At 63.7% G+C, this 57,671-nt stretch carries 50 protein-coding genes and 2 pseudogenes (1 of these 52 running past the window's edge); 19 read left to right on the top strand and 33 right to left on the bottom strand.

Going from position 1 to position 57,671, the window contains the following annotated elements:
* Nucleotides 1-178 precede the first annotated feature (178 nt).
* The 6 genes from J2X42_RS08740 to J2X42_RS08765 all read left to right on the top strand — a co-directional run bounded on the left by J2X42_RS08740 (nt 179) and on the right by J2X42_RS08765 (nt 7,161).
* Nucleotides 179-1,258, top strand: coding sequence for an Ldh family oxidoreductase (locus J2X42_RS08740; protein ID WP_310164324.1), 1,080 nt, complete (start codon nt 179-181; stop codon nt 1,256-1,258).
* A 42-nt stretch (nt 1,259-1,300) separates the two neighbouring features.
* Nucleotides 1,301-2,437 (top strand): PrpF domain-containing protein, encoded by a 1,137-nt coding sequence (locus J2X42_RS08745; RefSeq protein WP_310164326.1) that lies wholly within the window; start codon nt 1,301-1,303, stop codon nt 2,435-2,437.
* Between the two features lie 17 nt (nt 2,438-2,454).
* A complete protein-coding gene (locus J2X42_RS08750; RefSeq protein WP_310164329.1) occupies nt 2,455-3,411 on the top strand; it encodes a D-2-hydroxyacid dehydrogenase family protein in 957 nt (318 codons plus the stop codon).
* An 87-nt stretch (nt 3,412-3,498) separates the two neighbouring features.
* Nucleotides 3,499-3,762, top strand: a complete 264-nt coding sequence (locus J2X42_RS08755; RefSeq protein WP_310164330.1) for a hypothetical protein — start codon at nt 3,499-3,501, stop codon at nt 3,760-3,762.
* Between the two features lie 99 nt (nt 3,763-3,861).
* Nucleotides 3,862-5,547 (top strand): thiamine pyrophosphate-dependent enzyme, encoded by a 1,686-nt coding sequence (locus tag J2X42_RS08760; protein WP_310164331.1) that lies wholly within the window; start codon nt 3,862-3,864, stop codon nt 5,545-5,547.
* 96 nt (nt 5,548-5,643) lie between these two features.
* Nucleotides 5,644-7,161, top strand: a complete 1,518-nt coding sequence (locus J2X42_RS08765) for an NAD-dependent succinate-semialdehyde dehydrogenase (RefSeq protein WP_310164332.1) — start codon at nt 5,644-5,646, stop codon at nt 7,159-7,161.
* 484 nt (nt 7,162-7,645) lie between these two features.
* Here J2X42_RS08765 and J2X42_RS08770 read toward each other — a convergent pair whose 3' ends face one another.
* The 10 genes from J2X42_RS08770 to J2X42_RS08815 form a co-directional block, all read right to left on the bottom strand.
* Complete coding sequence (locus J2X42_RS08770) at nt 7,646-8,755, bottom strand: Gfo/Idh/MocA family oxidoreductase (RefSeq protein WP_310164333.1); 1,110 nt, start codon at nt 8,753-8,755, stop codon at nt 7,646-7,648.
* A gap of 768 nt (nt 8,756-9,523) precedes the next feature.
* Entirely contained in the window at nt 9,524-10,261 is a 738-nt protein-coding gene (locus tag J2X42_RS08775) for an XRE family transcriptional regulator (RefSeq protein ID WP_310164334.1), read from the bottom strand.
* 98 nt (nt 10,262-10,359) lie between these two features.
* Entirely contained in the window at nt 10,360-11,283 is a 924-nt protein-coding gene (locus J2X42_RS08780) for a sugar phosphate isomerase/epimerase family protein (RefSeq protein WP_310164335.1), read from the bottom strand.
* 12 nt (nt 11,284-11,295) lie between these two features.
* On the bottom strand, nt 11,296-12,399 hold the full coding sequence (locus J2X42_RS08785) for an alcohol dehydrogenase catalytic domain-containing protein (RefSeq protein ID WP_310164336.1): 1,104 nt from the start codon (nt 12,397-12,399) through the stop codon (nt 11,296-11,298).
* Nucleotides 12,400-12,446: 47 nt separating this feature from the next.
* On the bottom strand, nt 12,447-13,502 hold the full coding sequence (locus J2X42_RS08790; protein ID WP_310164337.1) for a maleylacetate reductase: 1,056 nt from the start codon (nt 13,500-13,502) through the stop codon (nt 12,447-12,449).
* Nucleotides 13,499-14,446, bottom strand: coding sequence for a dioxygenase (locus J2X42_RS08795; RefSeq protein WP_310164338.1), 948 nt, complete (start codon nt 14,444-14,446; stop codon nt 13,499-13,501). The genes J2X42_RS08790 and J2X42_RS08795 overlap by 4 nt, the downstream gene beginning before the upstream one ends.
* A gap of 43 nt (nt 14,447-14,489) precedes the next feature.
* Nucleotides 14,490-15,221, bottom strand: coding sequence for an SDR family NAD(P)-dependent oxidoreductase (locus J2X42_RS08800; protein ID WP_310164339.1), 732 nt, complete (start codon nt 15,219-15,221; stop codon nt 14,490-14,492).
* 36 nt (nt 15,222-15,257) lie between these two features.
* Complete coding sequence (locus J2X42_RS08805) at nt 15,258-16,301, bottom strand: ABC transporter permease (RefSeq protein WP_310164340.1); 1,044 nt, start codon at nt 16,299-16,301, stop codon at nt 15,258-15,260.
* Between the two features lie 62 nt (nt 16,302-16,363).
* Nucleotides 16,364-17,893 carry a sugar ABC transporter ATP-binding protein gene (locus J2X42_RS08810; RefSeq protein ID WP_310164341.1) on the bottom strand — a complete coding sequence of 510 codons (1,530 nt, stop codon included), beginning with the start codon at nt 17,891-17,893 and terminating at the stop codon, nt 16,364-16,366.
* 57 nt (nt 17,894-17,950) lie between these two features.
* Complete coding sequence (locus J2X42_RS08815) at nt 17,951-19,012, bottom strand: sugar ABC transporter substrate-binding protein (RefSeq protein WP_310164343.1); 1,062 nt, start codon at nt 19,010-19,012, stop codon at nt 17,951-17,953.
* A gap of 405 nt (nt 19,013-19,417) precedes the next feature.
* Here J2X42_RS08815 and J2X42_RS08820 point away from each other — a divergent pair, with 405 nt between their 5' ends.
* Nucleotides 19,418-20,173, top strand: a complete 756-nt coding sequence (locus J2X42_RS08820) for a cupin domain-containing protein (RefSeq protein ID WP_310164344.1) — start codon at nt 19,418-19,420, stop codon at nt 20,171-20,173.
* Between the two features lie 201 nt (nt 20,174-20,374).
* Here the strand turns inward: J2X42_RS08820 and J2X42_RS08825 are convergent, their stop codons facing one another.
* From J2X42_RS08825 to J2X42_RS08855, 7 genes are read right to left on the bottom strand one after another with little or no spacing between them, the layout of a single operon-like run.
* On the bottom strand, nt 20,375-20,812 hold the full coding sequence (locus J2X42_RS08825; RefSeq protein ID WP_310164346.1) for a nuclear transport factor 2 family protein: 438 nt from the start codon (nt 20,810-20,812) through the stop codon (nt 20,375-20,377).
* Nucleotides 20,813-20,846: 34 nt separating this feature from the next.
* Entirely contained in the window at nt 20,847-21,647 is an 801-nt protein-coding gene (locus tag J2X42_RS08830) for an SDR family oxidoreductase (protein ID WP_310164348.1), read from the bottom strand.
* Between the two features lie 40 nt (nt 21,648-21,687).
* Complete coding sequence (locus J2X42_RS08835; protein ID WP_310164349.1) at nt 21,688-22,488, bottom strand: SDR family oxidoreductase; 801 nt, start codon at nt 22,486-22,488, stop codon at nt 21,688-21,690.
* 11 nt (nt 22,489-22,499) lie between these two features.
* A complete protein-coding gene (locus J2X42_RS08840; RefSeq protein WP_310164350.1) occupies nt 22,500-23,516 on the bottom strand; it encodes a sugar ABC transporter substrate-binding protein in 1,017 nt (338 codons plus the stop codon).
* Between the two features lie 8 nt (nt 23,517-23,524).
* A complete protein-coding gene (locus tag J2X42_RS08845; RefSeq protein WP_310164351.1) occupies nt 23,525-24,517 on the bottom strand; it encodes an ABC transporter permease in 993 nt (330 codons plus the stop codon).
* A gap of 4 nt (nt 24,518-24,521) precedes the next feature.
* On the bottom strand, nt 24,522-25,535 hold the full coding sequence (locus J2X42_RS08850) for an ABC transporter permease (protein ID WP_310164352.1): 1,014 nt from the start codon (nt 25,533-25,535) through the stop codon (nt 24,522-24,524).
* Complete coding sequence (locus J2X42_RS08855; RefSeq protein ID WP_310164353.1) at nt 25,532-27,022, bottom strand: sugar ABC transporter ATP-binding protein; 1,491 nt, start codon at nt 27,020-27,022, stop codon at nt 25,532-25,534. Before J2X42_RS08855 ends, J2X42_RS08850 begins: the two co-directional genes overlap by 4 nt.
* 433 nt (nt 27,023-27,455) lie before the next feature.
* Here J2X42_RS08855 and J2X42_RS08860 point away from each other — a divergent pair, with 433 nt between their 5' ends.
* The 6 genes and pseudogenes from J2X42_RS08860 (at nt 27,456) to J2X42_RS08885 (ending at nt 33,416) form a co-directional block, all read left to right on the top strand.
* Nucleotides 27,456-27,857 (top strand): nuclear transport factor 2 family protein, encoded by a 402-nt coding sequence (locus tag J2X42_RS08860; RefSeq protein ID WP_310164354.1) that lies wholly within the window; start codon nt 27,456-27,458, stop codon nt 27,855-27,857.
* Nucleotides 27,858-27,895: 38 nt separating this feature from the next.
* The gene (locus J2X42_RS08865; RefSeq protein WP_310164355.1) at nt 27,896-29,095 is read left to right on the top strand and encodes a thiolase family protein; all 1,200 of its coding nucleotides are present in this window, start codon (nt 27,896-27,898) and stop codon (nt 29,093-29,095) included.
* A 5-nt stretch (nt 29,096-29,100) separates the two neighbouring features.
* Complete coding sequence (locus J2X42_RS08870) at nt 29,101-29,760, top strand: 3-oxoacid CoA-transferase subunit A (RefSeq protein WP_310164356.1); 660 nt, start codon at nt 29,101-29,103, stop codon at nt 29,758-29,760.
* Between the two features lies 1 nt (nt 29,761).
* Nucleotides 29,762-30,442: a 3-oxoacid CoA-transferase subunit B gene (locus J2X42_RS08875; protein ID WP_310164357.1), complete on the top strand. Its 681-nt coding sequence runs from the start codon at nt 29,762-29,764 to the stop codon at nt 30,440-30,442.
* Nucleotides 30,443-30,728: 286 nt separating this feature from the next.
* Nucleotides 30,729-31,139: a hypothetical protein gene (locus J2X42_RS08880; protein WP_310164358.1), complete on the top strand. Its 411-nt coding sequence runs from the start codon at nt 30,729-30,731 to the stop codon at nt 31,137-31,139.
* A gap of 119 nt (nt 31,140-31,258) precedes the next feature.
* Nucleotides 31,259-33,416: pseudogene (locus tag J2X42_RS08885) on the top strand (glycogen debranching N-terminal domain-containing protein).
* Between the two features lie 699 nt (nt 33,417-34,115).
* Here the strand turns inward: J2X42_RS08885 and J2X42_RS08890 are convergent.
* The 7 genes from J2X42_RS08890 to J2X42_RS08920 all read right to left on the bottom strand — a co-directional run bounded on the left by J2X42_RS08890 (nt 34,116) and on the right by J2X42_RS08920 (nt 42,913).
* Nucleotides 34,116-34,328: a hypothetical protein gene (locus tag J2X42_RS08890; protein ID WP_310164359.1), complete on the bottom strand. Its 213-nt coding sequence runs from the start codon at nt 34,326-34,328 to the stop codon at nt 34,116-34,118.
* Nucleotides 34,329-34,342: 14 nt separating this feature from the next.
* A complete protein-coding gene (pntB, locus tag J2X42_RS08895; protein ID WP_396134051.1) occupies nt 34,343-35,818 on the bottom strand; it encodes a Re/Si-specific NAD(P)(+) transhydrogenase subunit beta in 1,476 nt (491 codons plus the stop codon).
* On the bottom strand, nt 35,815-37,383 hold the full coding sequence (locus J2X42_RS08900; protein WP_310164360.1) for a Re/Si-specific NAD(P)(+) transhydrogenase subunit alpha: 1,569 nt from the start codon (nt 37,381-37,383) through the stop codon (nt 35,815-35,817). The genes pntB and J2X42_RS08900 overlap by 4 nt, the downstream gene beginning before the upstream one ends.
* 104 nt (nt 37,384-37,487) lie before the next feature.
* Nucleotides 37,488-38,615 (bottom strand): cytochrome b/b6 domain-containing protein, encoded by a 1,128-nt coding sequence (locus tag J2X42_RS08905; RefSeq protein ID WP_310164361.1) that lies wholly within the window; start codon nt 38,613-38,615, stop codon nt 37,488-37,490.
* A gap of 561 nt (nt 38,616-39,176) precedes the next feature.
* Nucleotides 39,177-40,160 carry an electron transfer flavoprotein subunit alpha/FixB family protein gene (locus J2X42_RS08910; RefSeq protein ID WP_310164363.1) on the bottom strand — a complete coding sequence of 328 codons (984 nt, stop codon included), beginning with the start codon at nt 40,158-40,160 and terminating at the stop codon, nt 39,177-39,179.
* 11 nt (nt 40,161-40,171) lie between these two features.
* Complete coding sequence (locus tag J2X42_RS08915) at nt 40,172-40,948, bottom strand: electron transfer flavoprotein subunit beta/FixA family protein (RefSeq protein WP_310164364.1); 777 nt, start codon at nt 40,946-40,948, stop codon at nt 40,172-40,174.
* A 171-nt stretch (nt 40,949-41,119) separates the two neighbouring features.
* A complete protein-coding gene (locus J2X42_RS08920) occupies nt 41,120-42,913 on the bottom strand; it encodes an acyl-CoA dehydrogenase (RefSeq protein WP_310164365.1) in 1,794 nt (597 codons plus the stop codon).
* Between the two features lie 212 nt (nt 42,914-43,125).
* Between J2X42_RS08920 and J2X42_RS08925 the strand changes: the two genes are divergently transcribed.
* The 4 genes and pseudogenes from J2X42_RS08925 to J2X42_RS08940 all read left to right on the top strand — a co-directional run bounded on the left by J2X42_RS08925 (nt 43,126) and on the right by J2X42_RS08940 (nt 46,597).
* Nucleotides 43,126-43,788, top strand: a complete 663-nt coding sequence (locus J2X42_RS08925) for a TetR/AcrR family transcriptional regulator (RefSeq protein ID WP_310164366.1) — start codon at nt 43,126-43,128, stop codon at nt 43,786-43,788.
* Between the two features lie 320 nt (nt 43,789-44,108).
* The gene (locus J2X42_RS08930; protein WP_310164367.1) at nt 44,109-45,167 is read left to right on the top strand and encodes an MBL fold metallo-hydrolase; all 1,059 of its coding nucleotides are present in this window, start codon (nt 44,109-44,111) and stop codon (nt 45,165-45,167) included.
* Between the two features lie 54 nt (nt 45,168-45,221).
* Nucleotides 45,222-45,401, top strand: a pseudogene (locus J2X42_RS08935) (IS1380 family transposase); the annotation flags it as partial.
* Between the two features lie 365 nt (nt 45,402-45,766).
* The gene (locus J2X42_RS08940) at nt 45,767-46,597 is read left to right on the top strand and encodes a redoxin domain-containing protein (protein WP_310164368.1); all 831 of its coding nucleotides are present in this window, start codon (nt 45,767-45,769) and stop codon (nt 46,595-46,597) included.
* A gap of 1,208 nt (nt 46,598-47,805) precedes the next feature.
* On the opposite strand, the gene panD is transcribed toward J2X42_RS08940, so the two are convergent.
* Together panD and J2X42_RS08950 are read right to left on the bottom strand one after the other, a co-directional pair.
* Nucleotides 47,806-48,231, bottom strand: a complete 426-nt coding sequence (gene panD / locus J2X42_RS08945) for an aspartate 1-decarboxylase (RefSeq protein ID WP_310164369.1) — start codon at nt 48,229-48,231, stop codon at nt 47,806-47,808.
* Between the two features lie 172 nt (nt 48,232-48,403).
* Entirely contained in the window at nt 48,404-49,429 is a 1,026-nt protein-coding gene (locus J2X42_RS08950) for a helix-turn-helix transcriptional regulator (protein ID WP_310164370.1), read from the bottom strand.
* A gap of 281 nt (nt 49,430-49,710) precedes the next feature.
* On the opposite strand from J2X42_RS08950, the gene J2X42_RS08955 reads away from it, so the two are divergent.
* Entirely contained in the window at nt 49,711-49,941 is a 231-nt protein-coding gene (locus tag J2X42_RS08955; RefSeq protein WP_310164371.1) for a hypothetical protein, read from the top strand.
* A gap of 549 nt (nt 49,942-50,490) precedes the next feature.
* On the top strand, nt 50,491-50,916 hold the full coding sequence (locus J2X42_RS08960; protein ID WP_310164373.1) for a GIY-YIG nuclease family protein: 426 nt from the start codon (nt 50,491-50,493) through the stop codon (nt 50,914-50,916).
* An 863-nt stretch (nt 50,917-51,779) separates the two neighbouring features.
* On the opposite strand, the gene J2X42_RS08965 is transcribed toward J2X42_RS08960, so the two are convergent.
* The 7 genes from J2X42_RS08965 to J2X42_RS08995 form a co-directional block, all read right to left on the bottom strand.
* On the bottom strand, nt 51,780-52,616 hold the full coding sequence (locus J2X42_RS08965; RefSeq protein ID WP_310164374.1) for an amino acid ABC transporter permease: 837 nt from the start codon (nt 52,614-52,616) through the stop codon (nt 51,780-51,782).
* Entirely contained in the window at nt 52,613-53,260 is a 648-nt protein-coding gene (locus J2X42_RS08970) for an amino acid ABC transporter permease (RefSeq protein WP_310164375.1), read from the bottom strand. Before J2X42_RS08970 ends, J2X42_RS08965 begins: the two co-directional genes overlap by 4 nt.
* 72 nt (nt 53,261-53,332) lie before the next feature.
* Nucleotides 53,333-54,217, bottom strand: coding sequence for a glutamate ABC transporter substrate-binding protein (locus tag J2X42_RS08975; protein ID WP_310164376.1), 885 nt, complete (start codon nt 54,215-54,217; stop codon nt 53,333-53,335).
* Between the two features lie 57 nt (nt 54,218-54,274).
* A complete protein-coding gene (locus J2X42_RS08980) occupies nt 54,275-55,057 on the bottom strand; it encodes an amino acid ABC transporter ATP-binding protein (RefSeq protein ID WP_310164805.1) in 783 nt (260 codons plus the stop codon).
* A gap of 67 nt (nt 55,058-55,124) precedes the next feature.
* Nucleotides 55,125-56,072, bottom strand: coding sequence for an SMP-30/gluconolactonase/LRE family protein (locus tag J2X42_RS08985; RefSeq protein ID WP_310164377.1), 948 nt, complete (start codon nt 56,070-56,072; stop codon nt 55,125-55,127).
* A 61-nt stretch (nt 56,073-56,133) separates the two neighbouring features.
* Nucleotides 56,134-57,348, bottom strand: coding sequence for a CaiB/BaiF CoA-transferase family protein (locus tag J2X42_RS08990; protein ID WP_310164378.1), 1,215 nt, complete (start codon nt 57,346-57,348; stop codon nt 56,134-56,136).
* Nucleotides 57,345-57,671, bottom strand: the end of a protein-coding gene (locus J2X42_RS08995; protein ID WP_310164380.1) for a hydroxymethylglutaryl-CoA lyase. 624 nt of this gene lie beyond the right edge of the window; only the last 327 of its 951 coding nucleotides appear in the window; its start codon lies beyond the right edge, outside the window; the stop codon is at nt 57,345-57,347. Before J2X42_RS08995 ends, J2X42_RS08990 begins: the two co-directional genes overlap by 4 nt.

Consider the following 57,671-nt stretch of genomic DNA (forward strand, 5'->3'; position numbering starts at 1 on the left):
CCGGGGGCGCGTGGGGCGGCGTTTCACGGTCTACACAACGCGCTTTACCCGGGCCCCCCAGGACGTCTGCGCCGGGCCCCCCCGGGGGGGGGGGGCCCCCCCCACCCCGGGGGGGGGGGGGGGGGCCACCGCCGCACTGGCCCGCTCCAAGGAGACGCACACAGCGAAAGAATCCTTCATGACAGAACCCCGCACTGCCCCCACGCAGTTGATAGATTTTGCCTCCGCCGTACTCCGAGCCGAGGGTGTGCCCGCCAAGGACGCCCATCTGGTCGCCGACAGCCTGGTCCAGGCCGAGCTCTGGGGCCACCAGTCACACGGGCTCCTCCGTCTTCCGTGGTACGTCGCGCGTCTGCGCAGCGGCGCGGTCACCCCTCTCACCCGGCCACAGGTTGTGCTGGACAGTGACAGCATGCTCGTACTGGACGGCCGTCACGGCATCGGCCAAGTGCTCGCTGAAATAGCCCGCCGGGAGGCAGTGGAACGGGCCCGCGAGCATGGCATCGCCATGGTTGGCGTGCGGAACTCCAACCACTTCGGAACCGCGCAGTACTACACCCGCCGTGCAGCCCAGGACGGGTGCGTGGCCTTCCTGACCACGAACTCCAGTCCCGCGATGGCACCATGGGGAGGCAGGAAGAAAACGCTCGGTGCAAACCCCTGGTCGATCGCTGCCCCAGCCCCCACTCCTGGCGGCGTGGTCGTGGCGGATCTGTCCAACACGGCCGCGGCGCGCGGCAAAATGTTTCTTGCACGCGACCGCGGCGAGCCTATCCCGGCCGACTGGGCACTGGACGCGAACGGGGTGCCGACCACGGACCCGGCCGCGGCACTGGACGGGCTGATCCAGCCCATCGCAGGACCGAAGGGATACGCGATCACCTTCATGATGGACGTCCTGGCCGGTGCCCTGACTGGAAGCCAAACCGGGACACGCGTCAACGGCCCCTACGACCCCGACAAGCAAAGCGGCGTAGGCCACCTCATGATCGCCATTGATGTCGCCAGCCTTGGAGAGACCCGCTCGTACATGGCGGCGGTGCAACAGCTTGTGGACGAAACCAAGGCCGCACCGCTGGCCGAGGGTACCGAAGAAATCTTCTACCCGGGAGAGCACGCCGAACGGCATCAACAGACCGTCCTGGCAACAGGCGGTGTGCGGCTTCCCGCCAAGATCCGCGCCGAACTGGAGAGCCTCGCCGCCGATGCCGGCATCGAATCACCCTTCACAGCACAGCCCCAAAACATCACCCGATAACTCATCACCCAACGACTACTCATGACTTCCAGAGGTTCGAATATGCGACAAAACTATGTCCCGGCCATCTTTGCCCGCGGCGGAACCAGCAAGGGGCTGTTCTTTAACGCCGCAGACCTCCCGGCGGAACAGACGGAACGGGACGCGCTGTTCCTGGCTGCCCTCGGAAGTCCTGACCCGTACGGCCGTCAACTCGATGGGATGGGCGGAGGCATTTCTTCCCTCTCGAAGATCGCCATACTGGCACCAAGCGGCCACCCGGATGCGGACGTGGACTACACCTTCGGCCAGGTCGCCGTGGACCAGGAGGTTGTGGATTACGCGGTCAACTGCGGCAATCTGGCATCAGCGGTGGGACCGGTGGCCGTCGAAGCCGGGATCATCTCGGTGCCCGACGGGACCGTTTCGGTGCGCATCCACGCCACCAACACCAGGCAGTTCATCACCTCAACCTTCGAAGTCCGCGACGGTTCCCCCGTTACGACCGGGGACCTCGCTCTGCCGGGCGTTGCCGGGCTCGGGGCGCCCATCGAATTGGAGTTCCACGACGGTGGAGGATCAATCACCTCCGGTGTCCTTCCCTCAGGCAATGTCTGTGACCGGCTAACGGTCGAGGGCCTCGGAGAGATCGAGGTCTCGCTGGTGGATGCCACCAACCCTGTCGTGTTCGTCGAAGCCGCCACCGTCGGGATGACAGGCGTAGAAAGCATCGCCGCGTTGGACGCAGACCATGACCTGCTGCGCCGGCTCGATGTGATCCGCCGCGCCGGCGGTGTCGCAATGGGCCTGGGGAGCTCCCCCGAATCCATCGCCCTGGCAAACCCAAAAATCGCGGTCGTCGGCCCTGCTAAGCCCTTCACGGCCCTTGACGGCGCCGAAGTCGGCGCAGACGACTACGACATTTCCGTGCGGATGCTTTCCATGGGCGGCTGGCACCGCGCCGTCACCAGCACGGGAGCTCTCTGCATCGCAACCGCCGCCGCGATTGAGGGAACTCTGCCGAACCAACTCCACGCCACATCCACGACCGAGGGCATACTGCGCATCGGCCAACCCTCCGGCATCGTTCCTGCCGCCGCTACCGCAGAAACTGAGAACGGTGTCTGGCATGCCAGGACTGCCTCACTGTTCCGCACGGCAAGAGTGCTGATGCGCGGCGAAGTCGCCGTCAACCGATAAACCGGAAGGAACCACAGATGGCCCTGCGTTGCGCTGTACTCGATGACTACCAGGACGCTGCCCGAACGTACGCGGACTGGTCCCCCATAGAAGACCGGGTGGAGGTGACGGTCTTCCGGGAGCACTTCACCGATGAATCTGTCCTGGCGGAGCGGCTGGCACCCTTCGAGATCGTCGTCATCATGCGTGAACGCACCCCGTTCCCGGCCACACTGCTCGAGCGTCTGCCACGGCTGAAGCTGCTTGTCACCACGGGAATGCGCAACTCCGCGGTTGACCTGGAAGCTGCACGAAAGCGAGATGTCACCGTCTGCGGAACGAAGAGCAACTCCGAACCTCCAGCGGAACTCACCTGGGCACTCATTCTCGGGCTCACCCGGAATCTGCGTACGGAGGCAGACGCCTTGAGCGACGGCGGCCCATGGCAGCAAACAGTGGGCACAGACCTGCACGGGGCAACCCTTGGACTCGTTGGGCTGGGCAAGATCGGCTCTCAGATCGCCCGCGTCGGTAACGCCTTCGGGATGAACGTTCTGGCCTGCAGTGAACACCTGACCGAAGAGCAGGCGGAAGCCGCCGGCGCCACGAAGGCCCCGTCCCTGCAGGCCGTGCTCGCGGCCAGCGACATCGTCTCCCTCCACCTCGTGCTCGGCGACCGCACCCGGAACCTCATTGGAGCCGGCGAACTGGCGCTGATGAAACCCGGAGCAATCCTTATCAACACCTCCCGCGCCGGCCTGGTCGACCAGCAGGCACTGATCGATGCCTTGACTGCCCGGAGGATCGCCGGTGCCGGACTGGACGTTTACGCACAGGAACCGCTGCCGGCCGGCCACGCCTTCCGCACCCTGCCTAACGTCCTCGCCACACCGCACCTGGGCTACGTGACAGGACGGAACTACTCGACCTACTTCTCACAGGCCATCGAAAACATCGACGCGTTCCTCAACGGCGCTGCCCTCAGGACCCTTTAAACCAGCTGGCAGCCAGAAAAAGCGCCGGAGCATCGGCCGCAAGGCCAGCATTAACCTCACCCGCAACATGTGCAAGGACACCTATAAATGGCCATCGACGATCATCCCGCCATGCCGCACGCCGATCTGGAACCTGTACTGGATTGGACGAAGCTTGCCCGCAAGGATGAGCTAAAGCTGGTGCGCCGAAACGGCAAGAGCCTGGCCACAGGGCGGATCGACACGATTGCCCTCGATGGCAGCGTCTTTTGGATCCTTCACAATGACGGCCGAGGCCGGTCAATGGTCCTTCCCGATGACGACGTCATCGTGTTCCGGCACCGGCGCAGCTACCGTCGTCGCTCCACCTGATCCGTCGGCACCATGCGGGCGGCACACCGTCGCTCGCGCCGCGAGAGCTTCCACTCCCCGATCCCACACCTCCAACCAATCACAAAAGGGCACCCAGCAATGACGGAAACCATCGCCGACGCTACACCGACACCAACGACTGAGGCGGCGGGCACCACGAAATCAGCAGGCCACGTCATCGTCGACACCCTTGTTGCCCACGGAATCAAGCGGGCCCATGTCGTGCCGGGCGAAAGCTTCCTGGACGTCCTGGACGGCCTGCACAACTCCCCCATCGAAACCATCGTGTGCCGCCATGAAGGCGGCGCAACCTACATGGCCGAGGCTGACGGCAAAATGAACCAGCGCCCGGGCATCGCCATGGTCACCCGCGGCCCTGGTGCTGCCAATGCTCATGTGGGTCTTCACACCGCGTGGCAGGACTCGACCCCGATGGTGTTGTTCGTGGGCCTGATCCCCTTCGCGCACCGGGACCGTGAAGCGTTCCAAGAATTTGACATCAAAGCCTGGTTCGACACCGGCGCCAAACGTGTGATGGTCCTGGACCACGCCGAGCGTGCTTCAGAAATCGTCGCAGAGGCCCTGTTCGCAGCCATGAACGGCCGACCCGGGCCAGTCGTCATCGGGCTGCCCGAAGATGTCATCCGGCAACAGATTCCCACCGAACTACATCCACCCATCCCGGTGGCCACCGGCGGCATGACCACGGTGGACTCCGACGCCCTGGCCACGGCCCTCGCCGCCGCCAGCAAACCGCTTTTTGTTACCGGCGGCAACGACTGGACCCAGGAAGGCGCCGACCAGCTCACGAAGTGGCTGGAAAAGCACCACATCCCGGCCGCGGCCGAATGGCGCACCCAGGGCACCGTGCCCTTCGACTCCCCGTCCTACGTCGGCCCCATCGGCTACGGGCGCCCGCGCCCGACCTATGACCTGCTCGAAGAAACCGACCTGCTGATCTTCGTCGGCACCGTCCCGGGCGATGTCATCACCGACGGATTCCTTTGCCGCCAGGACTGGTCCAAGAAGAACTTCCTCGTCACCATCGACCCCTCACTCCGCGGCCGCTCAGGGCCGGTCTCCTACCAGATCGTTGCCAAACCGGACGTGTTCATCCGGGACCTTGCAAAGATCGAACTCCCGGTCAATGGCGAATGGAAACCCTGGACGGCCCGGATGCGCGGCGAACAGGAAGCATTCGCCACCCTCCCCACAGCCGCACCATCACCCGGCAAGGCCCGGATGGACACCCTGATGGCCCATCTGGTCCCCACCCTCCCGGCGGATGCCATGGTCACCCTCGGTGCGGGCGAGCACACCAACTGGGCGCACCGCTACTTCCCCACCCAGCGCTACGCCTCCATGATCAGCGCCCGCAACGGTTCAATGGGCTACTCCGTTCCTTCAGCCATCGCTGCCTCCCTGGAATACCCCGGCAGGCGCGTCGTGACGATCGCCGGCGACGGAGAGTTCCTCATGAACGGCCAGGAACTGGCAACCGCCGCCCAGTACGGCGCCACTCCCCTGGTGATCGTGATGGACAACCAGGAGTACGGCACCATCCGTACCCACCAGGAACGCCACTACCCGTCGCGCGTTTCCGGTACGCAACTGAAGAACCCGGACTTCGCGCTGACGGCCCAGGCCTTCGGCGGGTTCGGCATCAGAGTCGAACAAGACGCCGACGTGCCCGCCGCCCTCGCAGCTGCACTCCAGGCCATAGACCACGACAAAGTGTTCGCACTCATCCATCTCGTGGTCGAGCAGAGGGTCAAGGCCTACTAAGGGGCCAAGCCCTCCCCCGACGCCGCTCCTGCGACCAAACCCTTGGCCGGGCCAGCAAACCATGCCATCTAACGACACTCCTTAGGGAACTTTCTCATGACACTTTCTGCACTATCCCCTGTCATTTCAACCGAGGCCATTTCAACCGAGCGGGAGGCCTCCCTGCTCGCCTCCGTGCCCGCCGGCCTGCTCATCAACGGCCAGTGGCGGGAGGCCTCCGACGGCGGCACGTTCGACGTCCACGACCCCGCCACGGGAGAAGTGCTCGCCACGCTCGCCTCGGCCACCAGCGGCGATGCCGTAGCAGCACTGGACGCGGCCGACGCAGTCCAGGCATCCTGGGCACGCACCGCACCAAGGGTGCGATCCGAGATCCTCCGCAGGGCTTTTGACCTGGTCACCGAACGCGCTGAGGACTTCGCCCTGCTGATGACCCTCGAGATGGGCAAGCCCCTGGCCGAAGCCCGGGGCGAGGTCGCCTACGGGGCAGAGTTCCTGCGCTGGTTCTCCGAAGAAGCGGTCCGTGACTACGGCCGCTACCTCACTTCTCCTGAGGGCAAGAACAAGATCCTGGTTCAGCACAAACCCGTCGGGCCGTGCCTACTCATCACTCCCTGGAACTTCCCACTGGCCATGGCCACCAGGAAGGTCGCCCCTGCGGTTGCTGCAGGCTGCACAACGGTCTTGAAGCCCGCCAAGCTGACCCCGCTCACCGCGCAGTACTTCGCGCAGACCATGCTCGACGCCGGCCTACCGGCGGGTGTCCTGAACGTCGTCTCCTCCTCCAACGCGTCCGGGATCTCCGGGCCCCTGCTCAAGGACTCCCGGCTCCGGAAAGTCTCGTTCACGGGCTCCACTCCCGTTGGCAAGCGACTCATGGCCGACGCCGCGCAGAACGTCCTGCGCACCTCGATGGAACTCGGCGGGAACGCCCCATTCATCGTGTTCGAGGACGCCGACCTTGACGCCGCCGTCGAAGGGGCGATGGCCGCGAAGATGCGGAACATGGGCGAAGCCTGCACCGCCGCCAACCGGTTCCTCGTCCACGAGTCCGTGGCACAGGACTTCACCCGCAAGTTCGCTGCAGCCATGGGCGCCCTTGCCACCGGCCGTGGAACGGAAGTCTCCACGCAGGTGGGGCCGCTCATCGACAGCGGTGCCCGCGACGACGTGCACGCCCTGGTGAGTGCCGCGGTGGACGCCGGAGCCACCGCAATCGTAGGTGGGGCGCCGATGGAGGGGCCAGGCTACTTTTACCAGCCCACCGTCCTCGCCGACGTCCCGAACGACGCGGCGATCCTGGGCCAGGAAATCTTCGGACCCGTCGCACCGGTCACCACTTTCGCGACCGAAGACGACGCAATCCGCTTAGCCAACGCCTCTGAGTACGGCCTTGCCTCGTACCTCTACAGCAAGGATTTCAACCGCCTCCTGCGCGTCGCGGAGCAGATCGAATTCGGCATGGTCGGGTTCAACGCTGGCGTCATCTCCAACGCCGCAGCACCGTTCGGCGGCGTCAAGCAATCCGGTCTAGGCCGCGAAGGCGGCACCGAAGGCATCGCCGAATACACCACCACCCAATACATCGGCCTTGCCGACCCCTACGCCGGCTAACCCTCTCTGCCCAAGCCGGGCCCTGCCGCCACCGCGGCAGGGCCCGGCCTTTTGGTTACCCGAGGTCCCGGTGCCCGCGAGAGCCCCAGGGCTGCATGGCTCGGATGTTACTCGAGGTAGACGCCGGAGAGCGTTACCCAAGTTCCGCCTTCTTCCCCCAGCCCGATGATGGCGGGACAGGCTGATTGATTGCACTGTCATCGCTGCAGTGCCCCGGTCGGAGGGTTTCCACCGGCATGAAGCACTTGGGTTTTAGGCGCTGTGCGCCTTCACTGCCACCCTTGTTTCGTTAGCCTGCGTCCATTTGTCGGTGCCATTCCTCGCGAACTTCACGGGTGTCGATGTACCTTTTGGACACGAAACTCCGGCCTACCGCCCTTGGACGGAACCGTGGCGGCAGCCTCATTGCGGGCTTTCTTCATGGCGAGCAGGAAGCGGTCCTGGACGATGCAGGCGGCGGTGAGGGCTCCTCAGCGAACGGCTGTCATGAAGCGAGATCCGCTTCCAGGATCACGCCTTGCACCACTTGGACGGATGCCCCCCGTTCTTTCTCGGAGCGGTAGCTGGCGTCGATAATCCGCGCCACTGCCAGGGCATCCAAGACGGGCGCCACCACAGGGGCGCCGGTGCGGATGCTGTTGACCCATCCACGCATCTCCGTGCGGAAATTGCTGATGTTTTCCAGTTCGGGCAGCTCGGAAAACTTGTTCTCTTCAGTGCGGGCGAACGGCGGGGTGAAATAGCTCTGCGTCCATTCGGTCCAGCCAGCTGGCCAGCCGGCCCGTTCCCTCTCGACGTAGACCCTTAGCTTTTGGGGAAGGATGCCGATTTCGATCATTCCGGTGGTGCCGTAAACGGATATGCGGGAACTTTCGAACCATTCGAGTCGATCATGGCTGTCGAAGCTGAAGGCAGCGGACATGTCGGGGTAATTCAGCAGGGCAGCTGCAGAGTCCTCGCGGCTCGACTCGTCTGAGAGCTTCGCGGACTTGCGCACCCGCGCATTGACGGTCTCGGGGACGCCGAACATGCTGACCAGAGTATCGATCATGTGGCACCCGATGATCCATAGCGCCCCGCCCATGTCCGCCGGTTGGTTCAGGTGAGCAGTGAGATGCTCGCCGGCGAGAGCGGCGCCTCTGGCCGACACACTGACCACGTTCCCGATGGTCCCGTCGTCTATGAGCTCCTTTGCTCGGGTGACCGACTGTGCCAGGCGTACGTTGTACCCGACCTGAACTACCAATCCGGGAGCGGCCTGGATCTCTGCCTTGGCCAGCTGCAGCAGGTCATCAACAGTTCCGCCGCCCGGCTTTTCCACGACGACAGATTTCCCGGCGTCGAGGGCCCGCAGGGCATGGGAGACCATGTCCTTACTTTTTGAATGAACCATGACTGCGTCGATGCGGTCGTCCTGGAGCACCCCGTCGATATCGCGGGCCTCCATATCGTATTTAGCTGTGAAGTAGTTCAATCGAGGATCGTCGTCAGCGGCGGCAACCACCTCCACGCCCTCTATTTCTCGGAGGGCGCGGACCCGCGCGGAAGCGTGCGGGTGTGTGATTCCCAGAAGTCCTACGGCGATCGGTTTCAAGGTGCTGTCTCCTGTCGATTTTTACTACCGGGGCTTGGGTCATGCTGTTGGATGCCCCGGCCTGCCTTGCAGGCCAGGTTCTGTTGTTTGTGCCCTAGACCTCAGCGGTCGCCTATGGGCTGGTGCTCTTATCCGGCTCATCGTGCCACCAGCCTTCCCAGGGGAATGAAGCAAGGACTCCTTGGGGGAACCCCGGCTCCATTGGGCTGTCTTGCGCGCTCGGGCCGCCGCCGTAACCAGCGCCGTCGACCAGAACCGAAATTCGGTGGAGAAGCAATCTCATCGTTTTCTCCCAGGCTGAGTAAGCAGGTTTATCGGCGTTGGGCAGACCCAGGGGTCGCGGCTCTGGTTGTTCACGACTTCGCCCGCAGATTTACACAGTCCCGCTCTTTCAGTCCGCACTGAGGCAAGAGAGGTCAATGCGTTGGTCTTGGCCGCTTGGCGAGGTCCATCGGATCGACGTAAGTCCTGGTTACCTCGGCTCTGGTGAACAACCTGCGACCGTGTCCGCCGTTGAGAAGCAGCCACAGATACTCTCCGTCAGCAGATGCAGCGTCAACAATGCCGGAATGGGAAGATTTGGCGCACACCACCCAGACATGGTCGCCCGGGCAGAGCTCGCCCCAGTTCGCAGGAGTGCCCGCATTGTTTGGCTGAGCCTCGCCAGCGGGCTCCTGACCCCACTTCTGTGTAGATGTCGAATTCAACTGGGACTCCGTTTCTAAGCTCCGTGAGTGCATCTGATGAATGTGTGCGTGACCCGTCTGACTATGCGATGGGCGAGATGAGGGTGCCGGGCTCATGGCTCCGCCGGCCGACTACCACCCAGATTGCGATGCACTCTTCGGGGAAGGGATTGCTGAGCCGGTGAGGGATGGAGGAGATGAAATTGATGCTGTCGCCGGCGCTAAGCGTTCCTGCCGCAGGCCCGGTTTCGACGTGGAGTCTTCCTTCAAGGATGTGGAAGTACTCGTGTCCACCGTGCCGCATGAGGTTGTCGGGCGGGCAGGATTCGGTGCCGCTTCCGTACGTCACGCGGAGTAGTTCGACGTTGGGGTCGTTTTCTGGGGTGAGTCGCTCCCAGAGGACACCAGCGACGCGGAGTTTTGGGCGGTCTTTGACTTTCAGGAGCCCTGGGAGTTCGTTGCCCGCTTCGGTTGGCGGAAGAGACCTCGCAAGAGTCTCGGATGACCAAGGCCCGTCGTCGCCATTGATGGCTGCGGTTTCAACAACGCGAAGAGTGGTGTTTGGCAGCTGATTATCCGAGTGTGGGCCATCCTGCATGAGCTCATCGAGGGAGAGGCCCAGTTCTGATACGAGAGCGTAGAGGGTTCCGACAGACGGTGATGTGCGGCCAAGCTCGACCTGTGAAACGAGGCTGGCGGAGACGTCCACCCGGCGCGCAAGTTCACGCAGGGATAGTTTGGCGCTCTGCCTGGCGTCACGAAGACGCATGCCAAGCTGGATGGCGGCGTCCGATCGTGCCTCGGGGGCTGGTGCGCTCATGGTGTTCCGCTTCTCTTGTAAAGGCACCGTGGCAGACCTGGCCCACGCGCCACCCTGCAGGGTGGCGCGTGGGCCAGGTTTACGTGGATTAGCTCGGGTTAGACCTTTTCGGGCTGTTCCGCGGCGATCAGTTGGGACGCTGCCTCGAGTGTCGCCGCGGCTGAATCGTGGGCGCGTGCCAATGCCTGATCCAACGGCAGCAGGCGGTGTGATTCAGCGAGGATTTCCACGCCCCAGTGTCCGCGCCATCCGGCGTTGTGGATGGCTTTGACGAAGGCAACAGTGTCGAGGTCCCCTTCACCTGGGTACAGACGCTCATTGATGGTGTCTTCCCACAATGAACCGATGACGTCTTTGCGGGCATCATCGATCTCGACGATGAAGACTTTGTCCATCGGCAGGATGGCGGCCAGGTCTTCGTAGCGGGTGCCGCCGCGGCTGGTGTGCCATGTGTCAACAGTGAGCCCGCCGTGGGGGTTGTTGACCTCGCTGATGAACTTCGCACCGATTTCGATGGTCTTGAGGTTGTTCATGGGCATCGGTTCCAGAGCGACGCGCGTGCCCACGTCCCCGGCCTGGGTGGCGAGCCGGTCGAATTCCTGGTGGAACGCGGTTTCATCCACAGGCGCCGGCTCGCCTTCCAGGGCGAGTTCGGCGCCGATCTTGATGGTCTTGACGCCGAGGATTTCTGCGGCGTTGAACAGGATCTTGCGCCAGCGATCGGATTCTTCGCGTTCGGGGCCGGTCTTCCACCAGTCCGCGAGGAATTCCATCTCGACGTGGATGATGCCGTTGTCGTCCAGCAGCTGACGGAGCCCCTTGAGACCAATGGTCTTTTCGATCTCCGGAAGGTCGGCGTGGATAAAGCCCAGTCCCTTCCAGCCTGCCTTGGCGGCAGCCTCAACCCGGGTGCGCACATCGATCGGGCTCGTTTCATCGCCCCGAAGCGGGGCGGCGTTGCCTGCCCAGGTCCAGCAGGAGGCCAGGAGGTCCCGGTTCTGAATGATGTTCGTGTCGTTCACGTTCGTCCTTTGTTAGTTGGCTTTGTGGGTTGAGGAGGCGGCCACGCCGTCGGCATTGGTGGCATCCGGGGCGAGCATGACCTTCGTTTCCCGGCTTGAATCCTGTGCCCTTTGGAGGGCTTCGTCTCCGCGGGAGAACGGGACGACAGTGGAGACGATCTCGCCGAGGTTGAGGCGGGTGTTTGCCACGTAGCGGATTGCTGCGGGCCATACTGCTACCGGCGCCCCGGTGGAGCTGGTGATCAAGAGGTTTCGTTCCTGCACCAGACCCAGGCGTGCAGGCGCAAACTTTGGTGTGGAGACACCCATCAGCAGGACGCGTCCGTTGTGGTCTGCGCTTTCAAGGGCTGCTGCCTGTGCTGCGGAGTTTCCGGACGCTTCGATGACCACGTCGGCGAAGGGCCGCCCCATGGCTGCTGCTGCAGCACCGGTGGTGTCCGGGGTTTCGACCGGATTAACGGCAGCCGTAGCGCCCAGTTTCATCGCCGTTTCGCGACGAATTGGGCTGGGATCAAATACGACCACTTCCGCTCCCGCGGTGACAGCCTGGATCACTGCATTCAGGCCGATTGCTCCGAGCCCGTGCACGTGGACCGTGTCGGCAGCACTGATGCCGCCAATCTTCTTAAGTCCGTTCAATACGCAGGCGAAGGGTTCAATAACGGCGGCCGTGAGCATGTCCACCTCGTCAGGGATGTGGAAGCACATGTCCGCCGGGACAGTGAACAGCTCGGCGGCGGCTCCATCGTGGGTGACCCCGAACCAGTCGTTGCCGCCCAGGTGTCCGTGCCCGAGAACGCGGTCCCCCGGGTGGAATCCTTCAACAGCTGCGCCGGCTTCCACGACGATGCCTGACCATTCATGGCCCATGACGTGGGGGTAATTGATCTTGAAGGATTCCGGCATGCTGCCGTGCAGGATTTCGATATCCGTGCCACACACCCCCACGTAAGCGGGCCGGACAAGGAGCTCGTTGGGCCTGGGCGCGTTGACGGGTGCTGTGCCGGGTTCGACTGTGACGGTGCCGCCGGCGTCTTTGCGGACCAGGACGGCCGGCACGGTCCCGAGCGGAGGTGCTGCGGACGCCGTGCGCACGTCGTTGACGGTGTCAGACATGTTGTGTTCTTTCTGTAGATTCAGTCATCAGGGGGCAACCAGGATTGTTAGACGTCGCTGCCATGAAGCGCGGCCGTGACGAGTTCGCGGATGCCCTCGGGGGTTACTTCCCGCGGGTTGGCGTACGGGTTCCTGGTGGCGATTTCAACGATCTTGTCGATGTCGGATTCCTTCAGGCCCAGCTCGGCCAAGGACGACGGTGCACCGAGGGCGAGGCTTAGTTTCCGGAAGTGGGCCGCCGGATTGTCTGCCCCGGTGGCGCGCTGCAGGGCGGCGATCGCCTGCGGGGCGTGCTGGGCGTTGTAGGCCAGGGCGTAGGGAAGCACCACTGTGTGGGTTTCAGCGTGGGGAAGGTTGAAGGTCCCGCCGAGGGTGTGGCACAACTTGTGGTGCAGGGACATGGTCGTCGCACCCAACGTAGCTCCGCAGAGCCAGGCCCCGTACAGGGCATCGGAGCGTGCGTCGATGTTGGACGGGTCTTCGACGATCTTTGGCATCGCTTCGAGCAGGGCACGGGTGCCCTCCTCGGCCATCAGGGAGATGATGGGCGAACCGTCCGGCGCGTACAGGGCTTCCACGGCGTGGGCGATGGCGTTGAATCCGCTGGTGACCGACATCTTCACCGGGAGGGACACGGTGAGTTCGGGGTCGTAAATGACACTGGTGGGCAGAACCTTTGAGTCGCGTCCGGTCTTTTTCTCGCCGTCGGCTGTCAGGCCCCATACGGGCGTCATTTCGGAGCCCGCGTAGGTAGTCGGCACCGCAATGATGGGCTGGCCGAACTCCAGCGCGATGGCCTTGCCCAGGCCGGTGGTGGACCCGCCGCCGACCGCAACGTACCCGTCAGCCTGGGCAGCAGCAGCTACTTCACGCGCCTTGTGGGCGGATTCGATGGGCACATGCATTTCAGCTTCTGCATGCACGCCGGCGCTCAGCTCGCCCAGCTGTTGCGAAACCCTTTCGGCCATGTCCGCTTGGAAGGGTGTAGCCAGGACCAGGACACGCTTGAGGCCAAGGCTGACGACTTCGTCGTTAAGTGAGGCAAGCGAGCCTGCTCCGAAGCGGACGCGCATCGGAAGTGCCTGGTACTGAAAATCCTTCATCGGGTGTTCTCCTGTGCTTCGATAATGCGTGCAGTGGACGGGGACATCACTGCCGTGTTGATAATGTCCGGGTCGACGAGGTCGGGGTGGATGACAATGTCGATCACTGCCTCCATGAACGGTGAGTTGAGCCCATAGCGGGCTGCATCGGCTTCTGAGGTGTTGGGCACGAACTCGGCGATCAGGCTCTGCTTCACGGCGAAAACGGCGTCGGAGTCGATGTAGTCGCTGCCGGCAACAAAGATGTGGGTCGTCAGTTCCCGGAAACCCGGCGCGCTGACGATGAAATGGATGTGCGCTGGCCTGTTCGGGTGCCGGTCAGTCGCATGCAGCAGGTCCCCGACCGGCCCGTCGGTCGGGATCGGGTAATAGCTGGGGATGACGCTGCGGAAGTAGAACTCTCCGGCGGCATTGGATGTGAACAGGCCGCGGCCGTTGCCGATGCTTTGGATTCCGGGTTGCTGAACGTCGTAGAAGCCCTTGGTGTTTGCCTGCCAGATGTCGATGGCAGCACTGGGGACAGGCTCGCCGGTGACAGAGAGGATGCGCCCCCTGACCAGGCAGACCTCGCCTTCACTTTCCGGGGAGGCATTCTCGCCGAGCTCACGCTGTGGGGATTCGACCATGTGGAACGGGCCCAGGACGGTGGAGTCGGTGGCGTCAGGCGTTTCGGCGTCATTGAGGGTTTCCACCATCATGGACACGCCCAGCACGTCGGAGAGGAGGATGAACTCCTGTCGGACGGAGTCGCACTTCTGGCCTGTTGCGGTCAGGAAGTCTATGGCGGTTTCCCATTCTTCGATCGTGGGTTCGATCTCCCTGACGAAGCTGTGAAGGTGGGTGGTGAGGCTGGTCAGGATGGTCCGAAGCCGGTCATCCGGGGTATTGCGGAAACTGTCGATAACAGCGGCAGTCAGTGTTCCGGGGCCGAGGTCCGTGCTCATGGTGCTGTTCCTTCCTTGGAGCTGGGGCGGCTGGTAAGGGAGCTCAGACGCTGGTGAATCCGCCGTCGACAACGAGCTGCGCGCCGGTGATGTACGAGGCCTTGTCGGATGCGAGATAGACGATCGCATCGGCGACTTCGCTGGCCTTTCCGGCCCTGCGCATGGGGGTCTTGGCGATCACCTCATCGGAAATGGCCTGATCCTGGTTGTCCGTCAAGGGTGTTGTGATCAGCCCTGGGTGGACCGAGTTCACGCGGATCCCCTGCGCTGCCCACGTGGCGGAGGCGTTCTTCGTCATCATGGTCACAGCACCCTTGGATGCCTGGTATGCGGCGACGCCGGCTGCTCCGACAAGTCCCCAGATGGACGAGACATTCACGATGGATCCGGATTCCTGCGCCAGCATGGCCGGTGCGACGAAGCGCATTCCCAGGAAGACACCGGTCTGGTTGATGGAGATGATCCGGTGCCAGTCCTGGATGTCGATATCCGTGATCGATTCGTACGATCCGACCAGGCCTGCATTGTTGACCAGGATGTCGATCCGGCCGTGGGCCTGGAGCACTTCTTCCGTGAGTGCCTTCCAGCCGTCTTCTTCGGCGACGTCGAGGCGCCGCCACTGGATGGTCCCGTCTGCTGCGTCGTCGGCGGCGGCTATGTCGGCTCCGTAGACGGTCGCACCCTGTGCGGCCAGTGCCATTGCCGTGGCGTGGCCGATGCCGCTGGCCGCGCCGGTGACGATGGCAACTTTCCCGTCAAAGGATGGTGAACTCACTGTGTGCTCCTTGTTTTCAAGGGTGGGCGGGACTGACTAGACGACGCGGCGGGTACTCCGGGATCCGGCGAAGTAGTTGAAGATCAGGGCGCTGAGGATGATGAGGCCGTAGATGGCTTTGATCCAGAATGAGGGCACCTGGGACAGGACCAGGATGTTCTGGATGATGCCCAGCAGCAGTACGCCGCTCAGCGCGCCGACCATCGAGCCCTTGCCGCCGTTGAGGCTGATGCCACCAATGACTGCCGCGGCGAATACCGTGAAGATGAGGCCGTCGCCCTGGTTGGCGGTCACGGAAGCGATGCGGCCGGTGAGCATGAGACCGGCGAATGCGGCGATGACCGAGCCGGCGACGAACACTCCGATAGTCAGGCGCAGCGTCTTGATGCCTGCTGCCGCTGCCGCTGCGTTGTTTCCGCCCATTGCGTAGAGTTTGCGGCCGACCGGGTGGCTGCGCATGAAGATGGCGGCCACTACCAGGAAGATCACGAAGAGCCAGATCTGGATGGAAATCCCGAACCACTTGGTGTTGCCGAGGGCCAGGAACTCAGCGGGCAGGCCGGAGAGGGTCTTGCCGCCGGACAGGCCCATGGTAAGGCCTCGGAGAAGGGTGAGCATGGCGAGGGTGACCATGAAGGCGTTGAGCTTCAGCTTGCCGACAAGGAACCCGTTCGTGAATCCGATGACAATGCTGAGGACAAACATGACCGCGATCGCGGCCCAGGGCGACCATCCAAAACCGGAGCCGCCGACCGCGGCGGGCAGGACTAGCCACACGGCAAGCATCGGGGCCAGGCCCACGACGGATTCGAGGGAGAGATCGAAGTATCCGGAGATGAGGATGATGCTTTCAGCGATCACTACGATCCCAAGCACAGCAGAGGTAACAAGGACGTTGTTCAGGAGATTATTCGCCGTGAGGAACTGCGGGGACAGGATGGCCCCGACCACCATCGCCAAAATAATGGCGGGCAGCAGCGCGAGCTCACGGGCCCAGCCAGACGAGCGGGCTTGATCAATGATGCTGAGGGGCCGGCGGCTGGTCGGCGTACCCGCAACGGTCGGGGTATGCGTGGACATTGGACGTTCTCCTTGGTTATTTGACTCTGTGGTCGTGGGCTGCAGGGACGGCGTGGACATTTTCATGCCGCTGCCTCCGCCCCTTGGATGGCGCCTACGAGTTCCCACTCTTCGTAGCCGGCGTTGAGTTCGGCGTGGATTTCGCCCTTGTACATGACGATCACCCTGTCGCAGATTTCCAGGTCGGTGTCGTCGGTGGAGACGATCAGCAAGGACCGTCCGCTGTCGCGCAGTGCCCGAAGTGACTCGTAGATGGATTCCTTGGCCGTCACGTCCACACCGGCGGTGGGGTGGACGAGGACAAGTGTGTCCGGGTTGGAAGCCAGGGCCCGTGCAAGCACGACCTTCTGCTGGTTGCCTCCAGAGAGCTCTTCGACGGCCTGCGTCGGTCCGTCGCATTTGATGGCCCAGGCCCCGGAGAGCTCTGTGTAGCGTTCACGGCGGCGCTTTGAGTTGATGAGGCCGCCAGGGCCGCGAAGCCGGTCCACGATGGTCAGGGTGGCGTTCTCTTCGACAGACAGTTCCGGGACGTAGCCGTTGACGTGGCGGTCTTCAGGTACGAATCCCACACCGGCGTTGATGGTCTTGATGACGTTTCCCTGGCCGAGCGTGTGGCCGTTGTGTTCAACGGTGCCTTGTTCGATTGCCAGCTGGCCGGCGATGGCCTGTGCGAGTTGGACGTGACCGGCACCATCGAGGCCGGTCAGCCCGACGCATTCTCCGGCGCGGACGGTCAGGTTGGCTCCCAGCACTCGGAGGCCGATGCGGGCCCCGGATACGGTCAGCCGGGTTTCACCGAGTTGGTCCTGGCGGCGGTGTTCGGCGGCGATCTCTTTCTTTGCCGCGGCAGCCTCTTCCTCGCTCACCCCGGCCATGACGTTGACGATCCGGTTGACGGTGAGGTCCGCCGTCTGGGCGGTCAGGACGTCGCGTCCGTCACGCAGGATGGTGACAGAGTCGCAGACCTTGAAGATTTCCTCCAGATGGTGGGACACGTAAATAACGGTGACCCCGCGCTGGCGCAAGCTGTTGATCTGAGCGAAGAGTTCATGCGAGGCCCCTTCATCCAGGCCGGCCGTCGGTTCATCCAGAAGGAGGATCCGCGGTCCCCGGGACAGTGCCCGGCATACTTCGACGATCTTCTTTTCCAGCGGTTCCAGGTCAGCGACGGTCTTGTCGACAATGCGCTCGTAACCCCAGTCCTTGAGCTGGTCAGTGGCCGTCCTGCGGATCGCGGGCCAGTCCACGCTCCCCCACCGTTTACGTGGGTAGGAACCCAGGCTGATGTTTTCCGCCACCGTCAGTTCCGGCACCAGCGTGCTTTTCTGATACACACAGGCTATCGAATCGGAGCCAGGGCCTTCCGTGATTTCACCGTTGGCGCCTTGGATGTGAATGCTGCCGGCGTCCGGAGTCACCAGACCGGTAAGCATCGCAATCAAGGTGGACTTTCCGGCGCCGTTGCGGCCGAGAAGGGCCCGGGATTCGCCTGAACGGACGATCAGGTTGGCATCTGACAACGCCTGGGTCGATCCGAAGGACTTCTGCAGCCCTCGGATCTCGATGGCGTTCTGGATATTGACTGTGACCACGATGTCACCCTTTCTCAAATTCAGTCTTCACCCTGGCCCTACTCGGCCGGGACAAGGCTACTTCTTGTTGCCCCAGAGGTCCTGGTTGTCAACGTTGTCTTTGGTGATGACCGGTGACGGAAGCATGTCGGCAAGGTTGCCCTTGTAATCAACGATTTCGCTGCCGTGCTCGGACGGACCGACCTTGTATTCCTTGCCGGCGATGGCGTCCTTGAGGTACTGGACGCCATACTTGCCGTAGAGGTCCACGGGCTGGGAAACAACCGCGTCAACGTGACCCGAGCGGATGGCATCCAGGGATCCCTTCGAGCCATCAATCGTGACCAGCGGGATGTGGCCGGGCTGACCGGCGGGAACCCACTTGCCCTGGCCTTCCATCACGGTCTGCACACCGGAGAGCATGACGGAGTCGCTGGCGAGGAAGACAGCGTCGACCTTGGAGGTGCTCAGAACTGTCTGGGCGTTTTCCACAGCCTTCGCGGATTCCCAGTTGGTATCCTTCTTGATGATTGAGATCCCCGGGAACTTGGACTTCATGCAGTCGCTGAAGCCCTTGTCTCGGTCGAAGCCGGACGTCGTTGACAGCGCGCCGTGCAGTTCCAGAACCGTGCCCTTGCCGCCAGTCAACTTACCGATCTGTTCACAGATGCTGGTGCCCATGGCAACATTATCCGCCCTGATGTTCATGTAGATCTTGCCGCCATTGGCTGCGGTGTCCACGGTCACGACGGGGATGTTTGCCGCGTTAGCGGCCTGGATGGCCGGGATGATGGCATCGCTGTCCCGGGGGATCGTCACCAGGCCTTTCACCTCCTGGGAAATCAGGGTGTTGATGTCGGTCACCTGCTTGGCGGGGTCACCCTCGGCATTGGACGCCGGCAGCATATTCAGGCCATTCGAATTGGCCTCGGTAACGACGGAGTCCACCAGACCTGCCGTGAACGGATTGTCGAGGACACCGGCTGAGAAGCCAACGGTGGGCTTTGCATCACCACTTCCCGATGACGCACCCCCGCCGCAGGCGGAGAGCGCCAACGTGGCGCCTGCGAGCACGGCGACACCAATGTGACGGCGGCTCAGTTTGAATGCGGAGGCGCCTTTGCGATCCTGCACCATCATTTGCTCCTAATTAGAAGGTAGACATACACAGTGGAACTCTGGCTCCGGTGCTGCCCGTCCTCGACTTCGAGTCCGGGCGCTTCCGGAAGCTTTGGCCGCTGCGGCCGACCGGCCGGGGAGATCCCCGCCCTTATCAGCCCTCGCGGCTTCATCACCCCTCAAATGTAAAGTGATACACCGCACACTGTCAAGTAATACAGCACAAACCACTTTACATTCGGTCACTCGCACCCTTCCATGATCCTTTCCGGCGTAATAACTGTGAAGTCTGGGCAATGATGCGGTAGAGAAGCTAAACTTGTGTGTACGCGCACTGTACACCGTGGCTGGTTCCCCGGCCCTCGGGTGGACAGACATATCAGCGGTCCCTTCTTTTGCCGGGATGGATCGCCGGAAAGGCCGAGGATGAGCATTGAAGCCACTGCACCGGTGACCCAGGAGGGTCGTGCCCAGTTGGGCAGTCAGCTCAGGGCTGCCAGGACGAAGGCGAAGATATCCCTTAGGGAGCTCTCCCGCAGGGTCGGTATCTCCGCAAGTTTCATGTCACAGGTCGAGTTGGGACGTGCCGTCCCTTCCATCGGAACCCTGTATACCATCGTTTCGGAGTTGGGGCTGTCCCTGGACTCGCTGATGAGTGGTGAACACTCGGCTCCCGGCCCGCAAGGAAATGGCGCGGCCGTTGATGCGACCGTTAGCGGGCTGGCTAGCCTTTCCGTCGTTGCCCCGTCTGCAGGCACGGCAATCCCCGGAATCCAGCGAGCCGGAGACCGTCCCGAGATCAACATGGGAGGCGTCCGCTGGGAACGCCTCACCGAACGGGCCGACCCTTTGGTCGAGTTCCTGCGGGTGACGTACGCGCCCGGGAGCGAGTCCTGCGCCGCGGACGCCCTGATGCGCCACCCCGGATGGGAGTACATCCATATTCTTTCCGGCCACCTTAACGTCCAGGTCGCTTTTGATAGCGATGTTCTCGGGCCTGGAGACAGCATGAACTTCGATTCGAACGTGCCGCACCGTCTCAGCAACACCTCCGGTGAAGACTGTGTCGCCATCTGGGCCGTGGTCGGCCGTCAGGGCTTCGCCCATCCCCTCGACCTGGCCAGGGCCGGACAGGGATCGAACGGTGAGGACTCCGCGGCGATGGAACACTCCCACTCTTAGCATTCCTCCCCTTTCATGGCATGGACGTGTCGTGCCCCTTCAGGGAGGAAGAGCTCGTTTTTGAGTGTCAACCGGGGCAATACAAGCAGGCACGCTCCTCGCCTTGGGCACCGCCTGCTAAGACGTGGAGGCGGTAGACGTCAAAAGAGTGCCCGCGACGGGTGTCGCCGGCACTCTTTTGGCTTTGCGGCCTGGGGCCCTTTAGACATTTGAGCCCGCGGAAGCGGTTGTGCCTTCCTGACCGAAGGCAGCCTGCACAGGCTTCGGCGTCGGCTGGTAGGCCAGCAGCTTCCAAGATGAACCACCGCGGATCCACACCGCCAAGGCGGTGTTGTCCAATTCGGTACGCTTCCCCCGGATGGTCAGTTCGGCGTGCATATCTCCCATCACGAGGGCCACATCGCCCACTATTTTGACCTGCTCCACCGGATGATCGATCCGGTGATAGACATACACTCCCTGTCGGCACTTATCGATGTAACTGCCCAGGTCATCACGTTCCCCGTTTGAATGAGAGTAGACGAGGTCCTGATGGCAAAGCTCGGCGAATGCGTCGAAGTCAGACCTAAGCACCGCCTCGTAACGGCGGTCTTCGAGGGACAGGATCTCCTGTTCGTCCGAAGAATGATGATCATGCACGTGATGCTCCTTCCGGCCTGGGGCAGGCTGGAGGTTAGATGAGTCCACGGATGCTGCCGCCATCCACGCCCCACACGGAGCCAGTGACGAAGCTAGTCACCGGGCTGCAGAGCAACGCGATAATGCGCGCAACTTCCTCCGGAGTGCCCAACCGTTCCAAAGGAAGCTGCCGGAGCTTCATTTCATGTTCAACGGCTGCCTGGGGGTCCATGCCGTGCACGGTGGCGAGCGTGTCTGCGAACCCGCCTGGCTTGGTCCAGAATGGCGTCCAGATGGGTCCCGGGGCCACGGCGTTGACCCGGATCTTCGGGCCTTCAGCGCGGGCGATGGACTTCGTCAGGGCCAGGACAGCTGCCTTGCTGGCGGAGTAGTCGACAGGCTGGGCCTCAGGTTGCCGGGCGAGGTCGGATGCGTTGTTGACGATGCACGGAGCCGCTGACTCGCGCAAGGCGGGCAGAGCGGCGCGGATGGCGCGCACGTAACTCATGAAGTTCAGCTCCATCGTGAGGGCCCAGTCCTCGTCGGTGATCTGCTCAAAGGTCCGGACTGCTCCAGAGCCGACGTTGTTGATGAGAAGGTCCAGGCCGCCGAGCTGGTCGATAGCGGCGGCAACAGCGTTGTTGGTTGCTTCGCCTTGGGTGAAGTCAACGACGGTCGGAACGATCCGGCCAGGGTGATCAGCGGCTAGTTCCTCAAGTTCGGTCAGGGCCGATTTGTCGATGTCCAGGGCTGCGACCGTGGCTCCTTCGGCGGTGAGCAGCAGGGCGGTTGCACGGCCAATACCCAAGGCAGCGCCGGTGATGACGGCTTTTTTGCCGGTTAGTTCCAGTTCCATGAGTTTGTACCTTTCGGTGGTTCGGTGTTCCTGTGGTGCTTTAGTTCTGATGCGCGGAAGAGCCTTCGGAGCCGGTCCGGAAATCAAAACCGGTGGTCAGGCCCCCGTCAGCTACAACGGTGGTGCCGAAGATGGCTGAGGATTCCTTGGAGAGCAGGAAAAGTGCCGAATTGGCGACTTCGTCCGCTCCGGTGATGCGCCCGAGGGGCTGCCGCGCCTCACGGGTGGCGAGGAATTTCTCCGGGTCACTGGCCGAGGCCAGGTGGCGTTCGAAGAGTCCTGCCCGCATGGGCCCCGGTGCCAGCAGGTTGAATTGGATGCCCGTGCGGGCGTAGTCCAAAGCAATGGTTCGGACGGCTCCGGTGAGGGCGGCCTTGGACGACGCATAGGACGCCAGTTGCTGCTCCGCGAAGTGGGCGTCCACGCTAGTGACAACGACCACGGAGGCGTGCTCCGCTTTCTGCAGGTGCGGCATCAGCGTTTTGAGAGCGATGACGTTGCCGAGGACGTTCACTTCCCAGGTCCGCTTCCAGGACTCCAGCGTTTCTTCCTCGAGCGTGCCGACACCAAGGATCGCTGCTGCGGCGATCAGCCCCAGTGATCCGTTGGCGCCTGCAGTGGCCGTTTTGGCTACTTCCTGCCAGGTCGCCTCTTCTGCGACGTTGCCGACGATGTGTTGGTACCGGGGGTGGTCCGTCAGCTCTGCGGGGCTGCCTCCGAGGTCAACACCGAAGACGTGGCTTCCCGCTGACAGCAGTGCCTTTGCGCATTCCAGGCCCAATCCGCTGGCTGTGCCCGTAACGATGACATGGTCGGGAAGAGTGAGTGTCCAGTCAGTCATAAATTCCTCCTTTACTTGCCTACTGCTGCGGCGCAGTCAGCAAGGTTGGCCTTGGTGATCGTCTTGGGGGTCAGATAGTTGTTCTTCTCCACACTCTTGCCTTCGAGGACATCAATGACAGCCTTGGCGGCGAACTCGCCATCCTCGATGGGGCTTTGCAGAACCGAGGCGTACTGGACTCCCTTTTCAATGCCGGTGTAACCCTCGGTGGAGCAGTTGGATCCGACCATGGCCAAGTCCGTGGATTTCAGGCCGGCCCGGTCAGCGGCGACGATGGCGCCGGCGAGCATGTTGTCTGCCTGGGCATAGATGCCGCGCAGGTTCTTGTTGCCGAACTGGGTGATGAGGCTGGCAGCTGCGGATGTTGCCTGGGTCTGGTCCCAGTTGCCCGGCTGTGAACCGGCGATGGTGATTCCAGGGGCCAATTTTGCCAGTTCGTCCTTGAAGCCTTTGGTGCGGTTGATTGCCGGCGGGGTTCCGGGTACACCTTCGACGATAACGACCGAGCCCGAATCGCCGAAACCTTTTTCTTTGAAGCCTGCAATCATGGCCTTGGCAGCCTCCTGGCCGTTGGCGTAGTCATCGGGCCCGGTGAAGGTGTTCCAGAGGCTGTCATCGTCGGACTGCGGGTGCGAATTGGTCACCACGACAGGGATTTTGGACTGCTTGAGCCGCTGCAGGGACGGCATGATGGCGGTCGCATCGGCGGGCCACAATACAACGGCGTCAGGGCGCGTGCTGATGGCTTGGGTGACCTGCTGGGCCTGTTCGGCGGCGTTGAAGTCGTTGACGACGACCGTCACCTGGACGCCTGCGGCTTCGGCGACCTTCTTGAATTCTTCGGTGTGCTTGGCGCAGTAATCACAGCTCTGGGCGACGGTCAACAGGGTCACCTTTTTGCCTTTGACGTCGGTTGAACCGCCGCCGGCGTTCGGGGCCGCTGCCGGCGTTGATCCACAAGCTGCCAGGAACAGTGCAGAGGTGAGGGAAAGGGCGACAGCCAGTCTCTTCATTGAGGTGGTTTTCATGGTGATCCTTAGTGGTTGGTTGGTACGCGGTGTTGGGAGGTGGACATGCTGTTCTCGACCGACTTGTTGACGATGCGGTTCAGCGGGCGGTCGATGACAACGATGAGGAGGAGAATTCCGCCGTTGATGAGCTGGATGATGGCGGTTGATGTGCCTTGCAGGCTGAGGCCGTTGCCGACGACGGCCAGCAACATGGCTCCGGCGGCGACGCCCGGGATGCTGCCCTTGCCGCCAGTCAGCGCGACGCCGCCGATAATCGCCGCGGTGACGGCCTGCAGGAGGGTCGCTTCATCTGATCCGGGCGCCCCTGATGCCAGGGTCAGTCCCTGAAGGGCGCCTGCCACGCCGGCGAACAGACCGGAGATAACGAACGCCAGGATCAGGACACGGGTCACCGGAAGACCGGACGCTGAGGAGCGCTGGCGGTCACTTCCGACGGCCCGGATTTTCATGCCCGACCACGTCTTGGCCATGAACCATCCCGCGGCCACGACGAGAACCACGTGCAGCAGTGCACGGGGTGAGACGATCTCGGCGATGGCCTGATCCAGCCAGAGTCCGGGTGCAAAGTCGGTGAGGGTGACGATCTTGCCGCCCGCAACGGCGAAACCCAGTCCGATGGTCAGCACCAGGGTCCCAACGGTGACTGCCAGCGACGGTACGGCGTAGTGGGCAGTCAGCCAGCCATTCAGTACGCCCACGGCGACGGCGACGCTTACAGCGGCAGCCACACCGAGGGGAATCCCGGCGGTTTCACCTACCTTGACCGCGATGAGCCCGGCCAAGGGAATGCTCCCGGCAATGGAGAGATCGAATTCACCGGCGATCATGACAATCGCGAGACCGGTTGCGACCAGAGCCAGGACGGCGAAAGACTGCAGAAGCGAGTAGAGGTTGCCGGCGTTGAGGAAGGCCGGGTTGGTCAGTGCGAAGGCGATGAAGGCCACGACTGCCAGCGACCAGGCCAGCAGAGTCCGGAAGTGCCAATAGATTCTAACCACGGGATCAGCGCTTTCTTCCTGATTGACGGTTGGATGCGATGCCGGTTGCTACCACGGCCAGCAGGACAAGGACGCCCTTGAAGATGAGCTGGACCTCATAGCTGAGCCCGAGCAGGACCAGTGCGTTGCCGAGCAGGCCGACGAGGACCGCCCCGGTTGCGGCGCCGACGGGATTGCCTGTTCCGCCTTTGACGCTGACGCCGCCGACAACGACAGCCGTGATGGCATCGAAGCCGAAGGTGCCGCCCAGTTGGAGATTTCCTTGTCCCGATTCAGAGGACAGCAGCCCGCCGGCCAGGCCTGCCATGGCGCCCGAGGCGATAAAGGCAAACAGGACCACCGGCCAGGCGCGCATTCCTGAGACAAGGGCTGCTTTTTCGTTCAGGCCCACGAGTGTTACCCGCCGACCCAGCACGGTGTAGCGGTGAGTCCACCAGGCGAGCACTGTGAGGACGAAGAAGGCAAGCACCTGGACGGGCATGACGCCGAAGATGGTTTGCCCGAAGACGCTGGCATCACCTGCCCCCTGCACGTTGCGTCCACCGGTCACGATTTGCGCGAAGCCAATAAGGATCGCTGCGGCTGCGATGGTGGTGACGATGGGGTCGGTGCCGAGGCGCCCAACGAAGAACCCCTGTATTGCACCGGCGAGGGCCCCGAACAGGACTGCGGCCGCCATGGCGGTCCATGGACCGGTGTGGAGGAGGGAGGCGAAGACGATGGTGGACACCGCGACCATCGCACTGACGGACAGAGCGAATAGCCTGCCGACGATGGTGATAATGCTCAGGCCGACGGCGGCAATTCCCACCAGGGCAACGGAGAGGAACAGGGCACGCAGGTTGGTGACCGTGGCGAACTCGTTGACGAAAATGCAAGCCAGGATGAACAGCAGGACGGTGGTCACCGCGATGATGGCTGAACTGTCCGTCGTGATCCGTTTGACCGTTTCAGCAACGGGTGTGGCCAGTGATGACGGCTTTTGTACCGTCGACCGTGCCGCGATTTTTGTGTTCATACTTTGGCTCCGTGAAGGATTTCGGTGAGGATCTGGGAGTCCGTGACATCGGTTGTACGGTTGCTGCTGACCGGGCGGCCGCGGAACATGGTGATGACCCGGTCGGCCAGTTCGCGAAGCTCGACGATGTCGCTCGAATAAACGATGACGATGACGTTATTCGCGGAAAGCTGCCGGAGTGCACGATAGATTTCCGCGCGGGCACCGATGTCCACGCCACGGGTCGGCTCGTTCAGGACCAGAACATCGGGTTGAGTGGCAAGGGCCCTGCCGATTGCGATCTTCTGCTGGTTTCCACCACTGAGGGATCCGACGGGAACCCGAATGCGTGACGGGTCGAAGGCCACCTTTGAGGCAATGGAACGTGCGAGGTCAGATTCCAGCTCAGCCCTGACAGTGCCCAGCCGGCTCACGCCGGCCAGTGCACCGGAGCTGACGTTCTGGGCGACACTGCCGCTGAGGAAGACACCCTCCAAGACACGGTCCGCGGAAACGTAGGCAATCCCGTGTTTCTGGGACTTGGGTCGTGTCAGGGCTGAAAGCGGAATCTCGTTCAGCTGAATGTCCCCCGCGGTCACGGGGATGAGACCGACCAGGGCTCGAACAACGTCATCAGCTCCGGAGCCAATCTGGCCAAAGAGCGCGGTGACCTCCCCGGCCTGCGCGGTGAAAGAGACGTCCGAGAAGCGGTGTCCGGAGGCCAGTCCGCGGATGTTCAGCTTCCGGCGGCTTTCCGGAGCAAAGTTTTCCTTGACGTGAACTGCCTCCCCCGCTGTGTGTTCTTCGCCCAGCATGTGCGTAACAACCGAATCCATGGTGAAATCGGCCGTCGGGCCGCTGGCCACCACGCTGCCGGAACGCATGATGGTGATCCGGTCAGCCAGCCGGAAGACTTCGCCCATCCGGTGCGTGATGTAGACGATTGACCGTCCACCTGCCACAAGCGACCTCACGACCTCATGGACCCGTGAGATTTCAATGTCCGACAGGGTGGCGGTGGGCTCATCCAGGATCAGCGTGCGGGCATCGGCTACGAGCCCGCGGGCGATCTCCAGCAGTTGGCGTTTTGCCAGCGGCAATGCCTCCACGGGCATGTCCAGATCCAGGTCTTCAAGACCCGCAGACGCCAGCGCGGACTGCATCCGCTCCTGCAGCTTTTCCCTGCGCACCAACAGACCTGAGGTCCCGCGCATGCTGAGAGCCATATTGTCCCGGACGGACAGCTCGGGGATCACTGAGAGTTCCTGGAACACCATGGCAACATCGGTTGCTTCGCGGCCACCCGGGAATGTCACCTCGCCGGCATCGGCGGTAACTACACCGGCTATCACTTTGACCAAGGTGCTCTTTCCGGCACCGTTTTCTCCCAGCAACGCGTGTACTTCACCCGCCCGGAAGTCCACCGAAACGTCGTTGAGCGCCTTCGCCCCGCCGAAGCTCTTGCTGATCCTGCTCACAGAAAGCAGGACCTCGGTACTAAGGACCACGTTGACCTCATTCCGTTTGATTGGTTCGAGGACAACGTTAAGTGATCCAACACACAGGTGTCAAGTAAAAGATTACATGTGCACTATTTCTGTAAACCAAAGGCCGTCGGTCAACGCGCCACGGAGGAGTCCCCAGAAAGCGCGTTCTCGTGCAAATTAAGGCCGTTCCTCACCCGAATACGCGGTAAGAAGATGCTGGTCCCAGGCTCTGTCGCGCAACCAGACACTTGAATTGTGTCAACTATCAGTTGACGAAGAAGCTAGGTGTCGCTTACCTTGAAATGAGGCCGGGCCAAGAATCATCAGCTCAGGTTTGGCTTTCCCTAACGAAGGCCCGCTCAACGTCGTGAAGAAGCAGCGTTGGGCGTGGCCACCAGGCGGAATCAGACTCGTGGCCTATAGTCGCCAACATTTTGAGCAAGGAGAGTGCTACGTGGATAACGCCACTGCAGCCGAAAAAGACAAGATCGTAGCCTTGGAAGAAAAGCGCTACCAAGCCGTGGTCGATGGTGATTACGACGCCTTCGAGGATCTGTGCCACCAGCGCCTGGTCTACACCCATTCACTAGGTGATCGTGACACGCTGAGCAGCTACCTGGAGAAGCTTCGCAAGGGCTTCTACAGGTACCACCGGATCGACCACCCCATCGAAGACATCGTCCTGATTGGGGACACTGCGCTCGTACTGGGACAGATGAACGCGGACCTCACGGTCAACGGAACTCACAAAACACTTGCCAACAGTGCACTCTCTGTATGGATCAAAGAGGGCGAGAGCTGGAAGTTCCTGGCCTACCAGCCGACTCCGCGCAAGGCCGCGGCTGCGGCAGCCTAGACCCGGCAACCTCTGTTCGCGCCAACGAAGGAAGAACCATGAATCAGGCTTTTGTGTACGACGCCGTGCGCACCCCGTTCGGTAAGTTCGGCTCGGGTCTCGCTGGGGTCCGTCCGGATGACTTGGCCGCGCACGTGATCACCGAATCGGTGAAGCGGGCCCCGGGCCTCGATCCGGAGCGGATCGACGAGGTCGTCTTCGGCAACGCCAACGGCGCCGGCGAGGAAAACCGGAACATCGCCCGGATGGGCACCCTGCTGGCCGGCCTGCCGGTCTCGATCCCGGGCACCACGGTGAACCGGCTGTGCGGCTCCTCGCTGGACGCCGCGATCATCGCCTCACGCCAGATCAACGCCGGCGACGCCGAACTGATGCTCGTGGGCGGCGCGGAGTCGATGTCCCGCGCCCCCTGGGTGCTGCCCAAGACCGAGAAGCCTTACCCGGCCGGGGACATGACACTGGCGTCCACCACGCTGGGCTGGCGCCTGGTGAACAAGGCCATGCCCAGGGAGTGGACCATCTCCCTGGGTGAGGCCACCGAGCGGCTGCGCGAAAAGTACGGCGTCACCCGTGAACAGCAGGACGAGTTCGCCGCGAACTCCCACAACCTCTCCGCCGCCGCGTGGGACGAGGGTTTCTACGACAACCTTGTGGCACCGGTGCCGGGCACGGACCTGGTCCGCGACGAAGGCATCCGGGCCGGTTCCTCAGCCGAGAAGCTCGCCGGCCTGAAGACTGTATTCCGTGCCGAGAACGGCACCGTCACCGCGGGTAACGCTTCCCCGCTGTCCGACGGCGCCTCCGCGGCCTGGATCGGCAGCGAAAGTGCCGCCGGGCTGCTCGGGCTCGAACCGCTGGCCCGGATCGCCGGCCGCGGCGCGCACGGCAACGACCCCCAGTTCTTCGGCTACGCGCCGGTGGAGGCGGCGAACAAGGCCCTCGCGAAGGCGGGCATCGGCTGGGACCAGGTGGGCGCCGTCGAACTTAACGAAGCGTTCGCCGCGCAGTCCCTGGCGTGCATCAGCGCCTGGGGCATCGACCCCAAGATGGTGAACGCCCATGGCGGTGCGATCGCGATGGGCCACCCGCTGGGGGCGTCCGGGACCCGGATCCTGGGCACCCTGGCCCGGTCCCTGCAGGCTTCCGGGCAGCGGTGGGGTGTCGCGGCGATCTGCATTGGCGTGGGCCAGGGCCTGGCCGTGGTGCTGGAGAACGTCACTGCTGGTGTGAAGGGCTGAGAGAGATGCTGAATTTTGTAGACACCGTGGCCGAGGCCGTGGCCGGGATCAAGGACGGTTCCACCGTGATGATCGGCGGGTTCGGCAACGCGGGGCAGCCGTTCGAGCTGATCGACGCGCTGATGGACTGCGGAGCCCGCGAGTTGACCGTGGTGAACAACAACGCGGGCCAGGGCGACCAGGGCCTGGCGCTGCTGATCAAGGAGGGCCGGGTGAAGAAGATGATCTGCTCCTTCCCGCGGCAGTCCGACTCCTGGCACTTCGACGCCAAGTACAAGGCCGGGCAGATCGAACTGGAACTGGTGCCGCAGGGCAACCTCGCCGAACGCATCCGTGCCGCCGGCGCCGGGATCGGAGGGTTCTTCACCCCCACCGGCTACGGCACCATGCTGGCCGAGGGCAAGGAAACCCGCATCATCGACGGCCGCGGCCAGGTCTTCGAGACCCCCATCCACGCCGACGTCGCGCTGATCAAGGCGCTCAAAGCCGACGGCAAGGGCAACCTCGTCTACCGCAAGACCGCCCGGAACTTCGGCCCCATCATGGCCGCCGCCGCCAAGCAGTCCATTGTCCAGGTCACCGACATCGTCCCCACCGGCGCACTGGACCCGGAAACCGTCATCACCCCCGGAATCTACGTCAACACCATTGTGAAGGTGGCCTGAGATGAGCATCGCAACCAGCATTCAGACGTCCGCGACGCCGCTGGGCCGTGACGACCTCGCCCGGCTCGTGGCGAAGGACATCAAGCCCGGCTCGTTCGTGAACCTGGGCATCGGCCAGCCCACCCTGGTCTCGAACTACCTCACCGAGGACCAGGACATCACCCTGCACACCGAGAACGGCATGCTGGGCATGGGCCCCGTGGCCGGGGGCGATCAGATCGACGGTGACCTCATCAACGCCGGCAAGATCCCCGTCACCGAACTCCCGGGCGCGTCCTACTTCCACCACGCTGACTCGTTCGCGATCATGCGCGGCGGCCACCTGGACATCTGCGTACTCGGCGCCTTCCAGGTCTCTGCCACGGGCGATCTCGCCAACTGGCACACCGGTGCGGCGGACGCCATCCCGGCCGTGGGCGGCGCGATGGACCTCGCCACCGGCGCCAAAGACGTCTTCGTCATGATGACGCTCCTGACCCGCGACGGCGCCTCCAAGATCGTCGAGGCCTGCACCTACCCGCTCACCGGCGTGGGCTGCGTGACCCGCGTCTACACCGACAAGGCCGTGTTCCTCACCGGACCCGACGGCGTCCAGGTCCGCGAAACCTTCGGCTGCACCCTGGAGGAGCTCCAGGAACTGGTGCCGGTCCCGCTCACAGCAGCCCCCGCCGTCGAAGACTGAAGGGCCTTACATGAGAATTGTCGGAGTCAGACTCTCCGAAGCCGGTCCGGCCTTTGCTGGTCGTCTGGAAGAGGACGGCGCTCAATCAACAGTTCTGCTCCTCAGCGACCTTCAGGCGTTCTGGTCCGACCCCTTCGCCTGGGCGTCCCCTGACAAGGAAACGGCCGTACCCGGCGAGCACGTGTTTTCCCGGACGAGCTTGACTGTCTCATTACGACGCCCCGGCATTGGGCGCTCTCGACCCTGAATCTCGCCGAGCCAGGTGGAACGGTCCGGGATTTTCGTGGTGGCGCAGATTGCGGAAACTCTTGGCCGGCTCAGGGCCGAGGTGGCGGCCATTCGGCGTGAACTCGCGCGCTGGGACGGAGGCAACGCCATCGCCGCCATTTTGGATACGAATGTGCTGCTCGACCGTCTGGACGAGATCGACACCATGGAATGGAACGGCGTCCTCAACGTCAGACCCCCGACATCGGTCATTCTCGCTGTGCCCAGCCGGGAACTGGCTGAAGCAGGACGCCAGGACGACTACGCCGCAGCTCTGGAAGTGTTATTCGGCCTCAGCCTGCAGCCGAGTGAGAGTGGGGGTAGCGAGGTCGCAAATGGCGACCTTTTTGGCGAAGTAGTGATCTGCCGGGGTATGTCCACCCCTGCAGCCGCGAGCCCCGTCCACGGTAGCCCCCCGGACCGGAGCTGAGCACCGGACCCAGGGCCTTTTCAAAGGAGACCGCGCGGCACAAACTGATCTGGGACGCATTCAGTGATGGGCGTAGATTCAAGCCAGTGTGAGGCGGGGAGGTTTCGATGGATCCTATGATGGCCGGTTGGAATGCCGATAACGCTGCGGGGCCTACCGGGCAGGGTGCGGTCACTTTGGTGGAAGGATCATCGTTCTGCATCTCGCTGCAGAACGGGGACATCTTTCCCCATCACCCGCACGGAGTTTTCCATCAGGACACCAGAATTCTGTCCCGCTGGACCCTGAGTATCAATGGCCAGCCGCTGGAGCCCTTGGGTGCATGGACGCCGTCGCCGTATCAGGGCACCTACATCGGCAGGGCGGTGCGTGAGGACGGCCGTGCCGACAGCCCGCTGACGGTCGAGCGCAAGCGCCAGCTGGGTGCCGGCATTCTGGAAGACATCACGATCCACAATTACGCCCTCGAGCCGGCGCGCTGCGACGTCGCGCTGTCCGTGGACGCGGACTTTGCGGATCTTTTTGAGGTCAAGGACGGTCGGTTCCATCGGCAATGGAATCAGACGCGTCGGTTCGAGAACGATTCGGTGCGGATGGAGGCTGCCTGGCAGAATGTGCGGAAGGGCGTCACCGTTAGGGCTCCGGGCGGCGAAGCCAGCGCGGACGGCCTGCTCTTCCGCGCCGTCGTCCCTGCCCATGGGGAGTGGAGCGTCCGGGCTACCGTGGCCCCCGTGTTGGACGACGCCGATCTGGCCTCGCCCCCCCCTCCACGCCCCTCCCGATACCGTCTCACCGCAGGAAAGGCGGCAGCAGTCCTGGGTTGCGAGCATCCCTCCCGTCCGGATTGGGAACCCTTCCCTGCAGCGAATCGCCTCGCGCAGCTACGCTGACATCGGCGCATTGCGCATCATTGACCCACAGCATCCTGACCGGATGGTCGTCGCTGCCGGGGCGCCGTGGTTCATGGCGCTCTTCGGTCGGGATTCCTTGCTGGCCTCGTTCATGGTGATGCCCATCAACCCGCCTTTGGCATTGGGGACGCTGCAGACCCTGGCCGACCGGCAGGGCACAACAGTGGACCTGCTGACGGAGGAACAGCCCGGGAGGATCCTGCACGAGGTGCGGCTCGGTGTCGGCACGGGCCTTGCACTGGGCGGGAAGTCGGCCTACTACGGCACCGCCGACGCCACTCCCCTGTTCGTGACCCTTCTCGGCGAAGCCAGCCGGTGGGGGCTTGCCCCGGAGGACATCGCTGAACTGCTCCCCCACGCGGACCGGGCCCTGGACTGGATCCGGGACTATGGCGACCGCGACGGCGACGGGTTCGTCGAATACGAGCGGCTCAACGACCAGGGCCTGATCAACCAGGGCTGGAAGGACTCCTGGGACGGGATAAATTTTGCCGACGGCCGCATTGCCGAGGCCCCCATCGCGTTGTGCGAGGTGCAGGGATACGTTTACAGCGCCTACGTAGCCCGGGCGTGGATGGCACATGACGCCGGCGACCGGGCCTTGGCGGCCGAACTGCGGGACCGCGCGGCGGCGCTGAAAAAACGGTTCAACGAACAGTTCTGGCTGCCGGACCGCGGGTACTACGCGATCGCGCTGGACCGGGACAAACGCCCGGTCGATGCCTGCGCGTCCAACATGGGCCACTGCCTGTGGTCCGGCATCGTCGATGAGGACAAGGCACGCCGGGTTGCCGACCGGCTCATGTCCCCCGAGATGTTCAGCGGCTGGGGCGTGCGCACGCTGGCAACGGACATGGGCGCATACAACCCGGTCAGCTACCACAACGGCTCCGTCTGGCCGCACGACAACGCGCTGATAGTTGCCGGGCTGATGCGCTACGGGTTCGTGGAGGAGGCCCAGCGTCTTGCCTCGGCGCTGATGGAGGCAGCCGAATATACCGACCACAGGTTGCCCGAACTGTTCTGTGGGTTCAGTCGTTCCGACTGCCCCGAACCGCTTCCCTACCCGACGGCATGTTCTCCCCAGGCTTGGGCTGCTACGACCCCGATAATGGTGATGCGGAGCCTTCTGCGCTACGACGCGCACTTCTCCTTGGGCGGGCTGTGGATTGACCCCGTCCTGCCCGAATCATGGGGGGACTTTCACGCCGAAAACGTGGCCCTGGGCGAGGCCCGCTTCTCGTTCGACGTGTCGGGGTCCCGGGTGGAAGTCAAAGGCCTGCCCGAGGACATAGTGCTCCACCGGGGAATGCGGCCTTCGCTGGCCGATCTCGCGGAACTTGACAGGCTGCGCCGGACGGACTGACCGAGGTGCCGGGCCGCCAGAAACAGGGCCTGCACGCCCTGCGCTCATCCGACGTGGGCTAGCCGCGAGCGGAACCTTGCGGCGCCAGGCATTCACCATCAATATCCACGCCGCCCAATCTTTTGGAACCCAACATCAAGGAGATGTGCTGTAAGCCGGTCCCCACCGCAGCATCCTCCCGCCCTTCCCCGCCGGGAAAAACCCACGGATGCCCGGCACCGCGGATTCAGAGCGGCCTCGATAAGCGTTCGGACGTAGAAGACCGATCATTTGGCACTTTCTCCGGGCCGCTGCCGGGAGCATCGCTACGTCATGCCGGACTCCTGTCAGCGTCCCTTTCGAACCGAGGGACGAGGACAGCTGAGCGTAGTTGGCGCGGCGGCTGACAAAAAACAACCGCCCTTCAGACGCGGCCACAAATATGCCGCCATCAGCGAGCATCATGAAAAATCGAGGCTAGCCCTTGGAAATGCACCCGGAAGAGCTTGCGTTGTGGAGCACGCGGAAGCTCGGGGTGGCGGGAGCCGATTGGCGGGTGATCAAAGGTTTTAAGTTGCGGTGGAGCACCAATAGCGTTGCGTTAGGTATGATCCGGCTGACCTTCCGGTGCTCCACCGCAAATCGAGGCCCTATTCAAGCGCGCCGCCTTCGTCACGCTGCAGAGCTGGGAATTACCGGGCGTCGGGTTTTCACGTGACATCAGTCCTTGTGCTGCTCCAACAGCTCGTGCCGGTGGTGGAGCAGGAACTCATGGCGGTAGTGGAGACCGACCCAGGGGGATGCGGCAAGGTCGTCGATGTTGACGGTTTGCCGGGGTGCGGATGCTTTCTCCGTGAGGGGAGCCCGCTCCGGCCCGCCCGACGGCAATGCCTTCTGACTGGTGTCATCGGGAAGAACCCGGCGTCTGGGCATGGTCTCTTCTCTCGTTAGAACGCTTTGAGGATGTCTTCGACGCGGGTTTTGGCGTCGCCGAAGAGCATTTGGGAGTTGTCGCGGTAGAACAGCGGGTTCTGGACTCCTGCGTAGCCGGCTGCCATGGAGCGTTTGAACACGATGACGTTTTCGGCTTCCCAAACCCGCAGGACGGGCATCCCGGCGATGGGGCTGCCCGGATCCTCGGCCGCTGAGGGGTTGACAGTATCGTTCGCGCCGATGACCAGGACGACGGAGGTGTCGCCGAGGTCGTCGTTGATTTCGTCCATTTCCAGGACGATGTCATACGGGACCTTGGCTTCGGCCAAAAGCACGTTCATGTGCCCGGGCAGGCGCCCGGCGACCGGGTGGATGCCGAACCTGACATTAACGCCCTTCTCGCGGAGCTGGTGGGCGAGTTCGGCCACGGGGTACTGGGCCTGCGCGACGGCCATGCCGTAGCCGGGGGTGATGACCACGGACGAGGCGTTCGCCAGCATTTCCGCGGTTGCTTCGGCCGTGATTTCGCGGTGCTCGCCCTGGTCCGCGTCGCCGCCGGTGGTCGGGGCGGCGATGCCGAAGCCGCCGGCGATCACGGAGATGAAGGACCGGTTCATGGCCTTGCACATGATGTAGGACAGGTAGGCACCGGAGGAGCCGACCAGGGCGCCGGTGATGATCAGGAGATCATTATTAAGCAAGAAACCTGCTGCGGCGGCGGCCCAGCCGGAGTAGCTGTTGAGCATGGACACGACGACGGGCATGTCGCCGCCGCCGATGGAGGCCACGAGGTGCCAGCCCAGCCCGAGGGCAAGGATGGTGACGACGATCAGGAGCCAGAGCTGGGAGTCGTTGACGTACCAGACGGTCAGGGCCACGAACGCGGCGAGGGCGCCAAGGTTGAGCGCGTTCTTGCCCGGCAGCATCAGGGGTGTGGATTTCATCCGGGCCGAAAGCTTCAGGAACGCCACGATAGAGCCGGTAAAAGTCACCGCGCCGATGAAGACGCCAATGAACACCTCGGCGTGGTGGACCGCCATCAGGTCCAAAGACAACGTCGGCGCTTCGAGGTGGCCGTTCCAGCCGACCAGTACGGCGGCGAGCCCAACGAAGCTGTGCAGCAGGGCGATGAGTTCGGGCATCCCGGTCATTTCCACGACCCGGGCGCGCCAGAGCCCGATCGCACCGCCGACCAGCACCGCGGCCACGAGCAGACCCAGTCCGGTCAGTCCGTGGCCTGTGCCCCAGGCGTCCTGGAGGGTCAGCCAGATCGTGGCCGCGAGGGCGATGACCATGCCGGTGATGCCGTAGACGACGCCGGCGCGGGCGTTTTCGTGCTTGCTGAGCCCGGCAAGGCTGAGGATGAACAGCAGGGCCGCGACGATGTACGCGGCCCCGGCGATGGAGTCGGCGGTCAACGGACCGGAGACGGTGTCAGACACGGTAAGGCTCCTCAAGAAAGTTCCGGTTGCTTCGGTGACGGCGCTCATTTACGGGCCCCGTCTCCACGGGAGAACATGGCGAGCATGCGGCGGGTGACGGCGAAGCCGCCGAAGATGTTAATGCTGGCCAGCAGCACCGCGACCGCGGCAAGGACCTGCATCACGATGTTGTCCGAGGTGACCTGCAGCAGGGCCCCGACGACGATGATCCCGGAGATCGCGTTGGTGACGGACATCAGCGGGGTGTGCAGGGCGTGGTGGACTTTCCCGATGACGTAGAACCCGACGACGACGGATAGCATCAGCACCGTGAAGTGCTGGGGCAGAGGCGCCGGGGCAACCGCGTTGACCAGAAACAATGCCGCGATGCCCGCGGCAAACAGCCCGGCCTTACCGGCAGGACTGAGGCCCGTCTTCTTCTTTGCTTCCTTGTCGGCGGAGCGTTCCCCGGCACGCGTCGCGCCCATTTGGGCCGCGGGTGCGGCGGAGACCTGGACCGGGGGCGGGGGCCAGGTCTTCTCACCGTCCCGGACCACCGTCACCGAGCGCTGCACGACGTCGTCGAAGTCAATCCTGAGCTGGCCGTCCTTGTCCGGGGTGAGCAGCTTGAGCAGGTTCAGCAGGTTCGTCCCGTACAGCTGGGACGCCTGCGCCGGCAACCTCGCCGGCAGATCGGTATAGCCCATGATCACCACACCGTTATCCGTCACGATGCGTTCCCCGGCGACCGAGCCTTCCACGTTCCCGCCCTGCCCGGCGGCCATGTCCACGATCACGCTGCCGGACTTCATGCCGGCGACGTCCTCGGCCGTGAGCAGCTTCGGTGCCGGACGCCCCGGAATCAGGGCCGTGGTGATGATGATGTCCACATCCGCAGCCTGCTCCGTGTAGATCTCCGCCGCGCGGACGTTATACGCCTCCGAGGTGGCCTTCGCATACCCGTCAGAGGACTTCATCTCCTCCCCGACCTCGACCTTGAGGTAGGTCCCGCCAATGGACTTGACCTGATCGGCCACCTCAGGCCGCGGGTCCGTGGCCCGGACAATCGCGCCCAGGCTGGATGCGGCACCGATCGCCGCCAATCCGGCCACCCCGGCGCCGGCGACCAGGACCTTCGCCGGCGGGACCTTGCCCGCCGCCGTCACCTGGCCCGTGAAGAACCTGCCGAACTCGTGCGCTGCTTCAATGACAGCCCGGTACCCGGCAATGTTCGCCATCGAACTGAGCACATCCATCGACTGCGCCCGCGAAATCCGCGGCACAGCATCCAACGCCAACGCGGTGATCGGCCGGGCGGCCAGGACCTCCACCAGCTCCGGCCGCAGCCCCGGGCTCAGCGATCCGATCAAGGTAGCACCCTCAGCCAGGCGGTCGATCTCCTCCTCAGTGGGCGGATTGACCCGCAGCACCACTTCGGCGCCCCACGCCTCATCCGCGCCTACAATCAGGGCACCCGCCGCAGCGTAGGCCTCGTCCTTGAAGGAAGCAGCCTCCCCGGCGCCTTTCTCAACAACGACGTCGTAACCTAAACCCAACAACTGATTCACGGTGACAGGCGTCGCCGCCACCCTCGTTTCGCGACCTAACTCGGCCACGATGCCAATACGTGTCACATTCACTCTCTTTCTTCAGCAACCGGCCGGGGACAGAGTTCAGCTACCGCGGCCGGATATCGTTTATTCTTTTCTAGTAGCGCATTATGGTCTTACATTGACGATCAGCGTCCCGTGACCTTGCCGGAGAGCTTCGCGATCGGGGCGAGTAGCAGTGGCCGGGCCGCGATCCAGCCACCGACGATGATGAGCAGAGAGACGAAGAAGATCCAGAATCCGGCCCAGTTGACCACTTCTGTACCGGCGTACATGTGGTTCAGGTTCCGTAGCGCGCCGGTCGCGAACACCAGTGCGACATGCACAGTGATGAATGCCGTGAAGTACAGCATCACGGGGAAGTGGACCGCTCGGGCCCACTCGACGGGGTAGGCCCTGTTGAGTGTCTTCGTGTTCTTCGGCCACAGCTCCGACATCCGCACCCCCGTGATGGCCGCCAGCGGCGCGGCGAGGAAAACCGTGAGGAGGTACATGAGCTGCTGCAGGCTGTTGTAGTTCACCCAGCCGTTCTCGGTCGGCCAGTCCAACGACATGTACTGCAGCAGGGCCGAGAACGCGTTGGGGAAAACGTCCCAGCTTGTCGGCACGATCCGCATCCAGTGCCCTGTGACGAAGAGCAGCACGACGAAGACGACGCCGTTGACCAGCCATAGGAAGTCAAGTGCCTGGTGAAACCATAGCGCCAGGCTGATTTTGCCCTTCCCGTTCTTTGACCACTTCGGCGTCCAGAACGCGCCTGGCCGTTTCTCGTTGCGCACGTGCAGCCCCGAGCGGATGATCAGCACCATCAGGAACACGTTGAAGAAATGCTGCCACTGCACCCATGCCGGGAACCCTGGGGTCGCCTCCCCCGGCAGGTGGTATTCGCCGGGATAGGCGGTAAGGAAGTCTTGCATGAACGGAAGGTTCCGGAACCATACCGCGGCGGCCACCACGACCGTAGCGGCCCCCAGCACGGCGAACCCGCCGATGACGGCGAATCCCAGCAGCTGCTTGCGGGTGTAGGCGCCAAACCGTCCGGGCTCCCGTGCGGGCACGGTCGTCGATGCGGAGCGGGCCTGAGCCGGCAGGGACGCCGGCGTGGTTGGGCGAGCACGCGTGGTGGGGCGTACCGGCTGGGTGCGCACAGGCTGTGCGGCAGCATCGATGACTGTGGGAGTGGGAACGGATGCCGCTTCGGCGGGTGCGGTTTCATCCTTTGCCGACGGCGCCGTTCCCCCGGATTCGGTAGCCATGGTTCCGGGTGCCGTCCCCGCACCCGCGAACGGCCCGGCCCCCTTCGCGCGCGGCAGGCCGCGACGGAGCGGACGATCAGATGTTGCGGCAGCCGTAGCAGCTCCGGCCGGCCCTGCGGGAGCGGCAGAAGTCGTCACGGCGGCGGGAACCTGCCGGGCCCTGTCCGGCGTGGCGGCCGGAGTGGACGTAGCCGCGTGCGGCCCCGCAGCGGGGACGGATGCGGGCACGTCCACCGCGCCGGCAGGCGGCCACGGTTTACCGCCCGAAACCCGCGGCAGCCCACGGCGGATTGGCCGGCTGCCCCCGGCGGGAGCGGCAGCTGCAACAGGCCCCGCCCCATCCGGTTCCGCCTCCTTGGAGCCCGTCGCCCTCTCCCGGGTTAGCGACGACGCGGTCGCTGCTGCATGGGCCGGCACCACCAAGGAATGCCCGGGTGCCCCCGCGTCACCGTCGGGTGCAGCCGCCGTGAGCGGCGCATCTCCGGCGGGTGGCCAGGCTTCACCGCCGGGGATGCGCGGGAGGCCCCGGCGTACTGCCCGCTCATACGTCGCCATCGCCCGCTACACCTTCTTCGCGTCGAGGGCAGCGATCAGCTGCGGCACAACGGTGAACAGGTCGCCGACGATACCGAAGTCCGCGATCTCGAAGATCGCGGCATCGGCGTCCTTGTTGATCGCGACAATGGTCTTGGCCGTCTGCATGCCCGCACGGTGCTGGATCGCCCCGGAAATCCCGAGCGCCACATACAGCTGCGGGGTCACGGAAACGCCGGTCTGCCCGACCTGATGCGACTGGGGGATATACCCGGCGTCGACCGCAGCGCGTGAGGCACCGACCGCCGCGCCGAGGGCGTCTGCGAGCTGCTCGACGAGGACGAACTTTTCCGCGGAACCCAGGCCCCGCCCGCCGGAGACGACCTTCGCCGCTCCGCGCAGCTCGGGACGGCTCGATGCCTCGAGGACCTCGTCGAAGGACACGATGGATGCCGCGGGCTTGCCCGATACGGTCACCGGCAGTGTCTCGACGACGGGCACGCGCGCCTCGGCGCGCGCGTCGATGGAGCCCTGCCGCACCGTAATCACCGGCGCACCCCAGGTCACTGCGGAGTGGACGTTGTACGCACCGCCATAGACCGAATGGTGGGCGACGATGCCTTCTGCATCCCGGGAGACGCCGACCGCGTCGACCGCCAGGCCGGATCGGGTGCGTGCGGCAAACACGCCCGCGACGTCCCGGCCCGCGATCGAGTTCGAGATCAGCACCGCGTCGGGGTGCACGGCGTCTGCGGCGGCAATCAGCGCATCGACTTCCGGCTGTGTCAGGACGCCCGCATCAGCCGTCTCGGCAACGACCACGTTCGCGGCGCCCAGCGCGCCGGCGGCATCCGCCGCGGCGGCACCTGCGCCCGCGGCGGTCACCACCAGTGCGACCGGAGTGCCGACCTGGGCGGCGGCGCCGAGCAGGCCCGCCGCGCTGCCCGCGAGTCCGCCGGAGGGCGTGAGCTCGACAAGGACAAGGATGGAATCCGCTTCATATTCGGCCATGATTGTGCTCCTCACACCAGGCGGTTCTGCAGGAGAAAGTCGGCAAGTTTGTCGCCGGCATCGCCCTCGTCAATTATTTTCAGGCCCGCGCCGCGGGCCGGCTTCTCGGAGACCGTAGTCACGATCGACCGCGCGTACTCTGTGGAATCCGCATCGACTCCCACGTCGGCGAGCGAAAGAGTCTCGAACGGTTTTTTCTTCGCCGCCATGATCCCCTTGAAGTTCGGCAACCGCGCATCCGGCAAAGCCTCCGTGATCGACACCACGGCAGGCATCGCCGCGCTCACCTGCATCGTGCCGTCCTCCGTCACGCGAACACCGGTCACCTTTTCTGCAGCGATTTCGATCGATGTCAGCGACGTCGCGTGCGGCACACCGAGCAATTCCGAGACCATCGCTGCCAGCACCCCGCCCGTCCCATCCGTGGACAGGTTGCCCGCGATCACGAGGTCGAACCCGGTGCGCCGGATCGCGGCGGCGAGCACCTCTGCAGTCAGCCCAAGGTCCGCCCCGCTCAGGCCCTCGTCGGCCACCTGCACCGCCGATGTCGCACCCATAGTGAGGCCCTTGCGCAATGTCGCTGTGGCGCTCTCCGGCGCCATCGACAGCACAACCACCTCGGTGTTCGCGTTCTTGTCAGCGAACGAGAGCGCGACCTCGAGGGAACGTTCTCCGATCTCGTCGAGCACTACCTCGCCCGCCGCGCGGTCCGCGAGCCCCGTATCGAGATCGAGCTTGCGGTCCCCGTACGTGTCGGGGACTTCCTTCACCAGCACGATAATCTTCATTGACATCTCCTTATGTCGCCTCGTTGCTCCCAAAATGTGCCGCCATCGGCGTCCGTGATTGTCGCTGCGGCGGATAACGCGCACAGGCGGTCGGGATTGCCCTGGCCGAGCGCTAGGGCGCCATACCGCGTAGCCCGGCCTGCGCGGCGGCTGTCTGAGTGCTCGCTGGCCTCACAGAATCGAATCGTCAAGTTCAACCAGAGTCTGATCACGGGCCTCGAGCAGGTCGAGAGCGGTGCGGATGCGCGGGAGAATGTCTGTGAAGTAGTAGCTCGCCGTCAACCGTTTTCCTCGGTAGAAGTCGTCGTCGCGGTCACCACATGCGATCACCTGTTCCAGCCAGAGCCAGCCGACGACGACGTCACCTAGCGCCTCGAGATAGCTGCTGGCCGACACTAGCGCGGCTGTGGGTTCCCCGTCTGCCCACAGCAACGCGGTGATCTCCTCGATTCTGGCCGCTGCGGCCGTCAGCGTTCTGGCGGGGCCGGCGAACTCGTCGGAATCGGCTACTTGGGCCGCTGTGGCCCGGATCGCTTCGAGCAGCAGCGCCAATCCTGTTCCGCCGTGGATGCGCACTTTCCGGCCGAGCAGATCAAGCGCCTGGATGCCGTGGGTGCCCTCATGGATGGGGTTCAGGCGGTTGTCGCGGTAGAACTGTTCCAAGGGGTAATCGCGGGTGTACCCATATCCTCCGTGGATCTGAATGGCTAAGTCATTCGCGGCCAGACACCATTGGGACGGCCAGCTTTTCACGATCGGGGTGAGCACATCCAGCAGGATCGTGGCGCGATCGCGATCCGCGGCGGTTTCGCCGGTCTCGCTTTCATCGAGCAACCGTGCTGCGTAGAGCACGAGTGCCATGGCCCCTTCGACGTATGCCTTGGACGTGAGCAGCATTCGGCGCACGTCGGCATGCCGAATGATCGGCACTGGTGACGACTCCGGAGCCCTGGCGTCGGCGGGACGGCCCTGTGAGCGTGTCCGTGCGTAGTCCACCGCATGCAGAAAGCTCGTATAACCGAGCGCGGCGGCCCCCGCGCCGACCGCGATGCGCGCTTCGTTCATCATCTGGAACATGTAGGCAAGACCGCGATTCTCCTCACCGATGAGCGTGCCGATCGCCCCCGCTTGCCCCCGAGGCCGGTAGCGGCCGCCACCGAAGTCGAGCACCGTGTTGGTCGTTCCGCGGTACCCCATCTTGTGGTTGAGACCTGCCAGTGCCACGTCGTTTCGCTCGCCGATGGAGCCGTCCGGTTCGACAAGGTACTTGGGCACTGCGTACAGCGACAGGCCCCTGATGCCTTGAGGCGCGTCCACAGCGCGCGCCAGCACGAGGTGAACAATGTTTTCGCTCATCTCGTGGTCCCCGCCGGAGATCCACATTTTGCCTCCGAACAGCCGAAAGGTGCCGTCGGGCTGCAGTTCGGCCCTCACGGCGATGTCTGCAAGCGACGATCCCGCATCCGGTTCAGAGAGGCACATGGTCCCGAAGAAGCGACCTTCGATCATCGGAGTGGCATAGCGCTCGACATCGCGTTCCGTCCCGAATGCGAGCAGAACCCGCGTCGCGGCGGCTGTCAACATCGGGTAGGCCGACGTGGCGATGTTCGCGGCCTGGAACCAGGCAAAGCACGCTCGGTCGACCACATGCGGCAATTGGGTGCCACCTACCTCCTCGTCCATCGCGCCGGAGAGCAGGCCCGACTTGTTGAACGCCCGCAGCGCCTCACCCACCTCGGGGATCACGTGCGCGCGCTCACCGTCGAACTGGGGCTCGTTGGCGTCGCTCAGGGCGTTGTGCGATGCGAACGTCTCTTCGGCGAGCTCTGCGGAAAGGTCGAGCACCGCGTCGAACGTGTCGCGCGAGTGATCCGTGAATCGTGGGCGAGCCGAAAGTTCATCGGCCTTAAGCCACTCGAAGAGCAGGAAGTCGAGGTCGCGCCGGGACAGGATTCTAGATGCCATGATCAAACCTCCAGGGGAGCAATGTAGCGGATGAGTACGTCGGCGACGCACACCGACGAGCGTCGCCGTCGCGTTCTACTCGTGGTTTTACGGGCGTCATATTTGCTCCTTTGCAAGATCCCAAAAAGTGAAAGCTACATCACTTTTACGAAAATGATAGCCTATAAATGATGTTCCGCAACAGCGGTCACGGATAACCGGAGAGGGCAGGTATGGAGGAGCACGAGGTCGACCCGCAAAGCGCCGCGTCAGCGATGCCGAAACGCGAACTGCCGCGGACCGCGAAAGGGCGGCGAACCCGCCACGCCATTCTCGAAGCGGCCCGTGTGTGTTTCGGCGAGACCGGCTACACGGGCACTCGAATTCAGGACATTACGGAGAGAGCGGGACTGTCACTGGGCGCCTTCTACCGCTACTTCGACAGCCGGCGTGAGGTGCTGCTGGCCATCCTTGCCGAATTCTTCGACTCACTTTACAAATCTTCCCGCTCACCCTGGCGGGCTGACGACCCGGGTCATTCGGTGCGGGAGACCACTCTCCTGTACCTCGAGGGGTATTCCATGAATGCGGATCTCTACCGTCTCGCCTACGAGACCTTCCTGACCGACCCCGACGTCAACCGCATCATGGATGACGCCCGGCACATGTTCTACCGCCGTATCGAACGGAGCCTCCGGCGCGGCCAAGCGGCCGGCCAAGTACGGGAGGAAGTGGACTGCGCCCTCTCGGCCGCGCTCCTCGGTGGGATGGCCGAGCAGTATGCGTTCTCCGCGTTCGTAGTCAGAAGTTCCGGCGTTTCCGTCAATCTCGAAAAGGTCGCAGACGAGATAAGCGCGCTGTGGATTGGCGGAGTCGCCATCGACGGCCCAAATTGAACCCAGGGTGAAGCCTCGAATCCCGGGGCAGGTCCCCGGCGCCGAGCACACCGTCTAAAGGGTCTTGGCCAGACAGCCTCCGGATTTGGACAGAAGTGATCAACTCACAAAATGGCCGACACTAGAGAAGGAAGAGATTGACTCATGAGGTTCCAAGATACTGGTCGTGCCAGCATGCGCCGCACGGACCAGTCGCAGTCCTTTGTTGGCGAGATCGTCGAGGTCCGGCTGGATGGAGGGTTGCATCACCGGGGGGTAGTTAATGAACCGATTGCAGCCGAAACCCTTAAACGGATCCCGGCCCGGGCAGGCGATGCGGCGTGAACTCTCCAAGTCTGGAACCAATTACCCTCACAGGTCACGCCCAAAAGGAAGCGTGGCAGAACAAGGTACTGCCGCCCGTTGAACAAATCGGCACGGAGGTGTGGTCCATCCCCGTCCCATTCCCTGGCAATCCCATGCGCTACACCCTCAGCTACCTGCTCCTGGGCGACGGCGACGCCGTCCTGATCGATCCGGGCTGGGACACTGACGCCGGTCTGGACCATCTGACCGCTGGCCTGCGGCAAGCCGGCCTCGGGCTCACCGATCTGACGGGAATCGTCGCCACCCATTTCCACCCGGACCATCTGGGCATGGCTGCTCGCCTGCGGATGGCATCAGGGGCATGGGTTGCCCTCGGGGACCAGGAAGTGCGCCGGCGCACTGCCTCAGACGACCATGACCTTGTCCTGCGCATCGACCGCGAGGAGTTGACGTTGTGGGGGGTTCCGGCGGACAGGCTGGCCGAGGTGGCCATGGACCTCCCCGGCCTCATCCATCTGCATAACCTCGCGGATCCGGACCTGCGGCTCACCGACGGCGCCCTGGTGCCCGCCAAGGGGCTGGACCTGCGAGTGGTCCACACTCCCGGCCACTCACCGGGGCATATCTGCCTGGTCGATGAGCCCCGCGGCCTGATATTCAGCGGTGACCACGTACTGCCGCGCATCTCCCCGCATATAGCCCTGGACCTGCCGGGGCCGGCCAACCCGCTGGCGGAGTACTACGCGTCGCTGGAGTTGATCGCGTTCGAGGATGAGATGGAGGTCTGCCCGGCGCACGAGTACCGTTTCACCGGGATGCAGCGCCGGGTCGCACAGCTATTGGAACACAACCGCCAACGCTCCGTCGAGGTCCTCCAGGTCCTGGAGGACCACCGGCCTGCAACCATATGGGACATCGCGCAGCACCTGACGTGGTCCCGCGGTTGGAAGTCCCTGCAGGCCTTTTCACTGCGCCTGGCAGTCTCTGAAACAGCAAGCCATATAGCGTACTTGCGGGCGCAGGGCCACGACATCGACGTGCCGGTAACAGATCCACGTCCTGCCGTTCGGTGACGCAACTTACCGAGACGGAACGGGAGACCGCTGATCGACGGCAGCGCCGGGGAATACACGCTCGTTGACGTGGACGACACGATTATCGAGGTCCACGGCTATAAAAGCAGCGCTCCGGCTACGGCTACTCCGGGTGCGGGGGTCTGAGCGCACTGCTGGCCACCGTCTGCACGAAGGACACGTCCGGTCAGCCTCGCCCAACGGCTGGGCAAGGGCTCGGCCGGTTCACGTCGACGCAGTAGAAGCTGTAGTGGTGGTTGACCAGTATGTCCGGTCTCGCTTGGCGACTACCCGCCGAGCCCACGGACTCGCCTGGCTGCCTGCTCACAGGCGGTGGCGCACCCGTACCGGGGCGCGGCGCAATCGTCCTATGAGCCGCCAGTCGGGCATTGGTAGGTTGTGTGTCCGAGGTCATGCCACCTGCAGCGGACCACTCCAAGAGGATCGGAAGATTGGTCAACATGATGCCCGCGGCCGAGGCCTGGGAGCGGTTCCGCACGACGTCGGCAGGAGGCCCAACTGGAACGCGACTGGCGAGAGCGCCCCAGTTGTGCCCCGGGACCTCTTCCATCTCCGGGCGCCCCATGTAAGGAGAACCCTTGAGCACAGCTAGCACGACCCATGACGAGGGTGCCCGTTACCGCATAGACCGGCCGACCTTCTCGGTCATCATGCGCGATATGTGGATTCCCAAGGACGACCTGGGACCTGGAGACAAGATTCCCCACATCGACCTGCCCACGACCGAGGGAGGGCGGTTCAGCAGCGACAGCATCGCCGCGGACGGCCGCCCCGTCCTGCTCGTCTTCGGTTCACTAACCTGCCCGGCCACCGAGAGCGCGGGGCGGCGGCTGCCCGACCTGCACCGCACATACGGTGACGCGGTCCGGTTCGTAGCGGTGAACGTACGAGAGGCGCACCCTGGCGCGAACATTCCGCAGCCACGCGTGATCGAGGAGAAGATGCGCAACGCGCGCTCTCTCGAGAGCCACCACGGCTTCGCCTTCGAGGTCGCCGTCGACGACATCGACGGCACGGTGCACCGCGCGTTCGGCACCCGCCCCAGCTCGGCGTACCTCATCGACCCCTCGGGCACCATCGTGTTCCGGGCACACTGGTCGAACATCCTGGAGCCGCTCGAGGAGGCGCTGCGTGCCGTCGTCGCGGGTCGGGCACCCTCGCGGGCGAAGGTGGGGCAGACGATACGCGCCATCACCCGGATAGCGGCGTATTCGGATGCCCCGCTCGACGCCGCCGGGCGCGGGGCCATGCGCGACTTCTGGCTATCCGCACCACCGGCCGCAGTGCTGATCGCGCTGTCCAGGCTCTTCCGCTTTCTGCCGAGCGAACGGCGCGCCGCGCCGGCCGTCGTGGCCATGCTTGCGCTCTGCGCTGCGGCTGCCGCCGGAATATGGCTGCTGCTGCCGTGAGCACGATCTTCCATTGAACGCGCACGCCATGTTAGGTGACGTTGCCATGAACTTCGCTTCTCTGCCCTACCGTCGCGCCGAATCGAGCCCGGATGGGCCTCGTCACCTGCTCCTCCGCGCCGGCCGGGCCTCACGCCATCTGATAGACCGCGAGCTGTTTACCTGGTGGAACGAAGAGCAACAGTGGCGAAGGACGCGGGGTAAGAAGCCCGGGACATGCCGGACTACCTCGACCGGAATGCTTGCGCTACCAATTTCGGCCCCGGCACGGGTCCGCTTCGACAGGTTGCCCACCAGGTCGAACGGAAGGGCTGACTACTCCACCGCCCGTGCCGTTGTGTATCAGATCAATTCAGCCGTTCCGTCGGCCGCATGACAACGAGCCCGAGGGGATCGACGACCGACGCCGCGACTGGACAATACAAGTGCCGAACTCGTCGCCGCGCGGCACCCACTCCTCCGAACGCCACGGCATCGAGTCCCGGGCCTCGGGGATGATCCGGTTTACGAGGATGTGGAGGGTGTTCTGGTCGACATTCGCTCCGCGTGTATCGATGAACTGTTCACGGACCCGGGGCTGGTGAGCAAGTCGGCCAGCGTGACGGTTTCGGGATAAGTGAGAACCGTCGTCCCCCTGCAACGTTCGCCGAAGTCGCGAACCTCGCATCGGGGGTGCGCGACAGGGACAAGGTGCTGGGCCACGGCGACATGGACAACGGCATGTGGTGGGCTGGCCACGCGCAGGGGCGTTCTCGACGTGGAACTCCACCTCGTAGCCACAGTCCTCGACCACGCTTGAGCACCCTATTGACCACAGTGAAGTAGCCCTCCATAAGATCCTCGACCGTCATTCCCATGGTTCCCGCGACCTGGTCGTTGACGGGTCGCCCGTCGTCTTCTGCACCACCGGCGATGTGGACGACCTCAATCTGGACGAACTGGTCCCGCGGCTCACCGCCGACGTAGAACGAGTCCTTATTGACCTCGCGGAACAGCCTCGCGGCGCGGCGGCTGGTCGCCGATACGCTGGCCAGCCTCAACCGCACCATGGCGGGGGCCGCCACACGGTGCTGCTGCCCTCCACAGGGAACACCACCCGCAGCGGGGCGGGCAAAGATGTGGATTCATCGACATGTGTTTTGTTTCCCGGGCCACCGGCATGCGCAGGGTGTCCTGGAATCCTTGTCCTTCTAGTACTGGGCACCGAACTAGTGCTGGGCACCGAAAAGGGCAAACGGGGGCCGCAGGAGACCGGGATTGATACTCTCGGCGGGGTCGTTGCCGAGTTGGACCATGCGGTTGTTCTGGTCGACATGGACTATCAGCGGCTCGTAGGTTTGGGACTCTTCGGTGCTCATTTGGGCGTAAGTAATGAGGATGACCGTGTCGTGTTCGTGCACAAGATGCGCGGCTGGGCCGTTGATGCCGATTACGCCGGAACCCCGTTCGCCGGCGATAGTGTATGTCTCCAGTCGCGCGCCGTTAGTCACGTCGACGATCGCCACGAGTTCGCCGGGCAGGATGTCGGCGGCTTCGAGCAGGTCCAGGTCAACGGTGACTGAACCTACGTAATGCAGGTCTGCGTGCGTAACGGTGGCACGGTGGATTTTGGACTTGAACATTGATCGCTTCATATGACTATTTCCTGGCTCCACGTTCAGGGAGTTGCAGCGTACAGAGCAGAAGTCGTCAGACGGTAAGCCGGTGCGCCTCCAAGCTGCCGAGGTTCAACCCACACCTCACAGTCTTCGGCCTTCGCTATTAGGGCCCACGAGCAGCGACGCGCGTCGCTCGTCCGCCAGGCAGTCACGACGCCTCCCCCACCGTCGACGCCGCGAGCACGCTGTGGTCGAAGGCCGACCGGATCTCTCCACCCGTGTCGCTGGCGTAGTTCTCGCGGTACTCGCCGGCCGAGAGGCCGAAGACCTCGCGGAACTCCCGGCCGAGGTGGCTCGCGTCATAGTAGTTCCAGCGGTGCGCGATCCTGGCGATCGTCAGGTTGGTGTTGAGCAGGTCCTGCCGCACTGCGGCGAGCCTCTGCGCGCGGACCACCGACTTCATGGTGTCGCCGGTCAACGCGAAGGCCCGGTGGATGGTACGGGTCGAGACCCGGTGCTCGGCCGCCAGCTCCTCCAGGCGGACGGGGCCATCCTTCAGTCGTTCGGCGATGGAACGATCGAGCTGCGCCCGCAGTGCCGGCAGAGCAGACTGTTCGTTCACGCCGACTCCGTCCGATCGGACGATACCCGCGATCAGGGCGATCAACGCCGTCCGCGCCGCCTCCCGTTCAGCGGCGGCCATGTCGGGCAGTCCGGTCCACACCTGGTCCAGGAAGGTGTGAAAGATGTTGACCAAGGGGCGATCTGGTCCCAGGGCGAGAGACTGGGGAATTCTCAGACCGCTACCGGCGGCCATGAGGGCGGGACGAGGAAGGACGAGTGTGCGCTTGCGCATCCTGTGAGGCACGCTAAAGCTGCCGCGGCCCGAGGCGCCGCCACTCATGATGAGAAGGGTCCCCCGATCGACCACGGTGTCGTTCCAGGCGGACGACAAGCGCTCCTCCCCGCCGTATCCGGCGAGTACGAAGATCACGTCCTGGTCGGACACGGCTTGCAACGAGCTGCGCTGCACGTACCCGTCCATGGGTGGACAGTCCCAGTCAGTCAGCACCAGGTCGGCCAGGTCGGCCGACTGCACCCCGCCGGCACCGCAGTCGTCTCGGGAGAGCCGGATCCCCATGGGACTCAGCCGCTCGCGCATGGCCCTCTCCCACATGTCCTCGCGCTCGTCCAGCTGCTGGCCGGGGGTCTGGTCGGCGGTGTGCAGCGTCATTACTGTCATAGCCACTCTCTGCTCCTGTGTCGCCCGCGCCAGCCGCCACGGAGTTCGCGTCTACCGTCCACCGAAGGGCGGGCATGCCGTCTTTGGCACGTCTGGGCCAACACCGATTCACTCATAATTGAAACCGACCTCAACCTCAATGTCAACACTCTTCCCGGAGGTATTGCAATGAGGCAACAGGTGCCTTTCATCCCCCGTCCGTCGTCCGGCCGGCGCCGGAACGGGAGTGCGCGAGACAGCGCGCACCCTTCTGACGAGAGAGATTGCCCAGTATGCAAGAAGAAGAAGAACGGCTGGCCAACGCGATCACCGACATCTGGGGGATCTCGATCGAGGAATCGTTGTGGTCGTACCTCGTGCTGGACAATCAGGTCCGCAAGCCGTACGTCGCGGACCTTGGCTACCAAGTGGAGTTACACGTGGAAACCGCGCCATTCGTGACATGGCAGATCGCCGGACCCCGCCGCCGGAGTCCGAGGCCGAGAAGCGCTGGTTGTGGGTAACTTGCGGAGTAGCTTTTGAACGAATAGCTCACCGAAAGGGAAGGAGCGTTCCCCGGACCACTCGGCGGCAAGCTGTCCCCCGAACCTAGTCGACCCGCTGGAGATTGCCGGCCCTCAGCTTCCGAAGTTGAAGAACAGCGCCGGCAGGAGCAGCTGGCGGCTGAACGCCTACCGGGCTGCCGGTCACGACTGCCCCCAGGGCCTACGCTAAGACGCACGCCCGAGATGCAGGCGGGTGGGACTACGCGAAGGCTGTGCATGATCGACGACATCACCGGTGACCTGAGACTAGGCCACCTATTCCAGGCTGCCGGGCTTGCTCCGGATGATGTGGTTGTTATCCGGCACACGCTCAATCCTGGTGGTTTGAAACTCCGGCTGACGCCTTGGGCCGAATCTTTTGCCCTATACGCGCGAACAGGGGCACAACAACAAGATCGGGAAAACGCCGCCCAGGATCTGGCTGAACTTTCAGGCCACCAGCGGACGGCGGGCCCGGTTTATCACCGCCTTCGAGAACCACGGCGAGGTGGCAGGACAGCCAGCCCCATGGCGGTGGTCGAGATTGCCGATCCGCAGACCCAGCCTTTCCCCGGCTTCGACTCGCTCCTCATCAGCTACGACGAACTCCAGGCCGTGATCGCTGATGACCGCTACAGCCAATGGCGGACAGCCCTCAGCTCAGTGCAGGGCATCTACCTCATCGCGGACACCAAGAACGGCAAGCTGTATGTCGGCAAGGCCGACGGTGCCGAGCGCTTCCTGGGCCGATGGAGCGACTATGCCAGGAACGGCCACGGCGGCAATGTCGCCCTCCGCGAACTGGCCGGCGCCGACGCCAGCCATGCACGGCACTTCCAGTTCAGCATCCTGCGGGTCTTCTCCCCCAGCGCTCCCGCCGCTCAGGTGGACACCGCCGAAACCCACTTCAAGAAGGCACTGCTTTCGCGCCAGACAGGGCACAACCGGAATTAGCGTCCAACTTTGCCCGCCGCCGCTCCCAGGCGACGCCGGCCGGGAGCCGGAGGTCTGCGCCGTGAATCCCAGTTTGGTGGGCCCGCCCCTGCGGCGATGACGGTGCGGGTTGCTGAGTGTGAAGATAGGTCCGCGGGAAGCGGCGGTGAGGGTGTAGGCGGCCGTCTTGTTGATGCTGCAGCCGGTGAAGGCGGCGACGCGGTCAACCGCGGGGGTGGCGGCGGAGCAGTTCAGCGCCTGATGACCAGGCGTATTAGGTGTCCAGTTGGACGCGTCCACAAAAGCCCCAGTCCCTATGCGGGACGACACCTCCCGGCCGGGAGTGCGGCCACCATAGCGGGGACCGCGAATAATGCAGCCATGACGCCGAGCATGAACGCGTCGGCTCCGGCGGCTATGCCTGCGTACCCGGTCATCAGCCTGGAACCCGCCCAAGCTGCCTGCATGAGCATTAATTAGGTGGATAACCCGAAGGACCACGGAACGGCAGACACTCGGGTCCCCTAACTGGGTCTGTCGAACAGACGGAATGCGGCGGTCTGTTTCGCTTTGGGTCGGACGGGCTACTTGTTGCTTATTAGCTGTGGGTCATGTCCGGTTCAGCGCCCGGGTTGTTCGCTGCAGCCGGATGTCGTCGCTGATGTGAAAGAGACGTCGGCTGCGAAGGCTGCCTCCCGTGACCCAGATGGTCTGCCCGTCGGTGCTGCGGGCGTCGATGAGGCCTTGGATTAGGACCCCTCTTTGATCCAGGACGCGGATTCCGTCGCCTAGGCTCAGCTGCGTCCACTGAGCCACATCGATATTGCCGGGCGGAACCTGGGGCGGGCCGCAAGGGGCCGGCTCCCTCTCCGTGTTCGCGGACGTCATTCGGGCTTGACTTCGGGTGCCGCTTTGGCCGCTGTTTTGGTTTTGGTCCGTCGCTCTATCCTTCTGGCCGCCCATGACAGGGCCAGATTGGTGATGAGATAGAAGAGGGCGATGGCAGTGTAAACGGGGATGGCGTATTTGCCTCCGAGGTATTCCACCGCGATGCGTCCGCTGCGGAGGAGTTCCTCGTATCCGATGATGAAGCCGAGGGAGGTTTCCTTCAGCAGGGTGACGAGCTGTGCCACGAGGGACGGCAGCACGATGCGGATTCCCTGCGGAATGAGAATCAGCCGGAGGGTGGCTATCCGGGACAGACCGATGGCGTACCCGGCTTCGGCCTGTCCCTTGGGAAGTGATTGGATTCCGGCGCGGATGATCTCACCGATGACTGCGCTGTTGAACAGGGAGATGCTGATGACCAGTGCCCAGAAGGTTGAGACATGGATTCCGAAAGAGGACGGGCCGAGGAATACGAAGAAGATGAGCAGTAGTAGGGGGAGTCCGCGGAACACTTCAACCCAGGCCCGGGAGATGCTCCTGACCGAGCGGCGGTGGGAGAGCCGGCCCACGGCCAGGACAACACCGCCGGCGAGGGAGAACACCAGGGAAGTCAGGGCCACCTGGAGGGTGGCTACAAGTCCCTTGACCAGGAGGGTCTGCAGGTCGTGTTTAGCCAGGACGCCCCATAGCTGGGGGGAGAGCTGGCCGTTGGTGCCGAGCTTGAACAGGACCACGGCGAGTATCCCGGCCAGGAAGAGCACTCCGGCCACGGTGCCGTAGGCGGTGCGGCGGCGGGCCACCGGTCCTGCAACGTCATAAAGAACTGTAGTCATCGCGAAACGGCCACCTTTCGTTCGATGTGGCCGGCGACGATGCCGGCGGTAATGGTGATGGACAGGTAGAGGATGGCGGTGGTGAGCAGGATGGGGATGACGGCGCTGGCATCGGAGTTAATGACCCGCTCCATCACGTTCAACAGCTCGGCGACACCGAAGGCGCTGGCGACGGCGGAGGCTTTGACCAGAGCGATGAAGACGTTGATCAGCGGCGGGATGACGCTTCGCCATGCTTGGGGCAGGATGACGTGGACCAGGGACTTGTTGAATGTCATGCCGACCGAGCGGGCTGCTTCGGCCTGGCCCGGGGCGACGGCGTTGATACCGGACCGGATGGCTTCGCAGAAGAACGCCGCGTAGTACACGCTCAGGGCAGTGACGGCAGCGGCGAAGAAGTCCATTCGCACGTCAATTTGCGGCAGGGCGAACAGGGTGAAGAAGAAGATGACGGTCGCGGGCACGTTGCGGACCACTTCGACGTAGCCGGTGGCGGCGGTGCGCAGGATCGGCACCGGGGATACCCGGAGGGTGGCCAGGACGGCCCCCAGGAGCACGGCGGCAAGAGAGGATACGCCTACGAGCGCAAGGGTCATGAGGAACCCGGACCAGAAAATCCCCAGGTTGTTGATGATGGTTAACATCGGTGTCCTTCAACAGGTGGATAGGTTCCGTGTCAGCGGGCCGGGGGACCGGCGCGCTGACAGGGAGGAGGATCAGGAGCAGCTGGCCAGGGCGGGAAGCTTTTGTTCTTTGGACGCGCCCAGGTAAGTGGTCCAGGCGTTCTTGTAGGATCCGTCGCTGCTGAATTCGGTCAGGGACTTGTTCAGGAACTCGCAGAACTGCGTGTTGCTCTTTTTGATACCGATTCCCCAGTACTCCGGGTCCCCGAGGTCCGCGCCGAGCATTTCCAGGTTTTCCTCGTCCTCGGCTACATAGCCCGCTCCAATCGGTCCCTGCGTGGACAGAGCATCGACCTGTCCGTTTTTTAGGGCTTCAATGCATTTGGAGGAGACATCAAATTCGACGAGCTTGACGTCGGGGTACTGCTTGCGGATGAACGCTGAGACGGCGCCTCCGGCGGTGGAGCAGACGGTGGTTCCCGCCGGGGTAACCGGGTCTTTGATTCCCTTGGGATTGCCCTTGGCGATGAGCAGATCATAGGGGACTTCGGCGTAGGGCCCGGCGAAATCAATGACCTGCTTACGCTTGTCATTGATGGACAGCGTTGAGACCACGATGTCCACCTTGTCCTGCTGGAGGAACTGTTCGCGGTTGGCGGAGTTGGTTTCGGTCCATTCCACCTGCTCCGGCTTGAGGCCAAGCTTCCCTGCGATGTAGTTCACCATGGCCACCTCGAAGCCCTCCTGGGTGCCGGAAAGGTTTTTTTGCGAAAGGCCCGGGTGGTCAAACCTACCGCCTACCCGCAGTTTGCCGTCTTTGACGGCCTGGTCCATGGTGGTGCCGGCAGGGAACGAGACGTTCTGGGCCACGGGCGCGGCGCTGGCGCCCGGTCCGGCTTCGGTTGCTCCGCAGCCGGTGGCGAGCAGGGCGATCGCGGCGGCCGCACTGGCGGCTGTAATAAAGCGGTGCTGATGCATTTTAGGGATTCCTCTGGTGAGTTGAAGTGGGGTGGAGCCGTCCGGCTGGCCCAAGGGTTAGTGGGCGATGATTTTGGAGAGAAAATCGCGGGCCCGTTCTGATTCCGGGCGGGAGAAGAAGGCATCCGGTGCGGCTTCCTCAACGATGCGGCCGGAGTCCATGAAGATGACCCGGTTGGCGGCGGAGCGTGCGAACCCCATTTCGTGGGTTACGACGACCATGGTCATGCCGCTGGCGGCCAGCTCTTTCATGACCTCAAGGACTTCGTTGACCATCTCCGGGTCCAGGGCGGAGGTCGGTTCATCGAAGAGCAGGACTTTGGGTTCCATGGCCAGTGCCCGGGCGATGGCGGCGCGCTGCTGCTGTCCGCCGGAGAGCTGGGCGGGGAGTTTGTCGGCCTGGCTGCCGACGCCGACGCGTTCGAGGAGTTGGCGGCCCTTGCGTTCGGCTTCTGCTTTGTTCGTGCCGCGGACCTTGATCGGGCCCAGAGTTACGTTTTCGAGGATGGTTTTGTGTGCGAAGAGGTTGAAGGACTGGAAGACCATGCCGACGTCGGAGCGGAGTTTGGCCAGGTCTTTGCCTTCGCTCGGCAGCGGCTGTCCGGCGAGGGAGATGGTGCCGGTGTCGATCGGTTCCAGCCGGTTGATGGTGCGGCACAGTGTTGATTTGCCTGAGCCTGAGGGGCCGATGACGACGACGACTTCGCCGGCGTGTATTTTCAGGTCGATGTCTTTGAGAACGTGAAGGTCCCCATAGTGCTTGTTGACGTTGTCCATGACCACCAGGGCGTGTCTGCCGCCGGTGGTGTCTGTTGGGACCGCCTGCGCGCGTACGCTCATGTCAGTGCTCCGTTTTCTGGTGGTGGATGTGGGTGCCAGTGTCCTGGCGGGTTCGGTGCGGGTCATGTCAGCGCTCCGTCGTGATGGAGTCAGGCCAACCGGCTCGCGGGACCGCGACTCCCGGTAGGTCCAGGTGCGCCCGGAGTACCGTGCCGGTTGAGGATTCGGTGATGTAGAGATCGCTCCGGTGATCGCCACCGAACGCGATGTTGGTGCATGTGGGCCCTGCGGTGGAGCGGATCCGTTCGACGCACTGGCCGTCCGAGGCGAAGATGAAGACCTGGCCGAGGGAGGCGTGGGCGACGAGGATCCGCCCGGCTTCATCGAGCGCCAGTCCGTCGGGTCCGCTGGTTCCGAACATGGTGCAGAACCGGCCGACTTTGCTGACGCCTCCGTCTGCTGTCAGCGGCGCACGCCAGACCGAGTTGTCCCGGGTCATGGCCACGTACAGGACGCGTTCCTTCAGATCCAGGACAAGCCCGTTCGGGCTGGGGAGGTTGCTCATCAGAGTGTCGAGCTGCCCGTTGGGGCGAAGCCTGTAGACCCGCCCGGTGGGGTCATGAAGGCCTGTTTGGCCTTGGTCGGTGAAGTAGATGTCTCCGTTGGAGGCAATCGTGAGGTCGTTCAAGCCCTTGAAGGATTCGGCGTTCCGCCGGGCCAGCAGGCTTCCAATCCGTCCGGATTCCGGATCGACGGTCACCAGCCCCCGGCGGTAATCGGCGACGACAAGGTGACCGTCGGGGTGGACTCGTAGCCCGTTGGGCTCCCCGTCGTAGTCGGCCACGGTGCTCCAGTCTCCGCCCGGGGTGATCCGGAAGATCCGTCCGTGTGCCAGATCGACCAGATACAGGTTGCCGGAGCTGTCAAAGGCCGGTCCCTCGATGAAGGAATCCACGTCGTGGCCGGGCTTGTTGGCGGCGGCCCACTGCGAGTCCGTTCCGGCTTTGCGGAATTTGTCCGGCATGGTGGTGAAGACGCCTGCGTCAATGACGGTGGGCTGCTTGTCTAGGTACATGTTGACCCCTTTGGCAACGATGCTCGGTGATGTCCGCGAACGCGGAGTGGTGGGGCAGGGTTCAGCCGTGGGAGGGGCTGAGGACGGCTGCGCCGTCGGAGGAGATGATGCCGTCTTCGAACATCTGGTCGATCTGTTCCGGTGGGTATCCCAGTGATTCTGCGATGGATCCGCTGTGTTCGCCGGCACGGGGGAGGTCGAGCCTGAGTCCGAGGCGTTCACCGTCGAATTCCATCGGTAGAGCCGGAAGGGGCAGTCGCTGACCGTTGGCCAGGGTTACGGGAGTCATGGCACCCGGAACAGCAAGCTGCGGATCATCGAAGAGCTGCTCAGGACGGTTGATGGGTGCGAACGGAAGAACTGCGTCCTCGCAGCGTACTGCCGCCTCGTCCCGCGTCATCGTGGCGATTTTCGCCCGGATGGCCGGGATCAGGTTGTCCCGGCCAGCGACCCGCCCGGCGTTGCTGCGGTACTCCTCGGAGGCTCCGAGGTCGGCCAGATCAAAGGCTTTGCAGAAGGCCGTCCACTGGGTGTCGCTGACCACGCCGATGAAGATCTTTTCGTCATCGGCCGTGTCGAAGACTTCGTAGACGGCCCAGGCGGAGAGCCGGACGGGCATCGGCCGGGCTGCGTTGCCAGTGACCCCGTATTGGGCCATGTGCTGCCCGACGAGGAAGACGTTGTTCTCGAACAGGGAGCTGCGGACCAGTTGGCCTTTCCCGGTCTGGCCCCGTTCGTACAGGGCGGCGACGACGGCAAGGGCGCCGAAGACGCCTCCCATGATGTCGTTGACCGAGGTTCCGGCGCGCAGCGGCTGGCCGGGAGGTCCTGTCATGTACGCGAGCCCGCCCATCATCTGCACAACTTCGTCCATGGCCGCCCGGTCCTCGTAGGGACCCTTGAGGAAGCCCTTCATCGAAAGGTAGACCAGGCCCGGGTTGTCTTGGTGGAGTTCCTCGAATCCCAGCCCCAGCTTCTCCATCACACCCCCTCGGAAGTTTTCCGTGACCACGTCTGCGCCGGCAATGAGCTTGCGAACCATGCCCAGGCCTTCGGCCGATTTAAGGTCAACGGCCAGGCTTTTCTTGTTCCTGTTGAACATGGGGAAATAGCCGGCCCCTGAGCCGGGAAGCCGGCGCGTCTTGTCGCCGTCGCCGACCGGTTCAATTTTGATGACGTCGGCGCCCAGGTCGGCCATGACCAGGCCCGCCGCCGGACCCATCACCATATGGGAGAACTCGATGACCTTCACGCCTTCGAGCGGCAGCCGGTTCATGCTGGCACCCCCGCGGTGGCGTAGGTGAAGCCCTTTTGCAGGCCAGCGTCGGGAACGCTTCCGTACAGCGCCTCACCAGGCAGACCCTTGAGGATGAGTGGCCGGGCCTTCATTAGGCGCTCAATGTCCACCCCGGTTCGGAGCCCCATGGATTCGAGCATGTACACGAGGTCTTCAGTGACGATGTTGCCGCTCGCGCCGGGTGCATACGGGCATCCGCCCAGGCCGCCCTGGGATGAGTCGAAGACCGTGACGCCGGCTTCGAGTGCGGCGACGACGTTAGCGAGGCCCTGTCCCCGGGTGTTGTGCAGGTGCGCACCTCC

The sequence above is a fragment of the Arthrobacter sp. BE255 genome (assembly GCF_031457335.1).
Taxonomy (GTDB): domain Bacteria; phylum Actinomycetota; class Actinomycetes; order Actinomycetales; family Micrococcaceae; genus Arthrobacter.

What these genes read in the sequence shown, in the direction of transcription:
- J2X42_RS08910 (WP_310164363.1), bottom strand. Translation starts at nt 40,160, where the DNA reads ATGGCCGAATATGAAGCGGATTCCATCCTTGTCCTTGTCGAGCTCACG.
- J2X42_RS08755 (WP_310164330.1), top strand. Translation starts at nt 3,499, where the DNA reads ATGGCCATCGACGATCATCCCGCCATGCCGCACGCCGATCTGGAACCT.
- J2X42_RS08950 (WP_310164370.1), bottom strand. Translation starts at nt 49,429, where the DNA reads ATGACGCTGCACACCGCCGACCAGACCCCCGGCCAGCAGCTGGACGAG.
- J2X42_RS08765 (WP_310164332.1), top strand. Translation starts at nt 5,644, where the DNA reads ATGACACTTTCTGCACTATCCCCTGTCATTTCAACCGAGGCCATTTCA.
- J2X42_RS08775 (WP_310164334.1), bottom strand. Translation starts at nt 10,261, where the DNA reads ATGAGCGCACCAGCCCCCGAGGCACGATCGGACGCCGCCATCCAGCTT.
- J2X42_RS08790 (WP_310164337.1), bottom strand. Translation starts at nt 13,502, where the DNA reads ATGAAGGATTTTCAGTACCAGGCACTTCCGATGCGCGTCCGCTTCGGA.
- J2X42_RS08915 (WP_310164364.1), bottom strand. Translation starts at nt 40,948, where the DNA reads ATGAAGATTATCGTGCTGGTGAAGGAAGTCCCCGACACGTACGGGGAC.
- J2X42_RS08920 (WP_310164365.1), bottom strand. Translation starts at nt 42,913, where the DNA reads ATGGCATCTAGAATCCTGTCCCGGCGCGACCTCGACTTCCTGCTCTTC.
- J2X42_RS08965 (WP_310164374.1), bottom strand. Translation starts at nt 52,616, where the DNA reads ATGACTACAGTTCTTTATGACGTTGCAGGACCGGTGGCCCGCCGCCGC.
- J2X42_RS08975 (WP_310164376.1), bottom strand. Translation starts at nt 54,217, where the DNA reads ATGCATCAGCACCGCTTTATTACAGCCGCCAGTGCGGCCGCCGCGATC.
- J2X42_RS08870 (WP_310164356.1), top strand. Translation starts at nt 29,101, where the DNA reads ATGCTGAATTTTGTAGACACCGTGGCCGAGGCCGTGGCCGGGATCAAG.
- J2X42_RS08740 (WP_310164324.1), top strand. Translation starts at nt 179, where the DNA reads ATGACAGAACCCCGCACTGCCCCCACGCAGTTGATAGATTTTGCCTCC.
- J2X42_RS08955 (WP_310164371.1), top strand. Translation starts at nt 49,711, where the DNA reads ATGCAAGAAGAAGAAGAACGGCTGGCCAACGCGATCACCGACATCTGG.
- J2X42_RS08875 (WP_310164357.1), top strand. Translation starts at nt 29,762, where the DNA reads ATGAGCATCGCAACCAGCATTCAGACGTCCGCGACGCCGCTGGGCCGT.
- J2X42_RS08970 (WP_310164375.1), bottom strand. Translation starts at nt 53,260, where the DNA reads ATGTTAACCATCATCAACAACCTGGGGATTTTCTGGTCCGGGTTCCTC.
- pntB (WP_396134051.1), bottom strand. Translation starts at nt 35,818, where the DNA reads ATGAGCGCCGTCACCGAAGCAACCGGAACTTTCTTGAGGAGCCTTACC.
- J2X42_RS08745 (WP_310164326.1), top strand. Translation starts at nt 1,301, where the DNA reads ATGCGACAAAACTATGTCCCGGCCATCTTTGCCCGCGGCGGAACCAGC.
- J2X42_RS08750 (WP_310164329.1), top strand. Translation starts at nt 2,455, where the DNA reads ATGGCCCTGCGTTGCGCTGTACTCGATGACTACCAGGACGCTGCCCGA.
- J2X42_RS08840 (WP_310164350.1), bottom strand. Translation starts at nt 23,516, where the DNA reads ATGAAAACCACCTCAATGAAGAGACTGGCTGTCGCCCTTTCCCTCACC.
- J2X42_RS08865 (WP_310164355.1), top strand. Translation starts at nt 27,896, where the DNA reads ATGAATCAGGCTTTTGTGTACGACGCCGTGCGCACCCCGTTCGGTAAG.
- J2X42_RS08985 (WP_310164377.1), bottom strand. Translation starts at nt 56,072, where the DNA reads ATGTACCTAGACAAGCAGCCCACCGTCATTGACGCAGGCGTCTTCACC.
- J2X42_RS08805 (WP_310164340.1), bottom strand. Translation starts at nt 16,301, where the DNA reads ATGTCCACGCATACCCCGACCGTTGCGGGTACGCCGACCAGCCGCCGG.
- J2X42_RS08960 (WP_310164373.1), top strand. Translation starts at nt 50,491, where the DNA reads ATGGCGGTGGTCGAGATTGCCGATCCGCAGACCCAGCCTTTCCCCGGC.
- J2X42_RS08795 (WP_310164338.1), bottom strand. Translation starts at nt 14,446, where the DNA reads ATGAGCACGGACCTCGGCCCCGGAACACTGACTGCCGCTGTTATCGAC.
- J2X42_RS08815 (WP_310164343.1), bottom strand. Translation starts at nt 19,012, where the DNA reads ATGATGGTGCAGGATCGCAAAGGCGCCTCCGCATTCAAACTGAGCCGC.
- J2X42_RS08925 (WP_310164366.1), top strand. Translation starts at nt 43,126, where the DNA reads ATGGAGGAGCACGAGGTCGACCCGCAAAGCGCCGCGTCAGCGATGCCG.
- J2X42_RS08850 (WP_310164352.1), bottom strand. Translation starts at nt 25,535, where the DNA reads ATGAACACAAAAATCGCGGCACGGTCGACGGTACAAAAGCCGTCATCA.
- J2X42_RS08890 (WP_310164359.1), bottom strand. Translation starts at nt 34,328, where the DNA reads ATGCCCAGACGCCGGGTTCTTCCCGATGACACCAGTCAGAAGGCATTG.
- J2X42_RS08785 (WP_310164336.1), bottom strand. Translation starts at nt 12,399, where the DNA reads ATGTCTGACACCGTCAACGACGTGCGCACGGCGTCCGCAGCACCTCCG.
- J2X42_RS08980 (WP_310164805.1), bottom strand. Translation starts at nt 55,057, where the DNA reads ATGAGCGTACGCGCGCAGGCGGTCCCAACAGACACCACCGGCGGCAGA.
- J2X42_RS08835 (WP_310164349.1), bottom strand. Translation starts at nt 22,488, where the DNA reads ATGACTGACTGGACACTCACTCTTCCCGACCATGTCATCGTTACGGGC.
- J2X42_RS08905 (WP_310164361.1), bottom strand. Translation starts at nt 38,615, where the DNA reads ATGGCTACCGAATCCGGGGGAACGGCGCCGTCGGCAAAGGATGAAACC.
- panD (WP_310164369.1), bottom strand. Translation starts at nt 48,231, where the DNA reads ATGAAGCGATCAATGTTCAAGTCCAAAATCCACCGTGCCACCGTTACG.
- J2X42_RS08820 (WP_310164344.1), top strand. Translation starts at nt 19,418, where the DNA reads ATGAGCATTGAAGCCACTGCACCGGTGACCCAGGAGGGTCGTGCCCAG.
- J2X42_RS08830 (WP_310164348.1), bottom strand. Translation starts at nt 21,647, where the DNA reads ATGGAACTGGAACTAACCGGCAAAAAAGCCGTCATCACCGGCGCTGCC.
- J2X42_RS08990 (WP_310164378.1), bottom strand. Translation starts at nt 57,348, where the DNA reads ATGAACCGGCTGCCGCTCGAAGGCGTGAAGGTCATCGAGTTCTCCCAT.
- J2X42_RS08760 (WP_310164331.1), top strand. Translation starts at nt 3,862, where the DNA reads ATGACGGAAACCATCGCCGACGCTACACCGACACCAACGACTGAGGCG.